The sequence below is a fragment of the Streptomyces sp. SA15 genome (assembly GCF_002291145.1).
In the GTDB taxonomy this organism is placed as follows: Bacteria; Actinomycetota; Actinomycetes; order Streptomycetales; family Streptomycetaceae; genus Streptomyces.
Window position 1 is genome coordinate 1 of record NZ_NTGE01000044.1, and the last position, 54,698, is coordinate 54,698.

At 69.9% G+C, this 54,698-nt stretch carries 54 protein-coding genes, 1 tRNA gene and 8 pseudogenes; 28 read left to right on the forward strand and 35 right to left on the reverse strand.

Annotated elements, in window-relative coordinates:
* The 3 genes from CLM62_RS08370 to CLM62_RS08380 all read left to right on the forward strand — a co-directional run.
* Positions 1 to 2,069 (forward strand): DEAD/DEAH box helicase (locus tag CLM62_RS08370; RefSeq protein WP_107483766.1); only part of this gene is annotated, 2,069 nt, incomplete at its 5' end.
* Positions 2,066 to 3,343: an SWF or SNF family helicase gene (locus tag CLM62_RS08375; RefSeq protein ID WP_095749224.1), complete on the forward strand. Its 1,278-nt coding sequence runs from the start codon at positions 2,066 to 2,068 to the stop codon at positions 3,341 to 3,343. The genes CLM62_RS08370 and CLM62_RS08375, both read left to right, overlap by 4 nt.
* Before the next feature lie 156 nt (positions 3,344 to 3,499).
* Entirely contained in the window at positions 3,500 to 4,840 is a 1,341-nt protein-coding gene (locus CLM62_RS08380) for an esterase-like activity of phytase family protein (protein WP_095749225.1), read from the forward strand.
* Between the two features lie 715 nt (positions 4,841 to 5,555).
* On the opposite strand, the gene xylA is transcribed toward CLM62_RS08380, so the two are convergent.
* Entirely contained in the window at positions 5,556 to 6,722 is a 1,167-nt protein-coding gene (gene xylA / locus CLM62_RS08390; RefSeq protein WP_095749226.1) for a xylose isomerase, read from the reverse strand.
* 188 nt (positions 6,723 to 6,910) lie between these two features.
* Here xylA and xylB point away from each other — a divergent pair, with 188 nt between their 5' ends.
* The 5 genes from xylB to CLM62_RS08415 all read left to right on the forward strand — a co-directional run bounded on the left by xylB (position 6,911) and on the right by CLM62_RS08415 (position 13,437).
* Positions 6,911 to 8,356 carry a xylulokinase gene (xylB, locus tag CLM62_RS08395; protein ID WP_095749227.1) on the forward strand — a complete coding sequence of 482 codons (1,446 nt, stop codon included), beginning with the start codon at positions 6,911 to 6,913 and terminating at the stop codon, positions 8,354 to 8,356.
* A gap of 56 nt (positions 8,357 to 8,412) precedes the next feature.
* Positions 8,413 to 9,621 carry an ROK family transcriptional regulator gene (locus CLM62_RS08400; RefSeq protein ID WP_095749228.1) on the forward strand — a complete coding sequence of 403 codons (1,209 nt, stop codon included), beginning with the start codon at positions 8,413 to 8,415 and terminating at the stop codon, positions 9,619 to 9,621.
* A 204-nt stretch (positions 9,622 to 9,825) separates the two neighbouring features.
* Positions 9,826 to 10,425, forward strand: coding sequence for an N-acetylmuramoyl-L-alanine amidase (locus tag CLM62_RS08405; protein ID WP_095749229.1), 600 nt, complete (start codon positions 9,826 to 9,828; stop codon positions 10,423 to 10,425).
* A 107-nt stretch (positions 10,426 to 10,532) separates the two neighbouring features.
* The gene (locus CLM62_RS08410; protein WP_373559121.1) at positions 10,533 to 11,810 is read left to right on the forward strand and encodes a GAF domain-containing protein; all 1,278 of its coding nucleotides are present in this window, start codon (positions 10,533 to 10,535) and stop codon (positions 11,808 to 11,810) included.
* 103 nt (positions 11,811 to 11,913) lie between these two features.
* Positions 11,914 to 13,437, forward strand: a complete 1,524-nt coding sequence (locus CLM62_RS08415) for an aldehyde dehydrogenase family protein (RefSeq protein ID WP_095749230.1) — start codon at positions 11,914 to 11,916, stop codon at positions 13,435 to 13,437.
* 79 nt (positions 13,438 to 13,516) lie between these two features.
* Here CLM62_RS08415 and CLM62_RS08420 read toward each other — a convergent pair whose 3' ends face one another.
* On the reverse strand, positions 13,517 to 13,825 hold the full coding sequence (locus tag CLM62_RS08420) for a hypothetical protein (RefSeq protein ID WP_257003736.1): 309 nt from the start codon (positions 13,823 to 13,825) through the stop codon (positions 13,517 to 13,519).
* A gap of 179 nt (positions 13,826 to 14,004) precedes the next feature.
* Between CLM62_RS08420 and CLM62_RS51245 the strand changes: the two are divergent.
* A pseudogene (locus tag CLM62_RS51245) lies at positions 14,005 to 14,187 on the forward strand (IS630 family transposase); the annotation flags it as partial.
* A gap of 18 nt (positions 14,188 to 14,205) precedes the next feature.
* Here CLM62_RS51245 and CLM62_RS08430 read toward each other — a convergent pair.
* Positions 14,206 to 14,889, reverse strand: a complete 684-nt coding sequence (locus CLM62_RS08430; protein ID WP_095749231.1) for an alpha/beta fold hydrolase — start codon at positions 14,887 to 14,889, stop codon at positions 14,206 to 14,208.
* A gap of 338 nt (positions 14,890 to 15,227) precedes the next feature.
* Here CLM62_RS08430 and CLM62_RS08435 point away from each other — a divergent pair.
* Positions 15,228 to 15,505: pseudogene (locus CLM62_RS08435) on the forward strand (MarR family winged helix-turn-helix transcriptional regulator); the annotation flags it as partial.
* Between the two features lie 83 nt (positions 15,506 to 15,588).
* Positions 15,589 to 15,861 (forward strand): annotated as a pseudogene (locus tag CLM62_RS08440) (polysaccharide deacetylase family protein); the annotation flags it as partial.
* Between the two features lie 82 nt (positions 15,862 to 15,943).
* Here CLM62_RS08440 and CLM62_RS08445 read toward each other — a convergent pair.
* On the reverse strand, positions 15,944 to 16,837 hold the full coding sequence (locus tag CLM62_RS08445; RefSeq protein WP_095749233.1) for an alpha/beta hydrolase: 894 nt from the start codon (positions 16,835 to 16,837) through the stop codon (positions 15,944 to 15,946).
* Between the two features lie 177 nt (positions 16,838 to 17,014).
* The gene (locus tag CLM62_RS08450) at positions 17,015 to 17,488 is read right to left on the reverse strand and encodes an Lrp/AsnC family transcriptional regulator (RefSeq protein WP_095749234.1); all 474 of its coding nucleotides are present in this window, start codon (positions 17,486 to 17,488) and stop codon (positions 17,015 to 17,017) included.
* Between CLM62_RS08450 and CLM62_RS51250 the strand changes: the two genes are divergently transcribed.
* Complete coding sequence (locus tag CLM62_RS51250; protein ID WP_257003737.1) at positions 17,487 to 17,621, forward strand: hypothetical protein; 135 nt, start codon at positions 17,487 to 17,489, stop codon at positions 17,619 to 17,621. The two genes, CLM62_RS08450 and CLM62_RS51250, sit on opposite strands and share 2 nt — an antisense overlap.
* A 98-nt stretch (positions 17,622 to 17,719) precedes the next feature.
* On the opposite strand, the gene CLM62_RS08455 is transcribed toward CLM62_RS51250, so the two are convergent.
* The 7 genes and pseudogenes from CLM62_RS08455 to CLM62_RS08480 all read right to left on the reverse strand — a co-directional run bounded on the left by CLM62_RS08455 (position 17,720) and on the right by CLM62_RS08480 (position 23,478).
* Positions 17,720 to 18,040 (reverse strand): hypothetical protein, encoded by a 321-nt coding sequence (locus CLM62_RS08455; RefSeq protein ID WP_095749235.1) that lies wholly within the window; start codon positions 18,038 to 18,040, stop codon positions 17,720 to 17,722.
* A 296-nt stretch (positions 18,041 to 18,336) separates the two neighbouring features.
* Positions 18,337 to 18,744: pseudogene (locus CLM62_RS51255) on the reverse strand (ricin-type beta-trefoil lectin domain protein); the annotation flags it as partial.
* Positions 18,745 to 18,909: 165 nt separating this feature from the next.
* A pseudogene (locus CLM62_RS52650) lies at positions 18,910 to 19,686 on the reverse strand (dienelactone hydrolase family protein); the annotation flags it as partial.
* Positions 19,687 to 20,010: 324 nt separating this feature from the next.
* Entirely contained in the window at positions 20,011 to 21,024 is a 1,014-nt protein-coding gene (locus CLM62_RS08465; protein WP_095749237.1) for a glycoside hydrolase family 5 protein, read from the reverse strand.
* Positions 21,025 to 21,068: 44 nt separating this feature from the next.
* Positions 21,069 to 22,026, reverse strand: a pseudogene (locus CLM62_RS08470) (GDSL-type esterase/lipase family protein).
* A gap of 460 nt (positions 22,027 to 22,486) precedes the next feature.
* Positions 22,487 to 22,861, reverse strand: a complete 375-nt coding sequence (locus CLM62_RS08475; RefSeq protein ID WP_095749238.1) for an MFS transporter — start codon at positions 22,859 to 22,861, stop codon at positions 22,487 to 22,489.
* Positions 22,861 to 23,478 (reverse strand): TetR/AcrR family transcriptional regulator, encoded by a 618-nt coding sequence (locus tag CLM62_RS08480; protein ID WP_095749239.1) that lies wholly within the window; start codon positions 23,476 to 23,478, stop codon positions 22,861 to 22,863. The genes CLM62_RS08475 and CLM62_RS08480 overlap by 1 nt, the downstream gene beginning before the upstream one ends.
* A gap of 121 nt (positions 23,479 to 23,599) precedes the next feature.
* On the opposite strand from CLM62_RS08480, the gene CLM62_RS08485 reads away from it, so the two are divergent.
* Entirely contained in the window at positions 23,600 to 24,166 is a 567-nt protein-coding gene (locus tag CLM62_RS08485; protein WP_095749240.1) for an isochorismatase family protein, read from the forward strand.
* A 659-nt stretch (positions 24,167 to 24,825) separates the two neighbouring features.
* A complete protein-coding gene (locus tag CLM62_RS08490) occupies positions 24,826 to 26,259 on the forward strand; it encodes a glycoside hydrolase family 43 protein (RefSeq protein WP_095749241.1) in 1,434 nt (477 codons plus the stop codon).
* 463 nt (positions 26,260 to 26,722) lie between these two features.
* Here the strand turns inward: CLM62_RS08490 and CLM62_RS08495 are convergent, their stop codons facing one another.
* On the reverse strand, positions 26,723 to 27,703 hold the full coding sequence (locus CLM62_RS08495) for an NmrA family NAD(P)-binding protein (RefSeq protein ID WP_179382003.1): 981 nt from the start codon (positions 27,701 to 27,703) through the stop codon (positions 26,723 to 26,725).
* A 95-nt stretch (positions 27,704 to 27,798) separates the two neighbouring features.
* The gene (locus tag CLM62_RS08500) at positions 27,799 to 28,614 is read right to left on the reverse strand and encodes an oxidoreductase (RefSeq protein WP_095749242.1); all 816 of its coding nucleotides are present in this window, start codon (positions 28,612 to 28,614) and stop codon (positions 27,799 to 27,801) included.
* 93 nt (positions 28,615 to 28,707) lie between these two features.
* On the opposite strand from CLM62_RS08500, the gene CLM62_RS08505 reads away from it, so the two are divergent.
* The gene (locus tag CLM62_RS08505) at positions 28,708 to 29,232 is read left to right on the forward strand and encodes a TetR/AcrR family transcriptional regulator (RefSeq protein ID WP_179382005.1); all 525 of its coding nucleotides are present in this window, start codon (positions 28,708 to 28,710) and stop codon (positions 29,230 to 29,232) included.
* A 25-nt stretch (positions 29,233 to 29,257) separates the two neighbouring features.
* On the opposite strand, the gene CLM62_RS08510 is transcribed toward CLM62_RS08505, so the two are convergent.
* Positions 29,258 to 29,827, reverse strand: a complete 570-nt coding sequence (locus CLM62_RS08510) for a TetR/AcrR family transcriptional regulator (RefSeq protein WP_095749243.1) — start codon at positions 29,825 to 29,827, stop codon at positions 29,258 to 29,260.
* A 95-nt stretch (positions 29,828 to 29,922) separates the two neighbouring features.
* Positions 29,923 to 30,756, reverse strand: coding sequence for a hypothetical protein (locus tag CLM62_RS49865; protein ID WP_179382006.1), 834 nt, complete (start codon positions 30,754 to 30,756; stop codon positions 29,923 to 29,925).
* A gap of 112 nt (positions 30,757 to 30,868) precedes the next feature.
* Here CLM62_RS49865 and CLM62_RS08520 point away from each other — a divergent pair, with 112 nt between their 5' ends.
* Together CLM62_RS08520 and CLM62_RS08525 are read left to right on the forward strand one after the other, a co-directional pair.
* The gene (locus CLM62_RS08520) at positions 30,869 to 32,368 is read left to right on the forward strand and encodes an MFS transporter (protein WP_095749244.1); all 1,500 of its coding nucleotides are present in this window, start codon (positions 30,869 to 30,871) and stop codon (positions 32,366 to 32,368) included.
* 431 nt (positions 32,369 to 32,799) lie between these two features.
* Positions 32,800 to 33,369, forward strand: a complete 570-nt coding sequence (locus CLM62_RS08525; protein ID WP_095749245.1) for a TetR/AcrR family transcriptional regulator — start codon at positions 32,800 to 32,802, stop codon at positions 33,367 to 33,369.
* A 1,065-nt stretch (positions 33,370 to 34,434) separates the two neighbouring features.
* On the opposite strand, the gene CLM62_RS08530 is transcribed toward CLM62_RS08525, so the two are convergent.
* From CLM62_RS08530 to CLM62_RS08540, 4 genes are all read right to left on the reverse strand, one after another.
* Positions 34,435 to 34,806, reverse strand: coding sequence for a fic family toxin-antitoxin system, toxin component (locus tag CLM62_RS08530; RefSeq protein ID WP_095749246.1), 372 nt, complete (start codon positions 34,804 to 34,806; stop codon positions 34,435 to 34,437).
* Complete coding sequence (locus tag CLM62_RS08535; protein WP_095749247.1) at positions 34,803 to 35,057, reverse strand: hypothetical protein; 255 nt, start codon at positions 35,055 to 35,057, stop codon at positions 34,803 to 34,805. Before CLM62_RS08535 ends, CLM62_RS08530 begins: the two co-directional genes overlap by 4 nt.
* Before the next feature lie 66 nt (positions 35,058 to 35,123).
* Entirely contained in the window at positions 35,124 to 35,276 is a 153-nt protein-coding gene (locus CLM62_RS49870; protein WP_179382007.1) for a hypothetical protein, read from the reverse strand.
* A complete protein-coding gene (locus CLM62_RS08540) occupies positions 35,276 to 35,980 on the reverse strand; it encodes a hypothetical protein (protein ID WP_179382008.1) in 705 nt (234 codons plus the stop codon). The genes CLM62_RS49870 and CLM62_RS08540 overlap by 1 nt, the downstream gene beginning before the upstream one ends.
* Here CLM62_RS08540 and CLM62_RS08545 point away from each other — a divergent pair, their 5' ends adjacent.
* Entirely contained in the window at positions 35,981 to 36,286 is a 306-nt protein-coding gene (locus tag CLM62_RS08545; protein ID WP_095749248.1) for a hypothetical protein, read from the forward strand. It begins immediately after the preceding gene.
* A 115-nt stretch (positions 36,287 to 36,401) separates the two neighbouring features.
* Positions 36,402 to 36,599: a hypothetical protein gene (locus tag CLM62_RS08550; protein WP_095749249.1), complete on the forward strand. Its 198-nt coding sequence runs from the start codon at positions 36,402 to 36,404 to the stop codon at positions 36,597 to 36,599.
* Between the two features lie 114 nt (positions 36,600 to 36,713).
* Here the strand turns inward: CLM62_RS08550 and CLM62_RS08555 are convergent, their stop codons facing one another.
* Positions 36,714 to 37,328: a TetR/AcrR family transcriptional regulator gene (locus tag CLM62_RS08555; protein WP_095749250.1), complete on the reverse strand. Its 615-nt coding sequence runs from the start codon at positions 37,326 to 37,328 to the stop codon at positions 36,714 to 36,716.
* Positions 37,329 to 37,434: 106 nt separating this feature from the next.
* Here CLM62_RS08555 and CLM62_RS08560 point away from each other — a divergent pair, with 106 nt between their 5' ends.
* The 4 genes and pseudogenes from CLM62_RS08560 to CLM62_RS51265 all read left to right on the forward strand — a co-directional run.
* Positions 37,435 to 38,832, forward strand: a complete 1,398-nt coding sequence (locus CLM62_RS08560) for an MFS transporter (RefSeq protein ID WP_095749251.1) — start codon at positions 37,435 to 37,437, stop codon at positions 38,830 to 38,832.
* A gap of 151 nt (positions 38,833 to 38,983) precedes the next feature.
* Positions 38,984 to 39,511: an aspartate carbamoyltransferase gene (locus tag CLM62_RS08565; RefSeq protein WP_095749252.1), complete on the forward strand. Its 528-nt coding sequence runs from the start codon at positions 38,984 to 38,986 to the stop codon at positions 39,509 to 39,511.
* Positions 39,512 to 39,564: 53 nt separating this feature from the next.
* On the forward strand, positions 39,565 to 40,026 hold the full coding sequence (locus tag CLM62_RS08570) for a GNAT family N-acetyltransferase (RefSeq protein WP_095749253.1): 462 nt from the start codon (positions 39,565 to 39,567) through the stop codon (positions 40,024 to 40,026).
* A 180-nt stretch (positions 40,027 to 40,206) separates the two neighbouring features.
* Positions 40,207 to 40,380: pseudogene (locus CLM62_RS51265) on the forward strand (sulfite exporter TauE/SafE family protein); the annotation flags it as partial.
* 127 nt (positions 40,381 to 40,507) lie between these two features.
* Here the strand turns inward: CLM62_RS51265 and CLM62_RS08575 are convergent.
* The gene (locus tag CLM62_RS08575) at positions 40,508 to 41,293 is read right to left on the reverse strand and encodes a helix-turn-helix transcriptional regulator (RefSeq protein WP_095749254.1); all 786 of its coding nucleotides are present in this window, start codon (positions 41,291 to 41,293) and stop codon (positions 40,508 to 40,510) included.
* 265 nt (positions 41,294 to 41,558) lie between these two features.
* On the opposite strand from CLM62_RS08575, the gene CLM62_RS08580 reads away from it, so the two are divergent.
* On the forward strand, positions 41,559 to 41,837 hold the full coding sequence (locus CLM62_RS08580) for a hypothetical protein (RefSeq protein WP_095749255.1): 279 nt from the start codon (positions 41,559 to 41,561) through the stop codon (positions 41,835 to 41,837).
* A 392-nt stretch (positions 41,838 to 42,229) separates the two neighbouring features.
* Here the strand turns inward: CLM62_RS08580 and CLM62_RS08590 are convergent.
* Positions 42,230 to 42,659, reverse strand: a pseudogene (locus CLM62_RS08590) (DUF6233 domain-containing protein).
* A 155-nt stretch (positions 42,660 to 42,814) separates the two neighbouring features.
* Between CLM62_RS08590 and CLM62_RS08595 the strand changes: the two are divergent.
* The 3 genes from CLM62_RS08595 to CLM62_RS08605 are packed head-to-tail and all read left to right on the forward strand — an operon-like array spanning position 42,815 to position 45,062.
* On the forward strand, positions 42,815 to 43,177 hold the full coding sequence (locus CLM62_RS08595) for a hypothetical protein (protein WP_095749258.1): 363 nt from the start codon (positions 42,815 to 42,817) through the stop codon (positions 43,175 to 43,177).
* Positions 43,174 to 43,860 (forward strand): hypothetical protein, encoded by a 687-nt coding sequence (locus tag CLM62_RS08600; RefSeq protein ID WP_095749259.1) that lies wholly within the window; start codon positions 43,174 to 43,176, stop codon positions 43,858 to 43,860. Before CLM62_RS08595 ends, CLM62_RS08600 begins: the two co-directional genes overlap by 4 nt.
* Positions 43,861 to 43,910: 50 nt before the next feature.
* Positions 43,911 to 45,062, forward strand: a complete 1,152-nt coding sequence (locus tag CLM62_RS08605) for a TniQ family protein (protein WP_107483767.1) — start codon at positions 43,911 to 43,913, stop codon at positions 45,060 to 45,062.
* A gap of 467 nt (positions 45,063 to 45,529) precedes the next feature.
* Here the strand turns inward: CLM62_RS08605 and CLM62_RS08610 are convergent.
* The 7 genes from CLM62_RS08610 to tdh form a co-directional block, all read right to left on the reverse strand.
* Positions 45,530 to 45,603: transfer RNA gene (locus tag CLM62_RS08610), tRNA-Pro, on the reverse strand.
* 98 nt (positions 45,604 to 45,701) lie between these two features.
* Positions 45,702 to 46,061, reverse strand: coding sequence for an MmcQ/YjbR family DNA-binding protein (locus CLM62_RS08615; RefSeq protein ID WP_179382009.1), 360 nt, complete (start codon positions 46,059 to 46,061; stop codon positions 45,702 to 45,704).
* Between the two features lie 30 nt (positions 46,062 to 46,091).
* On the reverse strand, positions 46,092 to 46,682 hold the full coding sequence (locus CLM62_RS08620) for a GNAT family N-acetyltransferase (protein WP_095749262.1): 591 nt from the start codon (positions 46,680 to 46,682) through the stop codon (positions 46,092 to 46,094).
* Positions 46,679 to 47,269: a helix-turn-helix domain-containing protein gene (locus tag CLM62_RS08625; protein WP_095749263.1), complete on the reverse strand. Its 591-nt coding sequence runs from the start codon at positions 47,267 to 47,269 to the stop codon at positions 46,679 to 46,681. The genes CLM62_RS08620 and CLM62_RS08625 overlap by 4 nt, the downstream gene beginning before the upstream one ends.
* Positions 47,270 to 47,304: 35 nt before the next feature.
* Positions 47,305 to 48,207 carry a LysR family transcriptional regulator gene (locus tag CLM62_RS08630; RefSeq protein ID WP_095749264.1) on the reverse strand — a complete coding sequence of 301 codons (903 nt, stop codon included), beginning with the start codon at positions 48,205 to 48,207 and terminating at the stop codon, positions 47,305 to 47,307.
* Positions 48,208 to 48,244: 37 nt separating this feature from the next.
* Positions 48,245 to 49,465 carry a glycine C-acetyltransferase gene (locus CLM62_RS08635; RefSeq protein WP_095749265.1) on the reverse strand — a complete coding sequence of 407 codons (1,221 nt, stop codon included), beginning with the start codon at positions 49,463 to 49,465 and terminating at the stop codon, positions 48,245 to 48,247.
* A gap of 34 nt (positions 49,466 to 49,499) precedes the next feature.
* Complete coding sequence (gene tdh / locus CLM62_RS08640; RefSeq protein WP_095749266.1) at positions 49,500 to 50,528, reverse strand: L-threonine 3-dehydrogenase; 1,029 nt, start codon at positions 50,526 to 50,528, stop codon at positions 49,500 to 49,502.
* Between the two features lie 211 nt (positions 50,529 to 50,739).
* On the opposite strand from tdh, the gene CLM62_RS08645 reads away from it, so the two are divergent.
* Positions 50,740 to 51,795 (forward strand): YihY/virulence factor BrkB family protein, encoded by a 1,056-nt coding sequence (locus CLM62_RS08645; protein ID WP_095749267.1) that lies wholly within the window; start codon positions 50,740 to 50,742, stop codon positions 51,793 to 51,795.
* A 19-nt stretch (positions 51,796 to 51,814) separates the two neighbouring features.
* Here CLM62_RS08645 and CLM62_RS08650 read toward each other — a convergent pair whose 3' ends face one another.
* From CLM62_RS08650 to CLM62_RS51270, 5 genes are all read right to left on the reverse strand, one after another.
* On the reverse strand, positions 51,815 to 52,402 hold the full coding sequence (locus tag CLM62_RS08650) for a GAF domain-containing protein (RefSeq protein WP_095749268.1): 588 nt from the start codon (positions 52,400 to 52,402) through the stop codon (positions 51,815 to 51,817).
* Positions 52,403 to 52,463: 61 nt separating this feature from the next.
* Complete coding sequence (locus tag CLM62_RS08655) at positions 52,464 to 53,063, reverse strand: ATP/GTP-binding protein (protein WP_095749269.1); 600 nt, start codon at positions 53,061 to 53,063, stop codon at positions 52,464 to 52,466.
* Positions 53,041 to 53,412, reverse strand: coding sequence for a DUF742 domain-containing protein (locus tag CLM62_RS08660; protein WP_095749270.1), 372 nt, complete (start codon positions 53,410 to 53,412; stop codon positions 53,041 to 53,043). The genes CLM62_RS08655 and CLM62_RS08660 overlap by 23 nt, the downstream gene beginning before the upstream one ends.
* 2 nt (positions 53,413 to 53,414) lie before the next feature.
* On the reverse strand, positions 53,415 to 53,849 hold the full coding sequence (locus CLM62_RS08665) for a roadblock/LC7 domain-containing protein (protein WP_095749271.1): 435 nt from the start codon (positions 53,847 to 53,849) through the stop codon (positions 53,415 to 53,417).
* 68 nt (positions 53,850 to 53,917) lie between these two features.
* On the reverse strand, positions 53,918 to 54,460 hold the full coding sequence (locus CLM62_RS51270) for a hypothetical protein (protein ID WP_257003738.1): 543 nt from the start codon (positions 54,458 to 54,460) through the stop codon (positions 53,918 to 53,920).
* Positions 54,461 to 54,698: the final 238 nt, after the last annotated feature.

Genomic DNA, 54,698 nt, shown 5'->3' on the forward strand with positions numbered 1-54,698 from the left:
CGGTGTGGACGGCGACCGGCGCCGCGGGGGGTGCCTTCGGGCCACGCGCGCGGATGGACGCCCTGCTCGCGCTCCGCCGGGCGGCCCGGGCCTGGCCGCCGCTCACGCCGCTGCTGTCGGCGACCGTGCCGGACGCCGTCGAGCTCGCCGACGAGGAGGTCACCGAACTCCTCCGAGAGGGCGCCCGAACGCTCGCCGGCGTCGGAGTCGAAGTGCACTGGCCGAAGGAACTGGCCCGTACCCTCACCACCCGCGCGGTGGTCGGTCCGCCGGACGACGCGCCGGGTCCGAACCGCCTCTCCTCGGACACGCCGTCGTTCTTGTCCGCCGACGCGCTGCTGTCCTTCAACTGGTGGTTCGCACTGGGCGACCAGCGGCTCACGCGGGAGGAACTGGACCGGCTCGCCGAGGCCAACCGCCCGGTCGTGCGGTTGCGCGATCAGTGGGTCCTGGTCGATCCGCACGAGGTACGCCGGGCCCACGCCCAGCAGGACCAGAAGGTGACACCCGTCGACGCGCTCGGTGCCGCTCTGACGGGCTCCACGGAGATCGACGGCCGCCGGGTCGACGTGCACCCCACGGGATGGCTGGCGGCCCTGCGGGAGCGGCTCGCGGACCCCGAGGAGCAGGAGCCGGTGGAGCAGCCCGCCGCGCTCGCGGCCACACTGCGGGACTATCAGCGGCGGGGACTGAACTGGCTCGCCCGGATGACGTCCCTGGGACTTGGCTGCTGTCTCGCCGACGACATGGGACTCGGCAAGACGATCACACTCATCGCCCTGCACCTGCACCGGCAGACCGACGCGGCGTCCGCCGGTCCCACGCTCGTGGTGTGCCCCACGTCCTTGATGGGCAATTGGCAGCGGGAGATCGAGAGGTTCGCGCCTGGTATTGCCGTACGTCGTTTCCACGGCGCGCACCGCGGCCTGGAGGACCTGGCCGACGGGGAGTTCGTGCTCACCACGTACGGCACCATGCGCCTGGACGCGCGCCGACTGGCCGAGGTGCCGTGGGGCATGGTCGTGGCGGACGAGGCCCAGCACGTGAAGAACCCGTACTCGGCGACCGCCCGCGAGCTGCGCTCGATCGGCGCACGCGCGCGCGTGGCGCTCACCGGCACCCCGGTGGAGAACAACCTGTCCGAGCTGTGGGCGATCCTCGACTGGACCACCCCGGGGCTGCTGGGCCGGCTCGGTACTTTCCGCACTCGCTACGCGCAGGCCGTCGAGGGCGGTCAGGATCCGGCCGCCGCGGAACGGCTCGCCCGGCTCGTGCGCCCCTTCCTGCTGCGGCGTCGCAAGTCGGATCCGGGGATCGCACCGGAGCTGCCGCCGAAGACCGAGACCGACCGTGCCGTGTCGCTCACCAAAGAGCAGACGGGTCTGTACGAGGCCGTGGTGCGCGAGACGCTCGCGGAGATCTCCGGCGCCGACAGCATGGCGCGGCGCGGGCTGATCGTGAAGCTCCTGACGGGCCTGAAGCAGATCTGCAACCATCCGGCGCAGTACCTCAAGGAGGAGGAGCCCAGGATCGCCGGCCGGTCCGGGAAGTTGGAGCTCCTGGACGAACTCCTGGACACCATCCTCTCCGAGGGCGCGGGCGTCCTGGTCTTCACGCAGTACGTGCGCATGGCCAAGCTCATCGAGCGGCACCTGTCGGATCGCGGTGTGCCCTCGCAGTTCCTGCACGGCGGGACGCCCGTCGCCGGGCGCGAGGCGATGGTGGCGCGTTTCCAGGCAGGTGAAGTCCCGGTCTTCCTGCTGTCGTTGAAGGCGGCGGGCACCGGGCTGAACCTCACGCGGGCCGAGCACGTCGTGCACTACGACCGCTGGTGGAACCCCGCCGTCGAGGCCCAGGCCACCGACCGCGCGTACCGCATCGGGCAGACCCGGCCCGTGCAGGTACACCGGCTGATCACCGAGGGAACGATCGAGGACCGCATCGCCGACATGCTGAGCCGCAAGCGACAGCTGGCGGACGCGGTGCTGGGCTCCGGCGAGGCGGCGCTCACGGAACTGACGGACGCCGAGCTGGCCGATCTGGTCGAACTGCGAGGGGGCGGACGATGACCGCGTACGACGATGCCACGGAACGCACGTTCGAGGCGTTGCCGCCCGCGCACGGGCGGGGCTTCGCGGACTCGTGGTGGGGCCGGGCCTGGCTGAAGGCACTGGAGGACACCGCGCTGGACGGGAAGCAGGTGAAGACGGGCCGCAGTCTCGCGCGCGCGGGAGCGGTGGGCGCGGTGTCCGTGCGCCCGGGGCGCATCACGGCCGTCGTCCGGGACCGCGACGGCACGGCGCACAGGGCCGATGTCCTGCTGGCGGAGCTGTCCGGTGAGCAGTGGAACCGCTTTGTCGACATGGCCGTCGAGCGGGCCGGACACGTCGCGGCGCTGCTGGACCGCGAGATGCCGCCGCACCTGGTCGAGGACGCGGCGACCGCGGGGATCGAACTGCTGCCCGGTGTGGGCGATCTGGAGCCGGAGTGCGGCTGCGGCGCCTGGGACCACTGCGGTCACACGGCGGCCCTCTGCCACCAGGTGGCGCGGCTGCTGGACCAGGATCCTTTCGTGCTGCTCCTGATGCGCGGACGCGCCGAACGCGCCCTGCTGGACGCCCTTCAGTACCGCAGCGCCCCGCCCGCCGAGGAAGAGGAAGCAGCCGAGCCGACGTCGGGCGTGGATGCCGCGGAGGCGTACGCGGCCGGGGATGTCCTGCCGTCGCTGCCCGCCCTCCCCGGGCTCCCCGGGGAGCCCGGCGTGCCGCCGTCTCTGGACGCCGAGGCCCCGCCCGCCCCCGGGGTCGACCCGGCCGCCCTGGAGTTCCTGGCCGCCCGGACCGCCGTAGAAGCGCACCGCATGCTGGCGGCAGCTCTTTCTGCCGGGCCGGAACCGCACGCGCCCGAGCCGGAGTTGACGGCTGCCCAGGACGCCGTACGCCTTGCCGTCGGCGGTCCCGGGAGCGACGTGGTGGACCGGCTCGCCGACGGCTCCGGGCGCGGCCGGGAGCAGTTGGCGCTGGCCGTGCGCGCCTGGCGCCACGGGGGTGTGGCCGCCCTGTCGGTGCTGGAGGAGGAGTGGGCCATCGAGGGCGAAGCGCTCGCACGCGCGCGTGCCGCCCTGGACTCCGCCTGGGACGAGGACGAACGGCCCACTCTGCGGGCGAACGGCAACCGGTGGACGGTCGTCGGCGCGCCGAGCCAGCTGCGCCTGGGTCAGGACGGCCGTTGGTGGCCGTACCGCAAAGAAGGCGGCCGCTGGGTGCCTGCGGGCGACGCGGCACAGGACCCCGCGACGGCACTGGCCTCCACAGCGCCCACTCCCGAGGAGGAGGCCTACTGAGGGCAGCCTTCAAAAGGCCTTAAGAGGCCGGCTTCCTGGTGTGCGGCATCCGCTCGACGAGCGGATGCCGCACCGCGTTCACCCCACAGTCGTACGGCGTTCCGCGCGGAGCCCAAATCTGGCCACTGTCACCGAACTTGCCCCTCAGGAGGCCCGATGTCCGCGCGCGCCACCGGCCGCCACCGCGTCCACCGTTCCGTCGCAGTGGGCGTCCCTCTCGCCGTGATGGCCGCCCTGGTGGCGGCCGGCCCGGCCGTGGGCGCACCGTCCGGTCAGGCGCACGTCGTGCGCGCCGCGACGCTCGGCGACATCCCACTCGACGCGTTCAGCAACGCGCTGCTGCCCGGGACAGTGGACGACGACCGGGGCGTGGACCTCGGCGGCATCGGCAGCGACATCTGTCCGGCGGGCCGCAAGGGCGAGTTCTGGACGGTCACCGACCGCGGACCCAACGGGCAGATCAAGGTGGGCGGCAAGAAGCGCCGCACGTTCCCGGTGCCGGGCTTCGACCCGGCGATCGTGAAGATCCGCGTGTCCGGCGACACCGTGAAGGTGCTGGACGCGATCCCGATCACCACCTCCTCCGGCAAGCCCGTCACGGGCCTGCCGAACCAGGAGGGACGCGACGAGGCGCCGTACTCCTATGACGCGCAGGAGCCTCTGCCGTACAACCCGAACGGATTGGACACGGAGGGCATCGTCCGGGCCGCGGACGGGAGTTTCTGGCTCGTGGACGAGTACGGGCCGTCCCTCGTCCACGTCTCCGCGCGCGGGAAGGTGCTCACGCGGTATGTGCCCAAGGGGCTGCGTCTCACCGGGGCGGACTATCCGGTGGTGGAGGCGCTGCCGTCCGTCCTGCTGCACCGCAAGGTCAATCGCGGTTTCGAAGGGCTCGCCCTGCTGCCGGGCGGAGACCTGGTGATGGCCGTGCAGAGCCCGCTGTCCCTGCCCGACGCGGACGCATCGGACGCCTCCCGTACCACCCGCCTGCTGCGCTTCTCGCCGCAGAGGAAGGCCGTCACCGCCGAGTACGCGTACCGCTTCGACCCCGTGAACGTGGTCGATCCGAGCGAGGACGACATCTCCGAGCTCAAGATCTCCTCGGTGGTCGCCGTGGGCCATGACCGGCTGCTGGTCGAGGAGCGCACCGACAAGGCCGCGCGGCTGCACCTCGTACGCCTGGACCGCCGCGCGAACATACTGGGCGGTCCCTGGGACGACGACACGACGTCTCCGTCGCTGGAGCAGCTCGACGATCCGGCAGCCTCGGGGGTCCCGGTGCTCGCCAAGCGACTGGTCGTCGACCTCGGCACGGTCGCCGGCGTGCCCGGGAAGATCGAGGGCGTCGCGCGCGTGGACCACGACACGCTCGCCCTGATCAACGACAACGACTTCGGGATGACGGACGGCACCGGCGCGTTCGACGCGCAGGGCCGCCTGGTCGACAGCGGGGTGGAGACGACGGTGACCTACGTGCGGCTGCACCACCGTGTGTGAACCTACGTGCGGCTGCCCCACCGTATGTGAGTGGGACAGCCGCCTCGCCGCGAGTCCCTAGAGGGACGGGATCAGCGATTCGAGGTCGCTCGGGAAAGCCGCTCGGCAGCTCGCTCGGGAACCGCGAGGGCAGCTCGCTCGGGAACCGCGAGGGCAGTTCGCTGGGCAACTCCGTCGGCAGGCCGAAGGGCGGCGAGGAAGAGCGGCCTGCGCTCCCGCTGCTCTCCGGGGACGGCTTCTCATCCGGTGAGTCGTCGCTCCCCGACGCCATCAGGACCACGGCGACGACCGCCGCGGCGGCCACGAGCACGACCAGAAGGACGAAGAGCGGGCTGCGCCGGCGCCCCGGGCCTCGGTTCCCGCCCGGGCCGTCAGGCGGCTCGGGCGGGTCCGGCGGCTGGGTCGGCGGCCACCCGCTGTACGAGGGAGGCGGTCCGAAGCCGCCACCCGCAGGCGGCGTGTGACCCGGTGGCCCGGGCGGCTGAGGCGGTACGGGCGGCATGGCCATACCGCCCAGAGTCGCCTCGAACCGGTCATGTCGCGACCCCCGTACGGAAGTTGATACGGGCTCACGCCATGGACGGCATGATTCCGGGACATTCCGTGCGGGGGTCACTCAAGGAGACCGCTCAAAGAGACCGCTCAACGAGGTCACTCGAAGTGATCGCTCAAGGGTGATCGCTCACAGACCGGTGCCACGCGCGCGTGCGTGCGCTCAGTCGCGCGCCCCCAGCAGGTGGTCCATCGCCAGCTGGTCGAGGCGCTCGAAGGCCATCCCGCGCGCGGCGACCGCCTCCACGTCGAACTCCTCGAAGGCGGTGCGGTCCGCGAGGAGCGCCTTCAGGCCGTCGGCAGCGGTCGGCTGCGCCAGTTCGTCCAGACGCGAGGCGCGCAGGGCCTCCTGGACCTCCGGGTCGGCGCGGAAGGCGGCCGAACGCTCCTTCAGGATGAGGTAGTTGCGCATACAGCCGGCGGCCGACGCCCACACGCCGTCGAGGTCCTCGGTCCGCGGCGGCTTGAAGTCGAAGTGGCGGGGCCCGTCGTAACCGGCGCTCTCCAGGAGGTCGACCAGCCAGAAGGCGGCGCGCAGGTCACCGGCCCCGAAGCGCAGGTCCTGGTCGTACTTGATGCCGGACTGGCCGTTGAGGTCGATGTGGAAGAGCTTGCCCGCCCACAGGGCCTGCGCGATGCCGTGCGGGAAGTTCAGGCCTGCCATCTGCTCGTGGCCTACCTCGGGGTTGACGCCGTAGAGCTCCGGACGCTCCAGGCGCTCGATGAACGCCAGCGCGTGGCCGACGGTGGGGAGCAGGATGTCGCCGCGCGGCTCGTTGGGCTTGGGCTCGATGGCGAAGCGCAGGTCGTAGCCCTGGGAGGTCACGTACTCGCCGAGGAGGTCGAAGGCCTCCTTCATGCGGTCCAGAGCGACGCGTACGTCCTTGGCGGCGCCGGACTCGGCGCCCTCGCGGCCGCCCCAGGCGACGTACGTCTGGGCGCCCAGCTCGACGGCCAGGTCGATGTTGCGGATCGTCTTGCGCAGGGCGTAGCGGCGCACGTCGCGGTCGTTGGCGGTGAACGCGCCGTCCTTGAAGACCGGATGTGTGAAGAGGTTGGTGGTGGCCATCGGCACCTTCATGCCAGTGGCGTCGAGAGCCTCCCTGAAGCGCTTGATGTGGGCCTCGCGCTCGGTGTCCGAGGATCCGAAGGGGATCAGGTCGTCGTCATGGAAGGTCACGCCGTGGGCGCCGAGCTCGGCCAGGCGCCGCACCGTCTCGACCGGGTCGAGGGCACGGCGGGTGGCGTCACCGAAGGGGTCCCGTCCCTGCCAGCCGACGGTCCACAGTCCGAAGGTGAACTTGTCCTCGGGGGTGGGCTGGTAGTTCATGCCGCGGCTCCTTGCTCGCTTACGACTGCTTGGTTGCGACTGCTTGCTTACGACTATTTCGTCATGGCAATTTACAAATTAGTATGCGGAGGCATCTCTGGGAAGAGACAAGATGTCTCCGGGCAGACATGTCTCAGCGCAGAGATGTCTCCGGGCAGGGACGAGAGCCGCACAAGAGGGAGAGCCCGATGTCAGCAGCCGAGGGTCCGCTCGTCGTCGGTGTGGACACATCCACACAGTCCACCAAGGCCCTGGTCGTCGACGCGTCGACCGGACGGGTGGTGGCCAGCGGGCAGGCCCCGCACACCGTGTCCTCCGGGGCCGGTCGTGAGAGCGACCCGCGTCAGTGGTGGGACGCCCTGTGCGAGGCACTGCTCCACTGCGGGGACGCGGCGCGCGAGGCCGCCGCGGTGTCGATCGGCGGACAGCAGCACGGTCTCGTCACGCTGGACGCCCAGGGCGAGCCGGTGCGCCCGGCCCTGCTGTGGAACGACGTGCGTTCGGCGCCGCAGGCCCGTCGACTGACCGATGAGCTGGGCGGCGCGAAGTTCTGGGCCGAACGCACCGGCTCCGTCCCGGCCGCCTCCTTCACGGTCACGAAGTGGGCGTGGCTGGCCGAGAACGAACCGGAGGCAGTCCGCGCGACCAAGGCCGTACGCCTCCCCCACGACTACCTCACCGAGCGCCTCACCGGGCAGGGCACGACCGACCGCGGTGATGCCTCCGGGACCGGCTGGTGGGCGTCCGGGACGGAGTCGTACGACGCGGAGATCCTCGCGCACGTGGGGCTCGACCCCGCCCTGCTGCCCCGCGTGGTCCGGCCCGGCGAGGTGGCCGGTACGGTGCGCGACGGCCACGATCTGCCGTTCTCCAAGGGCACCCTGGTCGCCCCCGGCACCGGAGACAACGCCGCCGCCGCGCTGGGCCTGGGGCTGCGCCCCGGCACGCCGGTGATGAGCCTCGGCACCTCGGGCACGGTGTACGCAGTGTCGAAACGGCGCCCCACCGACCCGACCGGCACTGTGGCGGGCTTCGCCGACGCCCACGGCGACTGGCTGCCGCTGGCCTGCACCCTGAACTGCACGCTCGCCGTCGACCGCGTCGCGACGCTGCTGGGACTGGACCGCGAGGCGGTGGAGCCCACCACCGACGTCACCCTCCTCCCCTACCTCGACGGCGAGCGCACCCCGAACCTGCCGAACGCGTCGGGACTGCTGCACGGGCTGCGCCACGACACGACCGGCGGCCAGCTCCTGCAGGCCGCGTACGACGGTGCCGTGCAGTCACTGCTCGGCGCGCTCGACCTGGTCCTCGACGAGGACGCCGACCGCTCGACGCCACTGCTGCTGATCGGCGGCGGCGCCCGGGGCACGGCCTGGCAGCAGACCGTACGGCGGCTGTCGGGACGTCCCGTCCAGGTGCCCGAGGCCAAGGAACTGGTCGCACTCGGCGCCGCGGCCCAGGCGGCCGGCCTGCTGACCGGCGAGGACCCGGGCGCGGTCGCCCGGCGCTGGAACACGGCCGCCGGACCGGTGCTGGAGGCGGTGGAGCGGGACGAGGCGACGCTGGCCAGGATCGCCGGGGTACTCTCCGACGCGGCCCCGCTGCTGGAGCGAGGGCCGCAAGCCCACTGACGGGCGTCTTCTCGCACAGGCCCACCGGCCGACACCGACCGAGGACGGACGGAGGCATGACCGCACCGCTGCACGAGGCTCACCCGGCCGGGCCGGGGCGTGCGCTGCCCGACACCCAGCAGGGCATGCGCCGCCGCAACCTGGCCCGGGTGATGCACACCGTCAGCGCCGAGGGCCCGCTGTCCCGAGCCGCCGTCGCCTCGCGGATCGGGCTGACCCGTGCGGCGGTGTCGACCCTCGTCGACGAGCTCATCCGCTCAGGGCTCCTGGAGGAGTTGGGCCCGGAGCGGCCCGGCCGGGTGGGCCGGCCCGGGTCGGCGCTCGCCGTCAGCCGGCGCGGTCCCGCAGGGATCGGCGCCGAGATCGGCGTCGACCACCTCGCGGTCTGTGCGGTCGATCTGCGCGGGGAGGTGCGGTTCAGAGCCGTGCGGCACGGCGCGAACCGGGGCCGTACGCCCGGGCCGGTGATCGCGGAGCTCACCGCGCTGGTGCGCCGGGTCGTCGCCGAGGCGGACGGCGAGGGCCTGTGGCCCGCGGGCCTGGCCGTGGCCGTCCCCGGGCTGGTGGCGCGCGACGCCCGTACCGTCGTACGGGCCCCGAACCTCCATTGGAACGACACGGACCTCGGCGCCCTGCTGCCCGCCGACTTCCCGCTGACCGTGGGCAACGAGGCCAACTTCGGCGCTCTCGCGGAACTCTGGCTCGGGGAGGGCACCCCCCGCGACTTCCTGCATGTGTCGGCGGAGATCGGCATCGGCGCGGCGGTCGTGGTGGACGGGCGGGTGCTGCGCGGGACGCGTGGTTTCGCGGGCGAGTTGGGGCATGTGCCGGTCCGCCCCGACGGGCCCGAGTGCCCGTGCGGCGGGCGCGGGTGTCTGGAGCAGTACGCCGGTGAGGAAGCGGTGCTGCGCGCGGCCGGTCTCGAGCCGGGCGAGGACCGCGTCGGACTGCTCGCGGGGCGCGCCGCGAACGACGACGCGGCCGTACGACGGGCCCTGCACGACGCGGGAGAGGCGCTCGGCATCGCGCTGACGGGTGCGGTCAACCTGCTGGATCCGGAAGGCGTCGTGCTCGGCGGTGCGCTGGCCGGGCTCGCGCCCTGGCTGCTGCCGTCCCTGCGCGACGAGTTGGCCCGGCGCACGGCAGGGCCGGCCTGTCCCGTGTCCGTGTCACGGCTCGGCCCCGAGGGGCCGCTGCTGGGGGCCGCGCACTCGGTGGTGCGGGCTGTCCTGGACGATCCGGCGGGTGTGGCCGAACGGACCTGATCCCGGGCCGCGTTCACCGCCGCCTTCACCCGTCCGGGTGAGCGAGTTTTCCACAGTTCCGCCGTCGTCCACCGAAGTACAGCCTGCTCTTCGCCCAACCAGCAAGCGCCGTACCGTGATTCACGCGAGGCGCACCCGCCGTAGTGGCGATGGTGCGTGTAGGCGTGGACAAGGGGGGTTCACATGTCGGGGAGGCACTCGTCCATGGACCGCGCAAGACCGATCCCCAGCAGGCGACGGCTGCTGCGGGGCGCCGCCCTGGCCGCCGTCCCGTACGCGCTGCTCCCGCGGGCACGCACCGGAGCCGAACCCCGAGCGATCGACTACCCCTTGGCCGAGTGGCAACCGGCGACCCCGTCCAACTACACGGCGTCCGACCGCCCCACGACGTATCCGCTCGACCACGTGATCATCCATGTCACGCAGGAGACGTACGCCGGCACGCTGTCCATCTTCCAGAACCCGAAGAAGAAGGTGTCCGCGCACTACCTCGTCCGGTCGGCCGACGGGCACGTGGCGCAGTGCGTCCGCGAGGCCGACGTCGCCTGGCACGCGGGGAACTGGGACCACAACACCCGCAGCATCGGCGTCGAGCACGAAGGGTGGGTGGACCAGCCGGCCTATTTCACCGATGCCCTGTACGAGCGGTCGGCCAGACTGACGGCGGCGATCTGTACGAAGTACGGCATCCCGAAGGACCGTGCGCACATCATCGGGCATCACGAGGTGCCGGGCACGGATCACACCGATCCCGGCCCGAACTGGGACTGGACGCGCTATATACGGCTGGTCAACTTCGTCTGACCGCGGCGGCAGGATCGTCGTTCGGGTGAGCGTGGTCGAAACGGTTGTCGGCGCGCGTAACCGGCGTGACGATGGGCCCAAGCGCACCGCCGTTCAGGGAGGCCGAGTTGACCGATCCATGGGTGGCCCTGGAGCCGGGGGCCGACCCTGCCGAGCGTGTGCGGATGCTGCGTCGCGCGCACGAGACGTTCACCGAGGCGGGCACCGTGCCGCGTCCGGTCCGTTCGGTGGTGGCCGACTCGTGGCGGCGTTCCGCTCGGGCCGGTGTCGGACCCGACGGCACCGCGAACGTGGAGCTCGTGGACGGTGACCTCGGCGCCTACCGGGCCGAGCATCCGCTGGCGAGGGTGATGCCGCTGTTCCGGGAACTGCTGGGCACGTTCGCGGCCGACGGCGAGCATCTCCTGGCGGTGTGCGACGAGCACGGCAGGCTGCTGTGGGTCGAGGGGCATGCGACCACCCGCCGGAGGGCGGGGCGGATGAACTTCGTGCCGGGTGCGCGGTGGGCGGAGTCCGCGGTCGGGACGAACGCGCCGGGCACGGCCGTCGCCGTCGACCGGCCCGTGCAGGTGTTCGCGGCCGAGCACTTCATACGGCGCGTGCAGCCCTGGACGTGTGCGGCGGCCCCGGTGCACGATCCGCGCTCCGGGCGGGTGCTCGGCGCCGTGGACATCACCGGCGGGGACGGGCTCGCGCATCCGCACAGCCTGGGTTTCGTGCAGGCCGTGGCGCGCGCCGCCGAGTCACAGCTGGCGTTGCTCCCGCCCGTCGGCCCGGCCGCGGACACGCCCGAGCTGATAGCGCTGGGCCGTGACGAGGCGCAACTGCTGAGCGGCGGTCGGCGGATCAGGCTCAGCCGCCGGCACAGCGAGCTGCTGGTGCTGCTGGCCCGCCACCCGGAGGGGCTGACCGGCGACGAGCTGCTGTGCGCGCTGTACGAGGACGAGTCGGTGACGCCGGTGACGCTGCGCGCCGAACTGGCCCGGCTGCGCAGGATTCTCGGCCCCGGCCTGCTGGCCTCACGTCCCTACCGGCTCACCGTCCCGGTCGAGTCCGACGTCTCCGTCGTCGAGCGGCGGCTGGAGACCGGCGCGGTCACGGCGGCCGCTTCGGCGTACGCCGGTCCGCTGTTGCCGGGCTCCCAGGCCCCGGCGGTGGTGCGCCTGCGGCGCCGTCTCGCCGACGGTCTGCGTACGGCGTTGATCGCCCGTCGCGATCCCGACCTGCTGGCGGACTGGGCGCACGCGCCGTGGGGCGAGGACGACCTCGACGTATGGCGGGCGCTCGCCGCGGTACGACCGACCCCGGCGGTCCGGTCCCGCCTCGCCGCGCTGGAGTCCGAGCTGGCGGCACCGGCCGCGTGGCCACGTCAGACGGCCCGCTGACCAAAGGCTCGCGCCACGCAACGTACGTGCAACGTGCCGCCGCCTAGCCTCGCGCCGAGAGCTGCCCAACGGCGGGCAGCGCTTCTGAAGGAGGCAGTGCAGCATGACTCGTTACGCGGCGCCCGGCACCGAGGGCGCGATCGTCTCCTACCAGGCGCGCTACGACCACTTCATCGGTGGCGAGTACGTGCCGCCGGCCCGCGGACAGTACTTCGAGAACCCGTCCCCGGTGAACGGGCAGCCGTTCGCGGAGATCGCGCGCGGCACGGCGCAGGACGTGGAGCGGGCGCTCGACGCGGCGCACGCGGCCGCCCCGACCTGGGGCCGCACGTCGGTGACCGAGCGCTCCGACATCCTGCTCAAGATCGCCGACCGCATGGAGGCGCACCTGGAGCCGCTGGCCGTCGCCGAGAGCTGGGAGAACGGCAAGCCGGTGCGTGAGACGCTGGCGGCCGACATCCCGCTCGCCATCGACCACTTCCGCTACTTCGCGGGCGCGATCCGCGCCCAGGAAGGCTCGCTCGGCGAACTCGACGACGACACCGTGGCATACCACTTCCACGAGCCGCTCGGCGTCGTCGCGCAGATCATCCCCTGGAACTTCCCCATCCTCATGGCGACTTGGAAGCTGGCGCCCGCCCTCGCCGCGGGCAACGCCGTCGTCATCAAGCCGGCCGAGCAGACGCCGGCCTCCATCCACTACTGGATGAGCCTGGTCGCCGATCTGCTCCCGCCGGGTGTGGTGAACATCGTCAACGGCTTCGGCGCGGAGGCGGGCAAGCCGCTGGCGTCCAGCCCGCGGGTGGCGAAGGTGGCGTTCACGGGTGAGACCACGACGGGGCGGCTGATCATGCAGTACGCCTCGGAGAACATCAAGCCGGTCACGCTGGAGCTCGGCGGCAAGTCGCCCAACATCTTCTTCGACGACGTATGGGCGCAGAACGACGACTTCCGTGACAAGGCGCTGGAAGGCTTCACCATGTTCGCGCTCAACCAGGGCGAGGTGTGCACCTGCCCGTCCCGGGCGCTGGTCCAACGCGGCCACTACGCCGAATTCTTGGAGGCGGCCGTCGCCCGCACCGAGCTGATCAAGCCGGGCCATCCCCTCGACACCGACACGATGATCGGCGCGCAGGCATCCAACGACCAGCTGGAGAAGATCCTCTCCTACCTGGACATCGGCCGGCAGGAGGGCGCGAGGGTTCTCACCGGCGGTGAACGCGTCGACTACGACGGTGAGTTGAAGGGCGGCTACTACGTCCAGCCGACGATCTTCGAGGGCGACAACCGCATGCGGATCTTCCAGGAGGAGATCTTCGGTCCGGTGGTCTCGGTGACCTCCTTCGACGACTTCGACGACGCCATCAAGATCGCCAACGACACGCTGTACGGCCTCGGCGCGGGCGTCTGGACCCGCGACATGAACACGGCGTACCGGGCCGGCCGGTCGATCCAGGCGGGCCGGGTCTGGACGAACTGCTACCACGCCTACCCGGCGCATGCGGCGTTCGGCGGCTACAAGCAGTCCGGAATCGGCCGCGAGACGCACAAAATGATGCTGGAGCATTATCAGCAGACGAAGAACCTTCTGGTGTCGTATTCACCGAGGAAGCTGGGCTTCTTCTAGAGGCACGAAAAAAGGCGCCTGACCTGGGCTTTTGCCCGCCAGGCGCCTTCTTCTCGGCCCGCCCGGAGCAAGGACCGACTTACGTCATAACTCCCAGTTCCTCCCACCGCTGTCCCGCTCGGAAGAGGACCTCAATGCTCTGGCCCGCGCGACGAGCGCACTCGGCGGGGTCCACACCGGAGTACAGCCAGAACGAGATCCCGGCGTGGCGGAGATGGTAGGGCCGCTTGGCCAGCTTGGAGGCGAGTTCCGTACGGGTCAGGACGTACTTCCGTGCCCGCGCCCACGTTGTGCCATATGCAGCTGCGTTCACGTAGTTGCCGGCCTGGTTCCGGAACAGTCGGCGGTCCGGCGCCACGCCGAAGCGCTCGATGTGTGCGCGGAGCATGCGTAAGAACTGCGGCCGTATGGGCACAGGCCGGGTCGCGGTAGCCGCGCGGCGCTTGAGGGAGTGCACCTCGTGCACCGAGCCGCCGTCCGTCCACTCTTTGCCTGCGGTTACGACGCCGCCCGAAAGGTTGAGCATCCCCCATCCGGAGTCGGGCAGATGGCACTGTTCGAGCCGGAATCGCCAACTCCAACCACCGCAGCCACACCGCGCAGACCCGTGCCCTGCACGCCTATCTGCGCCGGCGGAACGACAACGCCCGTCATCCCGATGTTCTCGCGGCCCAGCGCAAGGAACGTGCCCGCATCCGCAGCGAGAAGGGCCTCCGCTGGGGCGGCAGACCACTACTGACCGCGGCCTGACCACCCAACCTGGCACCGCTAGGAGTTGGCGGCCTTTGCCAGGACGCGGGCGAGTTCGCGGGGACGGGTGGCCATCGGCCAGTGGCCCGAATCGAGGTCCACGTACTCAAGGTGGGTAGCGCGGGCGAGCTCAGGACTCTCACCGGCGGCGACCCACTCCTCGGCCTGGGCGGGGGTGAACTCGGGGCAGATAACCACAACCGGAACGTCGAAGCGGCGCTCGTTGGTCAAGCGTACGACTCCCCTGGCGACCGCCTCGGGGACGGGAACGGCGGCGGAGGCGAAGCGGTCCCGGGTCTGCTGGTCCAGATCGGCGGCGTCAGCGCCCTCAAAGGGATCCCAGCCCGGGAAGGGCATGGCGCCGCCCTCGATCGCGAAGTGATCGGCGTAGGCCCGCCCATCGGCGGCGGGGAAGCCACCGATCAGGGCGACCTTGGCCACCTTCTCCGGTCGCGCATCGGCGGCCAGCCAGGCCAAGGTCGATGCTGCGGAGTGCCCTACCACCAGGGGCATTCCGGGCGCCGCGTCAACTGCGGCAAGCACTGCTTCCAACTGGTCGTCCAGCGTCGCGGAGGCGGTACCGTCGCCCTGTCCCGGGAGGGTGAGAGGCACGGGACGGTGGCCGAGCGCGGTGAGTTCGGGCGCGACGTCGTCCCAGGCGGATCCGTCGAGCCACAAGCCGGCGATGAGCAGAATGTCCACGGTAGTTCTCCCGAATAGGAGTCGGATCTGGTTGCCGGCACGCTACCGGGAGGCTCTGACACCGGGCTCTGGTCGGAATGCGATCTCTGAAAACGACGGCTCTGCCCAACCCAACCCGGCGAACCTACGCGGTCACAGCACCAGCGGGTGCACGCGGCGACGGTCGCAGGTGGTTTCGCCCGACCGAGGCCGCTCCGGCCGGAGGGGAATCGCGCGCGGATCAGCTCGAACGGCGTCGGCCGCATGTCGGCCGCATTCTGCGTCCCTGCCACCGAGGTCCGGGGCCGCCTCGACGACGCCAGTTCCGCGTGACGAAGCTGGATCGATGACACGGGACAGAGGCCGGGATCTCCAAGGGCACGCTCACCGGGGTTGCCCGGACGCTGGAAAGGTGTGGGCTTGTACAGAGAGCCGATCACCCCACCGACGGCAGGCTGGTGCTTCTGAGCCTGACAGATCAAGGTGAGGAGCTGAAGCGGCGCGTCTTTCCGGCGTTCAACGAGGAGGAAGCTTCGTCACGGGGCAGCTTAGCGATGAGCAGTGCGGCATCGTCGCTGCCGGGCTGCGTCAGGTGGTGCTGCAAGAAGGTCAAGTGCATCGCGCTGACCTTCGACGACGGACCGGCGGCGCCGGAGACCGCGGCCTGCTGACCACCTCGCGGAGTACAAGGCGCGCGCCACCTTCTTCACCACCGGCCAGAACGTCGCCGCCCACCCCGAGCTGGTGCGCGCCGAAGCGAAAGCCGGACACGAGGTCGGCAACCACTCCTGGAACCACCCCGATCTCACCAACCTCACCCCCGAGCAGGTCGCCTCCCATCTCAACCGCACCAGCGCGGCCATCAAGGCCGAGGTCTTCGGCCTGTTCCGGCTCGCGGTGATCGCCCAGCAGATCTATCACCGCTCCCCCCACACACAAGAAGACCCGCAACCTGGCCTTCCGGCACCTGCGGCTTGCCGTCCACTACCTTGACCGACGCTGCCGTTCGGTCATTCGCCGCACCGGTCGCTGAGAAGCCGCCGGAACCGCGTTCATCTGCCTCGACTGGCCGGCCTCAGACGCTGAGTGCGGTGCGCAAGGTGGAGGCCATCACGTCGATGGCTGCTTTTCCCGCCGGTACCGGACCGATATGGGTGAAGTAGTGATCGACTCCCTCAAAGACACGGTGGATGACCGGAACGCCTGCGGCCTCCAGAGCCTTGGCGTAGGCGTCGCCCTCGTCACGCAGGCGGTCGTTCTCCGCGGTGATGACCAGGGCGGGAGGGAGCCCGGCGAGGTCATCGGCCAGTGCGGGCGAGACGAGGGAGTCGGCACGGTCGGCGGGGTCGGGGACGTAGGCGGCGGTGAAGACCCGCATGAGCTGGGGGCTGAGCAGCGGCTTGGCGATGAGGGACTGCTTGGTGGCCGGGTCGGCGAGTTGGTCGAGCGGTGCGGAGTCGATGATCTGGAGCCGGGGCGAGAAGGTGCCGCGGTCCCGGGCCATGCGGCAGACCGCGGCCGTCAGGTTGGCCCCGGCGCTGTGTCCGCCCACGGCGAGGCGCGAGCCGTCCCAGTCGTGGGCGGGGCCGTTCTCGGCGACCCACGCGGTGACGTCGTACGCCTGGGTGACGGGCACCGGAAACTGCCGCTGCGGGGCGACGGCGTAGTCCACGTTGATCACGACACAGCCGGCCGTGGCGGCTATGTAACGGCAGATGTGGTCGTCCTGCTCCGGGCGGCCGACCACGAAACCACCGCCGTGGAAGTTGACATACACGGGGGCAGGAGTTCTGGTGTCGGCCGGCGGGCGGTAGACCGTGCAAGGCACCGGGCCGGCGCCGGTCTCCACCCGGAGGGCTTCGGCGCGCTTCGGGATGTCCGTAAAGCGCAGGTCCTTGTGGACGCGCGCCATCATGCGACCGAGCAGCAGTTGGATCCCTCTGGCCTGGATTCTGGGGCTCAATGGCATGGCTTGATCACCATTCTTACAATGTTGAAGTAACAGGATTCCTGATAATGGATGCTCGCCACTCTTCGCGCAATGGGCAGACACGAGCCGACCTCCACCAGCCGGATGGCACGCTCATCCGGCGCCGTGTGAAAGCTCCACGTCCGTCCGGCTGCACCGGACGGCTGCGCCATCCGCTCATCGACCACGCGGTGGGACGTGCGGCGGCCGGGCACGCAGGAGTCCGGCGCGTTTGGCGGTGTTCAGGATCGGTGTGGTCTCCACGGCAACGATGTCCTGTAGGGCGCCGAGGGAGTCGGTGAGCAGGTCTTGGAGGGCGTGGAGGTCGATCGCGGCCACGGTGGCCGGCAGGTTGGCGGGTCCGGTGGTGGCGGCGGTGAACCGGATCTGGGTGTTGTGGCTGAGGGCCTGTGCGGTCCGGTCGAGGGCGTGGAGGGCCAGGGTGATCCACAGCTGGGCTTCGGCATGGACGCCGAGGAGGGCCAGGTCCACCTCGGCAGCCAGCCGTACGGCGCGGCCCGCGAGGCGCTCGGTGCGACGGCGGATGGTGAGCGCGGTGCTGTCGACCTGCCGGGCCAGTTCGGTGTAGGGGGCCCGCCCGTCGGACTCCAGGGCGGCCGCCGGAGCCCAACTCCTGCGCCGCCCCGCCATGCTCGCCCCTGGCACGCCCGCCGACCTGGTCGCCTACCCCGCCGACCCGCTCACCTGTCCCGCCGCCGACCTCCTCGACCTCTCCCCCACCCTCACCGTGATCGGCAGCGACATCGTTCACTGCGGCCTCTAAGGCACGAGCCCGGACTGGACAGCCGCCCCCGTAGGTGTCAACTTGCCGGGACTCCAGGCAATTTTGTTCTTCCAGGCGCTGACCCGGTCGACGTCAGGTCAGAGGTCTCCGCACGGTTCGGCCCAGATGTCCGGAGGGACGGTTCCGATGGAGCGGCCGTGGTGGTCGAGGAGATGGCCCAACAGCTTCTCGTACCGCATGGTGATCACCCGTTCGACGATGTCGAGGTCGGGGTGCGCGGCGGCCAGGTGAGTTTCGAAGCGGAGGACGTCGGCCACCGAATGCAGGTTGGCCTGCAGAATGAGGTTGTTGGGGCCGCTGATCGCGGCGCAGTTGCGCGTCTCCGGCAGCCGGATCAGGGCGTGTCCGAGGTCTGGCAGGTCCGCCGGTGCGGCTCTGGCCCAGAAGGTGGCCGACACGGGCCGCCCGTCACCGCGTCGTCGTCAGCGGGACCGTCGGACGGGGAATCCGCGCTTGCGAAGGGGGCGGAGGTTACGGGTCGAGTGGCCCGCAATAGTGATCGGAGAGACACGGCTTGGACCAGCTGATACTTCCCAGGTGGACCTGCTCCGCTCCCCGTTCCCCGTTGGTCGAGACAGTCAGGACGGGTGCGCAGCCTTCGCCACTCGTGCCGGACACCACGGTGTTGAAGCCGGAGTGCCGGGTGCCCGGCACTCCGGTTTCAGCCGTCCTCAGGTACCGGCTCCGGCCTGCTTCACCGGAGGGCCCACTGCTGGTTGGACCCGCCGTTGCAGGTCCACAGGACCACTGGGGTGCCGTTGGCCGTGCCGGCGTTGTACGCGTCCAGGCACAGGCCGCACCCTACGCTGGTGATGGTGCCGTTGGCGTTGACGTTCCAGCGTTGGTTGGTTCCTCCGTGGCAGTCCCAGATGATGGCTCGTGTGCCGGGGGAGGTGCCGGAGCCCTCGGCGTCCAGGCACTTGCCGCCGTACACGCGCAGTTCCGCGGTGTCGGTGCGTGCCCACTTCTGGTTGGCGCTGTCCGAGCAGTCCGACAGCTGGACCTGGGTGCCGTTGGTCTGCGACGAATTGGGTATGTCCAGGCAGCGGCCGGACCCGGCGCCGACGACCTGTCCGCCGCTCGGCGGCGGGGTCGTCCCGCCCGGCGGCACGTACGGACACTTGGTCCGGGACCGGGAGATGTTGCTGGAGTCCGCCGGCGACGGGCACAGGAACTGGGTGTAGCGGGTGTCGTTGTCGAGGAAGATCTTCAGCCAGGGGATCATACGGCGCGTCACGTTCGAGTTCCCCCAGGTGGGGAAGCCGTGGCCGCCGCTGGTGAGCTCGATGAAGGCACTCTGCGTGGCCGCCGGTATGCCGGCGTAGAGGCCGTCGAGGTAGGACGGGGTGACGGTGCCGTCGTCCCGAGCGCCCATGATCATCGTCGGGACCCGCAGAGTGGACAGGTTCTGTGAGGGAGAGAACGGCGCGAGCGGCACGGCGGCCTTCAGCGACGGCCGCCGCTCGGCCGCGCTGATGGCGCCGCCACCCCCCATGGAGTGCCCGATCACACCCAGTCGGCCGGCGTCGACGCGGTCGCGCACCGGGCTCTTCTGGGTGAGGTAGTCCAGCGCGGCGAGCAGTTGGGTTCCGCGGGCGGTGTCGTAGTCGTTGGGGCTGTTGGTGTCGATGCCGATGACGACGAACCCGAAGGAGGCGAGCCAGTGCCCCATCCAGGCACCTTCGGCGTCCCACCGGGCGGTGTAGCCGGGCACGGCCGCGACCGCGCCCCAGGTGCCCAGGCTGGTGTCTGTCGGGTAGTAGATCCGCCCGCCGTTGAACCCGTTGCCCGGCGCCACACTCATCTCTGCGGTGGCGAACGTGCCCCGCTGGGCCGCGACACTGCTCACCGTGGGGTCCGGACCCCGCTGGTAGGAGCTCTCCCGAGCCGACGCCGGCTGCATCGAGACCAGCGCGGCGACCAGCCCGATCACGGCCGCGACCGCTGCCGCCCGCAGTCCGACCAGCCCGCTCCTCGGCCGGAGTCTCGCCCGCCTCGTTCCGGTGCCCTCGGGCACCGGGATATCAGTGGTGTGCATATGCATTGTCCGTTCCTCCAAGTCCTTGACGTGTTCGCAGACGTCGTATCGGCAGGGGCGGCGAATCACCTGATGGCACACTCATGACAGGCCACAGGCCACAGGCCACAGTGCGAAGAGGGTGACCTCTGGAAGCCGCCGGTCCGCTCGTTCGTCACCTGCAGCCGACGCCGCAGACCGCCTACGGCCGAGGTGTACGACACCCTCGGCGCGAGGCCGGCGAGGGCATGCCGGAGGTGCCGATCGTGCGGACGGCAGCGGCTGAGGTCAGCTCGGCCCCATGCCCCATGCCGAGACCGCCTCCCGTACGGCGGTCTCCCGGGAGTGGTGTCATCGCCCGGAGTAGACCGCGGCCTCCTTCGACGTGGCGGCTATGCCGTTCGCGCCGTTGAAGATCCGCTGTCCCCAGGAGGTGAGACGGCTCGGGTCGAAGCTCGTCACCATGTCCAGGTACCCGACGTCGCTGCTGTTGCCGCTCCAGGACCAGCCGAGGTAGCCGAGGCCGAGCCGCTGGGTGGTGGCCAGGATGGCGTCCTCGTCGGGGTTGCCGTCGGAGTGGTTGTGGCCGAACTCGCCTACGACGATGGGGAGTTTGGCGGCGACGAAGCGGTTCAGGTAGTCATTCACCTTGGCGGCCGTGTTGAAGACGCCGTACATGTGGACGGAGAAGACCGTGTTGCGGTCGGGGTCGGCAGCGAAGACCGAGGCCGCGTTGTCCCGCATGGTGAAGGCCCAGTCCTGGCCCCAGTTGGGCGCGTCCACCATGAGCGTGTGGTTGAACCCGGCGTTCCGCAGCTTCTGGATGGCCGCTTTGGTGTCGGCCGTCCAGCGCGCGGAATTGTTGTTGCCGTATGGCTCGTTGCCGATGTTGACGATGACGTACTTCTCCTGACCGGCCAGGGCACTCTTCACGCTGATCCAGTAGTCGGCCGCGCGGGAGAGGGTGATCGCTCCGCTCTGGTCGCCGTACCCCGTGGTGTCGTGAACCTCCAGGACGCAGATGAGCCGGTTCTGCTTGCACCGGGAGACGATGCTCGCCACGTCGGCGGTGTCGTTGCGGGTCCAGCGGTCACCGCTGGCGAGGACCACGCGCACGGTGTTGGCACGCTTGGCCTTGATGTGGGCGAAGGAGTTGGTCTGATTCCGGTACCAGGTGTGGGCGTGGTTGACGCCACGCATCACGAAGTCGTTCCCGGACGCCTCCAGTAACCGGCCGTTCTGGACGCGGAAGCCGGTGGGTGCGGCCTGGGCCGGGGCGCCGAAGGCAAGCAAGGGGACGAGGAGGCCCAGGAGAGCGGCCACAACGGCGGCCACTCGTGGGACGGTGCGGGTGCGGGATTTCATGGCGACTCCGAATGGGGGGTGATGGTGCGTCAGGAGGTGGTGGCTCATGCGGTGCAGTTGGCGGCGGGCCCGGGGGTGCCGGCCGTCGCCGGAGTGGCCGCAAGGAAGCCGAGGGTGGCGCTCGCACCCGGGGCCAGGGTGCCGTTCCACGCCGCATTGGCGGCCGTCGTCCCGCCCCGGTAGCCGCCTTTCCAGGAGGAGGCGGCCCGGAGAACGGCCGTACGGGCGGACTTCTCACCGCCCGGGGTTGCCGGGGTTGCGCGGCATGCTCCTGCCGAGGAGAGCACTGAGGGCCGGATACCAGCGGGCAGCGATCTTCTCGTTACCGGAGGCGGAGGGATGCACCCCGTCGTAGGTGTCGGTCGCGGTGCTGAAGCCCGTCCACTGGTCGACGACCGTCACGGGAGAACGGCTGGTGCTCGTCGCCCGCGCCCAGGCGGGAATCCGCGCGTTGAGGTCGACGACACGCTGTGCGCAGCCGGTGCAGTTGGCGGGGTTCATCGGGATCAACTGCGCGACAAGGACCTTCATGTCCGGGTTGGACGCCCGCATCTGCCGCACCAGCTTGGTGTAGGCGGCCAGGATGCGGTCGGGGGCGATACTGCTCCACACGTCGTTCGTACCGAAGTGCATGACAACGATGTCTGGCCGCGTCGCCGACAGCCGGGCGGGAAGCAGGTTCCGATCCGCCACATTGGTCACCAACTCACCGCCGTGACCTTCGTTGTCACCGTCGAATGCCTGGCCGCAGCCCTGCTGGTTGCGGGTACCGACGAAGTCGATGTCCGTGTATCCATAGCTCCGCAGACGGTTCCACAGCAGTGCCCGCCAGCAGCCTGGTGAGCCGGTGATCGAGTCGCCCAGCGGCATGATGCGCGCGGGGGCCGCGGCACGGCCGGCCGCGGCCGACGATGGGGCCGACGACGCGAGTGTCACGCCGAGCGACAGCAGAAGCGTGGCCAGAAGGATCCACAGGAACGACAACTGCCGAGTGCTGCGCATGATGGTCCCTTCCCTGAGTAGGTGGGAGCGCTCCCAGACATCAAGCCATCGTTGTCATTGCCGCGTCAAGAAAAAGTACGGAGTCCGAGAACTGCTTGTCCGGCCGCCTGCCCTGACGGACCGCCAGGCGTACTCCTGACCATCGCCCGGGAGGAGCACCACGTGCCGGACGTGCGGTTCGATCTGGGGACTGGTCCGGCTGAACGGACTGACGGGCCACATCTCCACGGAAGTACCGCGACGCCGCCAAGGCCGCCCAGACCGTCATCATCGAGGCCCAGCCCAACGATGTCGTCTTCCTGCACGACATCCACTCCACCTCGGTCGCGGGCGTCCCCGAGATCCTGCGCACCCTCACCGCCCGCCTACCACTGCGTCACCGTCAGCCACCTGCGCGCCATGCTGTGACGCAGAGGGACGCAGAGGGTTGGGCCAGGGCGGGCCGACCGGGTCGAGGGGCTCAGGCGGGAGCGCCTCGGTGACGAGCGGTCTCCTGGTCGTCCGGTGCGGCGAGTGGTGTCCTGGGCAGGAGCGCCGCGAGGACCAGGGCCAGCAGCAGCGAGGCCATGGTGATGAGGAAGGAGGTACGGAAGCCGCTCAGGTCCGGTACGGGTGTTCCGTGGAAGTCCATGACCTGGTGGGCGAGCACCGCGGCGACCACCGCGCTGCACACCGATGATCCGATGGAGCGCATGAGGGCGTTCAGCGCGTTGGCCGCACCGGTCCGGGTCGGGTCGACCGCGCTCATGATCAGGGTGGGCAGCGTCGCGGAGGCCAGTCCGACGCCGGCGCCGATCACCGTGCCCGCGACGATCACCTGCCAGACGGCGTCCATCAGGACGAGTCCGGCGCCGCATCCGGCCTGAAGCCGCGTACGAGGGCGCGGAGCCCCGCGCGCCACAGTCGCTCGCCGTCGTCGGCGGGGATGGCCGATGTGCCGCCGAGTTCGAGTCCGGCCAGGCCGTCGCACAATGCGCGGAAGTGCACGGTCGCCTCGCCGGCGCCGGTGGTGCCCAGCAGTCCCGCGGCGGCCAGCCGCGCCACCTTCGCCTTGAGGACGTCAAGGGCGCGGGCGGATGCGGAGCGGACGGTGGGCTGGCTGTGCATGAAGGGGTCCGCCGTGTTCCGGAAGACGATGCGGAACAGGGAAGGGTGCTCGAGGGCGAACCGGCGGATCACCAGGCCCGCCTCGATGAGGTCGTCGTCGGGCGCCGGTGTTTCGGGTAGTTGCTCCATCACCGTGCGCAGCAGGTCGAAGGCGTGGGCCGCCAGCGCGGCGATGAGGCCCTGCTTGGAGCCGAACAGGCTGTAGACGGCGCGGGTGGTCGTGCCGACCTCCGATGCCACCCCCCGGATGGAGATCCCCTCCGGCCCGTCCCGCTGGATGGCGCGCTCCGCCGCCTCGAGGAGGGCTCGGGCGGTGTGTTCGTCGTGCTCTCGTGGGCGTCCCATGTTTGACAGCCTAACGCGACAACGTTACGTTACATCGTATCGAAATGGCTTTGCGGGGCCGTACCACCCCCTGCGGCGCACAGGCGGGCGCGCCCCGTCACGTACGAGAACGGAAACCGAAGTGACACTCTCCACGGTTGACGCCAAGCCCGCCCTGGTCGTGATCGACCTGCAAAAGGGCATCCTCGCCATGCCGGGCGGGGACGACGGCCTGAAGCAGGTCATCCAGCACGCCGCCGAACTGGCCGCCGCCTTCCGCTCCCGCGGTCTGCCGGTGGCGCTGGTGAGCATCCTGGGCGACGCCCCCGGACGCACCGACGTGAGCGGGCCCGCGGACTTCACCCCGCAGCCGGACTTTGCCGACCCGGTCGATGAACTCGCCCCGCAACAGGGTGACATCCGCGTCCTGCGACAGCGGTGGAGCGCCTTCGGCGGCACCACCCTCCACGACGACCTACAGCAGGCCGGCGTCACCCAGGTCGTTCTGGCGGGCGTCGCCACCAGCATCGGCGTGGAATCCTCCGCCCGGACCGCACACGAACACGGCTACAACGTCGTCCTCGCCACCGACGCGATGACCGACATGAACCCCGGCGCCCACCACAACAGCATCCACAACATCTTCCCCCGCCTCGGCGAGACCGCCACCACCACCGAAATCCTGGCCAAGCTCCAGCACACCCGCTGACACAGAAACTCCCCGCTGGTCAACAGCCACTGTCCGGGCGTGGATTATGCCGGGAGAACGCCAACGCAGCCCGAATCACATGACCAACCGCCTAGGCCTTGTGGCGGCGCATTCGCCGACAGCGACCAGCCTTTTCAGGTTCCGCGGACTAGGGATGTCGGAGGTATTGACGCATCCGCTTCCCACATCTAGCGTCTGGCCGATCACACGAACGTTGTTCGATTTATCGGTCAGCGCCGTTACGCCGAAGACCCTTTGACACAAGCGACAACGGGAGTCACATAACAAGACGCCGAAGCAGCACACAGTTTGAAGCACTTCACAGGAGCCGGAAAACCACAGACCGCCTCGCCGCACCTCGTGCACGGCGCTCGGATCAAACGACCGTCCAGGTCGGCCCCGAACCACGACCGCCCCATCCGGGCGACAACCGTGACCTCACCCCACGAGCCGTCACACCACGCACCCGCATTGTGTGCCCCGTGACGCCGTCACCACAGCGAAAAGCACCGCACCAGGAAACCTGCCGCTGGCCGGATCCGGCCCCTTCCGCATCGTGCGGTAGCCGGTCACGTCCCGCCGGCACCGGAACCGGCTTCCCCGCCACCGCGCTTCCCTCTTCACCCGCTGCGGCACTCGCAGAACGACAGGAGATGTAGATGTCTGCGCTTCGCGCCCGACTGTCGGCGATATTGCTCGCCGCCTGCCTCCTCTTCACCGGCCAAGCCCTGACCACACCGCAACCGGCGGCCGCGGCCGATCCGGGCTACCTGATGACGCACTTCATCGGGGAGGGAGCGACCGGTCAGCAGATCTACTTCTCGCACAGCACGGACGGCGTGCGCTGGAACGACCTCAACGGCGGAGGCATGGCCCTGCGCTCCACGGTCGGCACGAAGGGGGTGCGCGACCCGGCCTTGGTCCGCGCCCCGGGCGGCGACAAGTACTGGATCATCGCCACCGACCTGTGCATCGGCTGCGGGCAGACGTGGAACCAGTCCATCAACGACGGCAGCCGCAATCTTGTGGTGTGGGAGTCGGCGGACCTGGTCACCTGGTCGCAGCCGTGGCTGCTCAACGTCGCCGGCGCGATCCCCGACGGCCGCAACGCATGGGCACCGGAAGCGATCTGGAACCCGGCCACCAACGACTACGTCCTGTACTGGGCGACGAACAAGCCCTTCAACGGCGCGACGAAGCACCGCATCTACTACGCGCACACCAGCGACTTCCGCTCCATCACCACCCCGCAGATCTACATCGAGCGACCCGGCAGCCAGGAGATCATCGACACCCAGATCATCGAAGTGCCGACAGGCGTCGGCGACTACCGCTACGTGCGCGCCTCCGGCGACGGCCAGATCACGCTCGAAGGCAGCAACTCGATCCTCGGGGCGTGGACCAGCCTCGGCAACCTCTCGGGCATCGGCCTCACCGGCTCACAGGTCGAAGGCCCGATGTGGATGAAGTTCAACGGCAGCAACACGTGGGCCCTCTACCTCGACCAATATGCCTCCAGCGGCGGTTACATGCCGGTCATGACGACCGACCCGTCCCATCCCGCCACCTACCAGAAGCAGGCGTCGGGAAGCTACAACATGGGCGGGACGAAGAAGCGCCACGGTTCCATCCTGAACCTGACAGCCGCCGAGGAGAGCCGCGTGCAGGCACGCTGGGCCAACACCGCGGCCAGCCGGCTCCAGTCGTACAACTTCCAGGACCGGTACGTGCGCCACACCAACATGGACGTGCGCATCGACCCCAGCGTCAGCCCCGCCGACGACTCCAGGTTCCGGCTGAGGCCCGGCCTCGCGGGCACCGGGACCGTCTCCTTCGAGTCGGTGAACTTCCCCGGGTACTTCCTGCGGCACTCCGGCTTCGACTTCCAACTGGCCTACAACGACGGCACGAGCCGGTTCGCGGCAGACGCCACCTTCCGCCAGGTCGCCGGCCTCGCCGACTCATCCTGGTCCTCGTTCCAGTCGTACAACTTCCCCGACCGGTACATCCGCCACTACGCCTACGAACTCCGCCTCGACCCGATCACCACCACGACGGCCCGCAGCGACGCCACCTTCCGCGTGACGAACTGAGCCGACCGGGATGCCGGCGCCTCCAGGGAGAGCGCCGGCATCTCCTGGCATCCGCCGCCGAACGCCTCACCTGACCGCGTTCCACGCCCGACGACGGCGATGAGGCGCAGGCGCCAGACCGGCCCGGCCCGGCCAGCACCATGACGGCGATGACCAGCCCGAGATTGTCCACGACCAGCCCCCGCTGACGGCCCTGCACCAACTTCACCGGACCGCGGCCGGTCGTGGTAGCGGAGCCCCGGCAGCCACGTGGGCACTCTGCGTATCCGGCGCCTCCAGCGTGGGGTCCGCTAATCGTGCCCGGGGTAGTTGTACGAAGCGCAACGAGCTGATCCACAGGCTCCTCGCCGAGAGCTGTGAGATCTGCGAGACGCGGACGAACCTTGAGGTTCACCACGTCCGCAAGCTCGCCGATCTCAACCGGCCCGGACGCCGCTTGTTCTACTCCGGACCGCTCGGCGGCTCAGGCGGATGCCAGCTTCCGGATGAGCGGGTGGTTCTCCAGTGCCCAGCGCACGGTCTTCGGCGGGCGTCCGAGCAGGGTTTCCAGCTGGTCGGTGACGCCGCGGTAGCCTCCGCCGCCCATCAGCCGGGTCAGGGTCTTCAGGTGCTCGATGGTGTGCGGGAACGCGGCCAGGGGGCCGGCGCTGTCGATGTAGGTCTCGTTCCAGGTCTCGACCTCTACGGGGACGTACGTGACCGGGCGTCCCAGCACGGCCGAGAAGTCTTCCGCGAAGCCGTGCATGTCCTTCAGTTCCGGGCCGTTGAGCTCGTAGGACTTCGAGAGGTGCGGTTCCGGGTCGGCCAGGATCTTCACGCACAGCTCCGCCACGTCGTAACCGGCGATGGGTGCGAGCCGGTGGTCACCGAAGGGCAGGCGCAGTTCACCCTCGCTCAGCGGGCCCAGGGCCAGCCAGGTCATCAGGGGGTTCTCGACGAACATGGCCGCCCGGATGTTCACGGTCGGCAGGCCCGACCACTCCAGCATCCGCTCGGCGACCCAGTGCGCCCGCTGCTGCGGCGACCACTGCGTGATCAGTCCGCCGAGCCAGGCCCGCCGCTCTGGCTCCGGCGCGGTCATCTTCTCGTACGTCATGAACGACTGTTCGTACTCGGAGATGTTGACGAAGACCTCGAGGTCGCCTTGGGCGCGCGCCGCCGCGGCCATCAGGCCGACGGCGTCGGTGTAGTACGGCGACAGGCTCATGCTGAAGTAGATGCGCCGGACGTCCTTCAGCGCGGCGGTCACGTCGGCGATGTTGAGCAGGTCACCGACGAAGACCTCGGCCCCGGCCTGGCGGAGCGCATCGGCGCGTTCGTCGTCCCGGCGCACGAACGCGCGCACCGGGTACCCTTGTTCGAGCAGCATGTCGACCATCGTCCGGCTCACGCCACCGATTTCGCCGGCGGCACCGGTGATCAGGATGGGGTTGCGCTCAGGCATCAAGGTGTCCTCTGTCTGGTTGGGGTGGGTCAGCTGTTCAGAAGGGCCAGGGGAAGTCGTTGATCTGAGTGGCCGCCTCCGGGTGAGCCGGCGCGTCAGCCGGCAAGGCGGTTGATCTTGCGGATCTGCTTGTCGAAGGCCCCGGCCGGTACGAGGCGGCGCAGTGTGCTGACGCGGCCGGCCATGGAGCCGGCGGTGTAGCGCAGCTTCGGCTTGGCGTCGGTCGCTGCCGCGACGATCGTCTTGGCGACGGTGGCGGGAGCGTCGCCGCCCCTGATCGCCTCCGCCATCACGCGGTCGACGGTCTGCCGCTGCCTCGCGTAGGCGTGCAGGGGTGTGTCGGGCTTCGCGCTGTTGGCCTCGAATCCGGTCCGGGTATAGGCGGGTTCGACGAGAAGCGCCCGGACGCCGTGGTCACGGACCTCGTGGTCCAGGGACTCGGTGTAGCCCTCGATCGCGTGCTTGGAGGCGGCGTAGACGGCCATGTACGGCTGGGGCAGGAACCCGAGTACGGACGAGATGTTGATGATGCGTCCACGCCTCTGGGCGCGCATGTGCGGCAGAACCTCGTTCACCATGCGCATGACCCCGAACACGTTGGTGTCGAAGACGGCCTGAGCCTGCTCGACGGAGGTTTCCTCCGCCGCACCCATCGAGCCGACGCCGGCGTTGTTGACCAGGACATCGATCCGCCCGAACCGCTCGCTCACCTCCTGGACCGCGGCGGCGACCGACTGGTCGCTGACCACGTCGAGGCCGACGAACGTCACACCGTCGAGCGCGGTGACGCGTGAGGTGTCACGGCTTGTGCCGACCACGTGGAATCCGGCTGCGACCAGGGCGAGCGCGGTTTCCTTCCCGATGCCGGATGACGCACCCGTCACGATTGCCACCGGCCGATCTGTCGCCATCATGGACTCCCGCACTCGCTCGAAACCGATCGGTTTCCACCACAGTAAACCGATCGGTTTTCGGATGCAAGCTCAAGCGGGGAGAATGACGTCATGGGCAGGATCAGTGCGCAGGAGAGGCGCGAGAGCGTCACCCGCGCGGCGATCGCCGAGTTCGCGATCGCCGGCCACTACGGCACCTCCACCGCTGCGATCGCCAAGCGGGTCGGCGTCACGCAGCCGTATCTCTACCGGCTCTTCCCGGACAAGAAGGCGATCTTCGTCGCCGCTTTGATGCGGAGCGTGAAGGACACCCGCCTGGCATTCGAGACGGCGGCCGACAGGCTGGAGGGCGGCGGACAGGCCCTCCAGACGATGGCGAATGCTTACGCACAACTGATCTCGACGCGCCCCGAAACGCTGCTGATGCAGATGCAGGGATACGTCGCCGTGGCGGCCGCCGAGGCACAGGGTGATGACCTGATCGGCGAGGTCGCCCGGGCCGGCTGGATGAGGATCTGGGAAACCGTGCACCTGTCACTGGGCGCCGATGCCAACAAGGCCACGAGCTTCTTCGCTTGTGGCATGCTCCGCAACGCCCTTACGGCCATCAGGCTTCCCCCGGATGCCGGGCGGTGAGGGGGCGCTCCGAAAATGCGATGCGTCAGCGCACGCCTGCCGCGTCGAGCAGGGTGGTCACCGTGGGCGCGACGAGCCCGGTCAGGTTGTCGGCCTGGATACCCGCGCGGGCACTGGCGCCGTCGAAGACCATGCTGAGCTGCCGGGCCAGCAGGTCGGGATCGCTCGCCCCGCCGCGTTCGGCCTCGGCACGGAAGAAGGCCGTCAGGTTCTCCTTGACCCGATGGGCCACCTGGCTCGCGGGGTGACTCTGGTCCTTGACTTCGATCTGCACGGCCAGGTATCGGCAGCCTCCGAACTCGGGTGCCCCTGCCTGCGATTCCACCTGCTCGAAGACGTGCAGGATCCGCTCGCGGGGTGACCGGCCGTCGTCCGCCGCGGGCAGAAGAGTGGCCACGTAGGCGGAGGCGCGCTCCTTCAGGCTTACTGCCAGGAGTTCGTCCTTGCTCTCGAACAGCTGGTACATGGAGCGCTTCGACACGCCCGCCGCCTTGCACAGCGCCTCGACGCCGATGCTGACGCCGTCTCGGTAGGTGAGCGTGGCCGCCGCCTCCAGCAGCCGCTCCCTGGGGCTTGGTTTCACTTCGGTGGTCATACCGGGAGGTTAACCCGAAGCGGACGAAATGAAAACCGATCGGTTTCCAGGGGGGTTCCGGGCAGAGGCTCGGCGACGACCTGGGGGAAAGACCGTCACCGAGCCATGACAGTGTGCGCGCCTGCCGTCCCCGGCAGGTGACACACACCGGGGCCCGTTAGACAGCGCCGAATACCCAGGCCGCATGGGTAGCTGTTGCGCAAGCGGCGTGTTGGTGAGCACGGGCGGGAGGGCGAGCGCGCGGGTTTCGCGCCAGTCCCGGTGGTAGCTGGTGCGACTGACGATCTGGCCGCCTCCGGTGAAGAACAGCCGCGTCGTGCGCATGGTGAGACGGCATTGCCCTCGAAGGTGACCGACACCCGGGCCGTGGTGCCCTCGACTCCGGTGATCCTGGCGCTCGTGGCGCCCTCGGTGGCGTCGAGCCGCTCGGCGTACGCCTTCAGTGCCGCGCCCTGATCCTTCGAGGTCCCGTCGAACTTCAGTACGAGCAACGAGTCGATGGACTTCACCACGTCGCCGTCGAAGTCGTGCTCCATGGCGTTGAAGGCCTGGCGGCCCTCGGAACTGCTCGGCAGCTGCTGCGCGTTGATGGAGCCGAACTTGATCCGCATGACCGGCGCGCCAAGCGTCAGCAACTGGCCCACCGAGCCCACCACCACGACGGCCCGGCGCCACATCAGGCCGTGCCCGAGCCGGTACCAGGCACACTCGCCCGCCACCGTCGACCGCACGGCCTTCTTGCGGCGGCGCAGCGGCAAGGCATTGGCCTTCCGGCAGAGAACGACGGGCATCGCGGGCAGCGCGACAGTCGAACAGCTGATACACCGAACGCTTCGATACCCCGGCAGCGCGGCGACGTCGGGCAACCGGTTACGCGTCCAGACAGCACTGGCGGTCGGCGCGGGCGTCCGCGTTGTCGGATCGGTCACAGGTCAGAGGCTCCCCCGTTCACTTGCGTTGCGGAAACCGATCTGTTTCCCTGGTGGAAACAGATCGGTTTCCGATCGGTGTTCAGTCCATGACCGGCAGCAAAGGGAAGACATGACTACCACCTTCGACCGTGGGGCGCCCGCCTCCGGGAAAACCGACTCGGGCCGCCGCGGCTCACATGCCGTGCGCTGGTGGGTGCTCGTCGTGCTGGGCGTGGCACAGCTCATGGTCACGCTCGATGCGACCGTCGTGAACATCGCGCTGCCCGAAGCGCAACATGACCTCGGTTTCAGTGACGGCAGCCGGCAGTGGGTCATCACGGGGTACGCCCTGGCGTTCGGCAGCCTGCTGCTGCTCGGGGGCCGACTCGGTGACATGTTCGGCCGGCGTACGACCTTCGTGGCCGGTCTGATCGGTTTCGCGGGCGCGTCTGTCGTCGGCGGCGCGGCCACCAGCTTCGAACTGCTCGTCGCGGCACGTGTGGCCCAGGGTCTCTTCGCCGCGCTGCTCGCGCCCGCGGCGCTCTCGCTGCTCAGTGTGACCTTCACTCAGTCGGCCGAAAGGGCGAAGGCCTTCGGTATCTTCAGTGCGTTGTCCGGTGCGGGCGCCGCGGTCGGACTGCTGCTCGGCGGCATGCTGACCGAATGGGCGTCGTGGCGCTGGGTGATGTACGTGAACGTCATTTTCGCGGGCGTCGCGCTGGTCGGCGCGCTGCTGTGGCTGGCCAAGCCCGTGGTCACCGAGCGGCCCAAACTTGATATTCCGGGCACCGTCATGGTGAGCGCCGCACTGTTCGGCATCGTCTACGGGTTCGCGCACGTCGAATCCACCAGTTGGACCGACCCGGTCGCCCTCGGCTCCATGATCGGCGGCGTGGTGCTGCTCGCGGTCTTCGCATGGCTGGAGCTCAGGGTCGCGCATCCGCTGCTGCCGCTGCGGGTCGTGCTGGACCGGACCCGAGGTGGTTCGTTCCTGGCCGTGTTCGTCATGGGCATGGGGATGTTCTCGATCTTCCTGTTCCTGACCTATTACCTGGAGGCCAGCATCGGCTACTCGCCGATCGAGGCCGGTCTGGCGTTCCTGCCGATGGTCGGGGGCATCGTTGCCTCGTCGACCACGGTGCCTTCGCTGCTGCTGCCCAGGGTCGGTCCGAAGGTCGTGGTCAGCGTCAGCTTCCTGGTCGCCGCATCCGGTATGGCCTTGCTGACCCAACTCACGTTGAACAGCGGCTACGTCGCCGACATCATGCCGGGCATGATCCTGCTGGGCCTCGGTATCGGCGGGGTGATGACCACCGCGTTCCAGGGTGCGACCGCAGGCGTGCACCACGAGGACGCCGGCGTCGCCTCGGCGCTGATCAACACCAGCCAGCAGGTGGGTGGCTCGATCAGCACGGCGCTGCTGACCACCGTCGCCTCGTCGGCCGCGACCGACTACCTGTCCTCGCACAAGCCCGGCGCACTGACCGTGGCACAGGCCGGGGTCGAGAGCTACACGGCCACCCTGGCGTGGGGCGCCGGGATCTTCGTGGTCGGCGCGGTGCTCGCGGCGTTCCTGCTGCCGAATGCGGCCCTGGCGCCGTCGGAGGGCGAGCCCGTGATCGCCCACTGAGCCTGAATCCACCGAGGATACGCGCTTGTCACGACGAGTGAACTGTGGGAAGTGCCCTGCTACCTGCGCTGATTGGCTCCCTCAAGGCACAGATCAGCGCAGGAAGGCAGGGCAGTCTCCGCGGCAGATCACCGGCGGTATCGGCTCGATCCTCAACAACGGCGCCCAGGGGACACTGGCCTGGCCCGGGGCTGGGTGAGGATGGCCGCCGGCCTCATCGTGGCCACACGCTTCGGCTTCGGGAGTGGGCTGGTCCCGGCAGCCAGGGGCTGCACCGCGTCCCCGCCCAGACAAAGCCCGAGAAGACCGCCGCCCCGGCGTAGCGGAATTTACTCACATGCCCGCTCGGCAGTGAGCAGCGCGAAGATCGCCGGCAAAGCGCCGTAAACTGATCGGTTTCCATTTCGTCGTAAGCGAGTTAACCTCGCCGTATGACCACCGAAGTGAAGCCAAGTACCAGAGAGCGGCTGCTGGAGGCGGCGGCCACGCTCACCTACCGAGACGGTGTCAGCATCGGAGTCGACACGCTGTGCAGGGAGGCGGGGGTGTCGAAGCGCTCTCTGTACCAGCTGTTCGAGAGCAAGGACGAACTGCTCGCGGCGAGTCTGGAGGAGCGATCCTCCGCCTTCGTGGCGACCCTCCTGCCCGCGGCGGACGATGGCCGGTCACCCCACGAGCGGATCTTGCACGTCTTCGACCAGTTGGAGGAGCAGGCGGGTGCGCCCGACTTCCAAGGCTGCCGGTACCTCGCTGCTCAGATCGAGCTCAAAGACCAGAACCACCCCGCGAGCCGGGTGGCCCACCGGATCAAGGCGAACCTGACCGCCTTCTTCCGCGCCGAGGCCGAACAGGGCGGGGCGAGCGATCCCGACCTGCTGGCCCGGCAGCTCATCCTGGTCTTCGACGGCGCCAGCGCCCGCGCCGGGATCGGAGCCGACAAACTGACCGGGCTCGTCGCGCCCACGGTGGCCACCCTCCTCGACACGGCAGGCATGCGCTGACGCATCCCTTTTCGAGCAGGTGCCGTGACCGTGCGCTCCCCGGGTCGATGGCTTCATGTCCCTGACTCCCGGCAAGCGGAGGGGAGCCCCATGGCCGTAAGGGTGTTGACGAGCATGCCGTTCGCCAGGAAGGCCGTCGTCACGTCGACATCGGCACAACGGCGGGTGCACGGTCCCCCAAGGCGTCATCCAGCCGGCTCGGACCACTTCGCCCATCCGGTCATCGCCCTGGGCCTCGGCGGCTGTCACGACGGCGTAGCCCTGCATCTGCATCTGGAGCGTTTCGGGGTGCGCCAAGATCAGCCGCACATAGCTGTTTGCCACGGCCCCGGAGAGCCTGATCGCCGCCCTCCACCCCCTTGGTCGCCCTCTCGAAGGCCAGGTGGGTGTTACTCCGCGCCAGGGCGGCGATGAAGATCGCCTTCCTATCCGGAAAGGAACTCAACCGCTTCACCCGCGACCGGCTCAGCGCCTACAAACGCGGGTCATGGGCTGGGACCAGAAGGGTTTCGGGGCGGAGGAGTACTTCACAGACGTCCTGGTCGAACTTCGGCGTGCCGGGCTGGACTCCCACTTTGTTCTGCCTGAAGATCTGTCGTTCCGGTCCGGTCGGCTCCACTCGCAGCGCGGGGCGGTGGACACGGTGCTGCGCATGTTCGTCACCGCCGACGCCGAGGAAGCCAAGCTGGATCTGTCACCCGTGCGCCAGGCACTCAGCGGTGACAAGGCCCTCGTGCTCGCACCGGAGGCCGGTGCACTGCTCGCCTCCAAGCTCGCGTTGGCCTGGCTCAGCTCAGATGCTGACGCACAGGGAATGGATCCTGCGGACGCCGCCTTCGTGGCACGCCATCTGCCGTGGACCCGGCACGTGAGCGACTCACGCGTGCGCTGGGAAGGTCACAGCGGCGAGCTTCTTCCGCTGCTCCGACGCGAGCAGCACCGCTTCATCCAAGGCCCGCCGAGGTCCTGCCCCACCGGGCGGCTCACAGCGCACCCAGATGCCACCATTCTCCCCCCGCTCACCGGCCTGTCGCGGCCTGAAGGCGATCACCGCCCGGTCCGGGATCAGGGTTTCCAGGTGCGCAGGAAGGAGGCGATCCGGTCGGCGGTGCAGCGGGGGTTGTTCAGCTCGTGGGCGAGTGCGGTGAGCTGTTCGCGGGTGGGGTTGACGGGGATGTTGCTGGCCTCGAGATACATGACGGCGACGGCGCAGGCGACGGTGAGGTTGGAGCGCTCCAGCCACCGGCAGCGGCCCAGGGTGTGTACCAGGGCGGCGGCGCGGGCGAAGGGCCCGCCGTAGACAGGGGTGTCGAGGAGTTCGCCGCCGTGGCGGGCGACGGCGGCGATGGGGATGCCGTAGTCGTCGGCGGCCGGGTCGCGGTGCCCGGCCCGTTCCGCTACTTCGAGGATCCAGGATTCGTCGACGTGCAGGATCACGCGGCGGCGCCCGGCTGCTGCTGGGCGTACGGAGCGTCGAGCTGCTGCTCTAGGTCGTCGAGGAATGTGCCGTGCTCATCGATGAGCCGCTGGGCGGCCGTCATGCCGGCGGCGCGGGCGCCGGTAGTGTCCTCGATGATGAGCCGTTCCACGTACTTGTTGAAGTCCAGGGAACGGGAGCGCGCGGCGGCTTTGCCAGCCTCCAGCACGTCCTCGTTGAGCCGGACCTGCGTCTGCTTCTTCGTGGTCACACCTCATGGTAGCAGGGTGGTAGCAGGCGATGGCTATGTCCGGGAGTGGCCGCTGCCGGTGCCGCGTCACTCGTGGCGGAAACCGCGGGAGGGGTTTCGGGCCTGCTCGGCGTCGAAGAACTCGAACCAGTCCTGCGGCGCGAGGTTGACCATGCCGAGCGCCTGGTTGACCTGACTGTCACTGTCTTCGACGCCGTCGAGGGAGTTGTCGAACAGCATCAGGACGTCGTGGTCCTGGAACAGGATGTCGGAGCAGGCGTGCCAGTCGAAGTCGCGGCGGTCCTCGGGCAGGCCCTCCACGGTCTCGCGTACGCGGGCGGCCGGTTACGCGTCAGGGCCCGGGCTCGGGCGATGCCCAGGTGGAGCGCCATCTCCTCTCCGGTGCAGCGCGGCTCGCCCTCTGCCTCGGACGAGAGGTCTGCGACCAGGTCATCGAAGGCCCTGGCCATGTGCCGACGCCAGGTGCCGTCCTGGCGCAGCGTCACCGGCGGCAGCGAGCCGAACAGACCACCGGCGCCGCGCGGCAGCGGTTCGTCACCGAGCGCGGCAGCCTCTTCCCAGGCCTGGTCGGACAGGTCTTGCAGGGCCAGGCGCAGGACGGCCCTCGTGCGCGGTGTGAGTACGTCTCCGCCTTCTTCGTCCTCGTCCCAGTCCTCGCTGACCGGATCGGAGCCCTCGTAGCGGGCGCGGTCCCGCAGGCGCTCCCGCACACGGTGGGCGGCTTCCTCGGGGGCGGCGAGGGCGGGGTCGATGATCAGCAGGTCTTCGGAGAACCACGTCCGGCCGCGGCCCCGGCGCCCGCCCCGGTAGTGGCCGACGCTGGCATGCTCGGCCGCATCGACCGCGTACGCGGAGCCCTCGTCGCCGCCGGCGTCAATCTTGAGGACCTCGGCGCCGCTCCGGAACCCTCGTGGTTCGCTCACGTGCGCAGTGGCCAGCGCCTGCTGCTCGGCCCGGCGGAGCTGAAGGAGACAGCCAAGCACCTCGCGGGGATCGCAGTGGTGGCCGTGCTCTCTGAGGAGGCCTGTACGAGGCTGCTCAGCCACATCGAGGTACTCGCCACGCTGCGTGAACTCAAAGACGACGGGATGGACGTGCGTTTCTGCCACGGCGGACTCCCCGCCGACGCGGCAACGGTGCGGTCCCTGGCCGACTACGTCCGCGATCAGATCGCAGCCGCGGCCGCTGTCAGTGCCGACACTGTTTTGAAGCCCGGACGCATGGCCTGACCACCCCAGGAGACAGCCGCGGTGGGTGCTCTCGCGGCTGGCGCTGGTGGCCGACAGTCTCCCTGTCGATCACACCCCTGCCGATCTATCGTGACCAGGGACGATTGGGGGCGTCGTGGCGCGGGACACGCGGCTGGTACAGACAGCGGTGATCGGGGATGAGCACTCGGACGTGCCGATCATGCTGCCGACCGAGGCGATCGAACTGGATGGATTCCGCCGAGGCCATGTGCACGACACGTTCTGGTGCGGAGTGCTGCTGGGCGGTTGCGGGGCGCGGCTCGCGCACAAGCTGTACGTCGACCTTCTCTGAACTAGCAGTCGAGCCGTACATCTGACGGTGCACAAGGTCCGGTTCTGTGTCCGTTGGGCGGGCGACGCTGCTCACCACCGCCTGATCACGGTGGAAGACGCAATGCTGTCGCCGTTACGATCCGCCGCTGGTTTCGGGTACTGGTTTGCCCGGGGGTGTGAAGGCGGCGAGAACTGTGGCCGTGATGTGGTCGGCGGCGCGGTCGGAGGTGAGTCGGCCGGCGCGGATCTCTTCTGCTGCGCTATGCATGACCGCGTGCAAGACGTTGACCATCCAGGCGACCGGCAGGTCCGTACGGAAGACCCCCTCGGCGCGGCCGCGGGCGACCAGTGCCTCGACGCGGGCGGCGGGCCCGGCATGCAGTTCGCGGATGCGTCCAGCGGACAGCTCCCGTTGCGCGGCGGTGAGCAGCGCCCGTGCCTGGTCCACCAGGTGCCAGCCGGCGGCGATGTACCGGGACAGGGCGAGCCGCGGGTCACCGGTCATATCAACCGTGTCCAGGACCTCGTTGCCCCGGTCGAGAGCGCGGCTCATCGCCGCGTCGACGACCTCTGCCCGTGAGGTGAAGTGGCCATACAGCGTCACCCGGCCCACGCCTGCGGCCCGCGCGATCTCGCTGAGGCTCGCCTCCGGGTTGCGCCCGAGGCATTCGGCGGCGGCCTGCACGATCGCCTCGATGCTGCGCAGCGCGTCGGCGCGCTTGGCGGTCGTGGAGTTCTTGCTGCCCATGGCGCCCACCCTACCCCGGTAAGTCATACAGCACTGTTTGGGTTATACCCCCAGGGCGTATAACGTGAACACCTCTGTACGACTTAGAGATGAGGGGTGCGCGTTCATGAGCGACACGGAAACCACCACCAGCCGCACGCCGGATGCGCCGCATCCGCTGCGCTGGACGGCCCTGGGACTGCTGGGACTGGCCCAGCTGATGCTGATCCTCGACATCACCGTCGTCGCGATCGCCCTGCCGGACATGGGCGCCGAACTGGACCTGGACCGCGCGGCCTTGACCTGGGTGGTCAGCGGCTACGCCCTCACGTTCGGGAGCCTGATGCTGCTCGGCGGCCGGGCCGCGGACCTCTTCGGCCCCAAGCGGGTCGTCCTGGCCGGGCTCGCCGTGTTCACCGCCGCCTCCCTGGCCGCCGGACTGGCCACCGGCGCCCCGCTGCTGCTTGCCGCACGGATCGCCCAGGGCGCGGGCGCCGCGATGCTCTCGCCCGCTGCGCTGTCGGTGGTGGTGCGGCTGTTCGACGGCGACGAGCGCAACCGCGCGCTCGGTATCTGGTCGGCGCTTGGCGGCGGGGGAGCCGCCCTCGGTGTGCTGCTGGGCGGGTTGATCACGGCGGGTCCGGGCTGGGCCTGGGTCTTCTTCGTCAACGTTCCCGTCGGCCTGGTCGTCCTTGTCTCACTCGCCCGGATCCTGCCCCGCCTGCCCCGCGCGGCTACCGGCTCCCTGGACATACCCGGCGCCGTCCTGGTCGCCGCCGCGACCGGCGCGCTCATCTACGCCCTGATCCATGCCGGTGACCACGGCTGGCTCGATCTCGTCACCGTGGCCCTGGCCTTCGCCGCAGCAGTCGGCTACGCGGCCTTCGCCCTCTGGCAGCGCCGGGCGGCGGCGCCGCTGATGGACCTGCGGCTGCTCACCCGGCGGCCGGTGGTGGCGGGCACCTTCGTCATCGCCGTCACGACGGCGCTGATGGTGGGGGCCTTCTTCCTCGGCTCCTTCTACCTGCAGAACCTTCAGGACCACGGGGCACTGACGACCGGTGTGCTGTTCCTGCCGGTGGCGCTGCTGACCATGGCCGCCGCCGCAGCCGCCGGCCGTGTGATCGGCGTTCTTGGACCCCGGCTGCTGGCGGTGCTCTCTTTGGCTGTGGCGGGCGCCGGGTTCCTCGTGCCGGTGCTGTGGTCCGGAACGGCCGCGATGGTCGCCGGCGTGAGCGTGGCCGCGGCGGGACTGGGCGGCCTGTTCGTGGTCGCCTCCGCCACCGCACTCGCCAGCGTCGCTCCCCACGAGGCCGGGGTCGCGTCGGGCATCGTCAGCACCTTCCACGAGTTCGGCGCCTCCGCCGGCGCGGCGGCCGTCTCCAGCGCCGCCGCTACGAGCATCGCCGCCCGCACCGGTGCCCAGAGCGCCTCCGGATTCGACGACGCGTTCCTCGTCGCCACCGGCCTGGCCGCAGTCTCCGCCGTCATCGTCTGGTGGCTGATCCCCGCCAAGCAGCAGTAAGCCCAGGCCACATACCTCAGGGGGCGAAAGGGGCGGGCCGCGCAGGCGAAGCCGAAGGACTGCGCTATGCCCCCGCCACCGCATCGCAGCGATCCCACCCCCAACGGAACGGGCGTACCGCACGCCCTCGAAATGCTCACGGAGGCACAGGATGAACATCGGAAAGCGCCGGCTGCTGACGGCCGGCATCACCACGGCCTGCATTGGCGCGGCAGTGAGCGCAGCCTTCTGGATCGGCGGCCCCCAAAAGGACAGCAGCGAGGGGCGGACCGACCGGCAGGAAGCGGTCGCCGAACGCGGCCGGACCGTGATGCCCTTCGACCTCGAAGAGACCACCCACCACTTCACCCCGACCGACACAGGCGGCATCCAGGACGTCGTCGCCGACCAGCCCGACGACGCCAAGCAGATCGCCCTCATCCGCACCCACCTGAAGCAGGAGGCCAAGGCCTTCGGCCAGGGCGACTTCGGCGACCCCGCCCAGATCCACGGCGACAGCATGCCGGGACTGGCCGCACTGGAGGAGGGCTACGACCGCATCGAAGTCCGCTACAAGGAGCGGACCGACGGAGCCACCCTGACGTACACCACCGACGAGCCCGCCTTGGTCGACGCTCTGCACGACTGGTTCGAAGCACAGCTCAGCGACCACGGCGACCACGCCGAAACCGGCCACTGACTCACCGGCCGAGCACCACGGCAGACCGCCACCGCAACGACGCACGATCGGAAGTGGACAGGTTGAACGACCCGTACGAGTTGAGCGTCGGTGTGCCCTCCGTCGAGGTCTTCCGCCGCCTGCGCACCGACGCCGGCCTCTCCGACAAGGACCCCGAAGCGGTCGCGCTCGCCCTGCCGAACACGTGGCACGGGGTGGTCCTCAGCCACGAGGGGCAGCCCATCGGCATGGGACGGATCATCGGGGACGGCGGCACCGCCTTCCAGATCGTCGACATGTGCGTTAACCCCGCCCACCAAGGACGTGGCCTCGGCAGGCGCATCATGGCCGCACTCACCGAGGAACTGGAACGCCGGGCGCCCGCCACCGCCTACGTCTCACTGATCGCCGACGGCCCGGCCCGCTTCCTCTACGAGAAGTTCGGCTTCGCCGACACCGCCACCCACGACTCGATCGGCATGTACCGCATCATCGGCAAACGCCCTGGGGCCAGCCGACCACAGGCGCAGCCCTAGACGTTGCCGGCCCCGTGACCGCGGCCCCCACCGGGCCTACCTGTCCGGTACCAGCGGCGGACGGGTGGAGGCACCGCAGCCCCGCCCGGCCGATCGTGAACATCTCGTTGCAGGTCACCTCACCGACCTTCGAGGCGTTGATACTGGCCGGGCGAACAACGGGCAGGGGGCGACGGTGAACTGGACGGTGCCAGGAGGACTGGTTGCCGGCTGCTGATCGCGACCGTGACCGCACCGGTCGGCGTCTCCTGTGCGGTGTTCCTCCTCCCCATCCAGCCGAGCGTCTTCGGCGTGCCCAACCCCGCAGTCACCCCAACCAACCTGCTGTTCAACGTCGCCGCAGGACCCGGCGCCCGAAGGGCTGCTGCGCACCCAGGGCTTGGCGGGCGACCGCAGCTCCTGCATGCCCTCCAGGACGGATGCCTGCCCATCTCAGGCCGGTTCCGCACCATGCCAGCGGGCGACCTGGATCGCTGCTCCGTTATGTCGGGCACCTGGGCAGTACGGTGCTCAACTGGGCCAGCCTGTCGGGCTCGACGCGGATCCCGGGGAGCCATAGGTGCTGCCCTTTCCGCGCGACCTGGATCCAGATGCTGCTGTGTTTTTCTTCCTCGTCGGTGACGGTGACGCCGTCGGCGATCCGGCAACGCGCGTGCAGCAGGTCATGGTGCCAGACACGGTCGGCGGAGTTGGCCGTCGTGTAGGGACGGTAGGGGTCCCAGGCCAGATGCAGCGCGCATTCGTGCGTACGGGGTTTCTGGCATTTCTCTTCGACGTTGTGGACGAGCACTCCGGCATCGCCGTAGCCGGTCTTCGCGTCCTTCGCTTCGGTGCCGCCCTGGGCAGGGGGCGCGGTGGGTGAGTGCTGGAGGCCGAACAGCGTCAGCCCGGCCGCAAGGCCGATGGCGGTGCCGGCTGCGGCGAAGCCCCATGGACCGGACAGGTGCTTGCGCAGACGGCGTCGCCAGGTGAGGGAGGGTTTTGGTGGCGGGGCGGCAGGGGCTGGTTCCTCGGACCGACTGCGGTCGGCGGCCTCCCACAAAGCCCGGTACACGCTGGGGTCTGCTCCCAGCGCCCGGCACAGGTCCCGGACGACGGGCCACGGAGGCACGGTTTCGCCGCGGAAGTAGCGGGAGAGCGACGAGTCGCTGATGCGGACCTGGGTTTCCAGGGCGCGAAGCGTGCGGCCCGAGCTTCGCTGCAGTCCCCGCAGCGCCTCGCCCAGCCTCCGTGCTGCCGCTGCGTCCTGCGGACGTTGGCCACTCATCGACAAGGGTCTCCCCGCAGGTGCCGCAACCGTGTCCCGTCGGCTGCTTCATGTCCCGGGACGGATACGTCCCAGCAGGTCAGGAATGTATTGATCCCGACATCGGTGAAGCAAACGGGACCCGCTGGCGAAGAGCGATCTACCACCGCAAACTCGGCGTACCGGCTGCGCAGATCACCCCCGAGGGTGAGCGGGCCGGTGGCCATGGCCGTGCCGGCACAAGCCGCATGAGCCGACTGTGAACCCTCCACCGAAAGGCTTCACCATGCGTGTACGCACCATGTTCTGCGCCCTCGCAGCGATCGCCGTGACTGGGCTCGGCCTGAGCGCAGCGGCGCCCGCAGTCGCGGCGCCTGCCGCAGCCTCCTCGCACGTGACCGCCGTCCAGGCGGCCGACGGCCTCAACGTCCACCGGGGCAAGTACTTCACCCTGAGCGGCTGCCAGACGGCCGGTCAGCAGGGCATCGATCGCGGACACTGGGACGCCTACCAGTGCGCCGATGGCACGTGGCCCTTGCGGTGGAACCTGTGGACCAACCGCTGAGAAGGTAGCGCCGCTGGCGGCCCCTGAACACAGGGAGGCCGCCAGCGGCCGCGGACCGCCCGACTGCTGACGGCCCGGCAACACCCGTCCGCTGCGTCCTCCTCTCCCTCCATGCCCGACGTCAGCTGCCTCCTCCGGTGCGGCAGGGATCCAGGGAGGACAAGCGCGATGTCGCCGATGACGACATGGCTGTGACGGCGCAGGTGCACCATGTTCAGGAGGTCGTCCAAGTCCACCGGGACGGCGGAGCCGGCGGAGAGCTCCGTGAAGGAGGTGTGGGCGAGCTTGGGCCTGATCTGGGCCACGGCCGGATGGTGACAGCGAGGTCTGACAACACCCGCCCTGCATCAGAACGCGCGCACGGTTTCCCTTGCGGCCGTCCGAGATCGGGCCTACACGCCGTCGGCGAGTCCGTGGTCGAACCCCCGGATCACGGGATCAAGTTCGGCGGCCGCGCCACACAGAGAACAAGTCGGGTCCCCGGATGCTCCGCGGCGTCCAGTGCCTCGTCCAAGGTCAGCAGCGGCGCCCCGGCGGGGGCTTCGTCGCAGTCGAAGGCGTGGATGACGCCCCGGCCGGGACCGCGGCCGCCGTCCAGCTTCTGCAGGACCCAGCCGAACGGCCGGCGCGGTCCCAGGATCTCGCGCACCGTCCACGGCTTCTCCAGGCGCTCGGTGGGCACGGCGTCGTACGAGACCCCGCCGACCGGCCTCACGCGGGAGCCTGCGCCCACACCTCGTACCAGGCGGGCTCCACACCGCCTGAAAACTGGTGGAGAGGCAGTATTGCCAGAGCGCGGTATTCGTGTGCCAAGTGTTCCAAAAGTCTGGTGCTCGCCCTTTCGGGTGCGTGTCATGATCGCGATATGAGGAAGATCATTCAGTTATCGGCCACTGCCCTGACTACCGCGGTCCTTCTGTCCCGCATCCCCGACCGCGCAGGCCAGGCCCGGTCCGGTCGTACCAAACCCGTTCGACATGAGGGTTCGCTGCGCGTCGAACGATGACGACGGGCGCAAGATCGTTACCCGGTACGGCAACTCCGAGCTCGGCTGGAACCACTTCACCCACCGGCACAACATCAAAAAATGCGCCATCCTCAACGCAGCCCTCAAGGACAAGGTCGACCGCAATGACGGCCACGGGCGGTTGGAGTATGACGGCGTCGCGATCAGGACCGGCGGCAGCCCCGCGCAGGTCAAGTTCGTCGTGATCGTTCAGTACACGCGCAAGACTAAGGATGGACGGTACGACGCCGGCCGGGGACAGAAGATCGGCGTCATCAACGCCTTCTGCCGCAACCAGCCGAACAACAAGTGCCCCGCATGGATGAACCAGTGATCGATTCCGAAGACCGAGAGCAGCAGGCGGCTGTCAGCCGCCTGCTGCTGTACTACCTCAACGCCCCCATCGCCGAGGGCTGCCGCCTGCGCGGAGTCGTGCCCGCCCCAGGCGCCGTCCGGATCGCCGTCCATGCTGGAGACGACGAGGACGGCGCTACGTTCCTGTACGAGATCCCCCACGACACCGTCGCCCCGTACTACATCCCCGGCATCCTGCGCACTGTCCTGGCCGGCACCCAGCTCTACGGCAGCAGCGACATCAGCGAAGCCATGGGGATGACCGTCATCCGCCTCCGTCCCGAGGAGATCACCCCGGACCCAGAACCCGAACAGGGCCAGGCACTCACCGTCCTGCGCGCCTTGTCGGACCCCGGCGACGAGGAGAACCCCTTCCTGATCGGTTTCCTGCTGCTGGGGCACAGCCTGTTGCGCCTGTACGTGCAGCGCCCTGACCACCCAGGCACCATCGGCGTAGACATTCGCCTCACCGGTACGCCTACCGCTCTGATCGCCTCCCTTCCCAGCCTCATCGAAGAAGAGCAGCACCAGACCGGCCCTCGCAGAGCCCTTGGTGCCCTGGGTCATATTCCGACCGTTCCATACCGGTCCGGTGGACGGCGGCCGAGGGTGCGCGGCGTTGACGCGGGAAAACCGGCCAACCTCTCCGAACAGCACAGCTAGGGCGTGATTCAGATGTTCTACCAGTCGGTCAGGTCCACGATGAGATCGCAGTGCGGGTCATCGAGAGACGGCTTACGACCAGAAAGCCGCTCAGGTCGGCGGACCTGCCGATCCGCGTCCCGCTGATCCATGGGGAGACGACCGCCTCCTACCTCGCCCGGACCGCGGCCGCCAACGGCATCGAGGCCGGCCGACTCCTCAAGGCGCTGCACCAGGGCCGTCTGCCCAGCGGGGCCCTCGCACCGCTCCGTCCGCACCTGAAGGAGGTCCGGCTCAGCCCGGAGTCCGTCACCCGCCTGGCGGCACTCGTGGAGCGAGACGAAGACCAGCTGCGCCGCGCCCTCCCCGGCCTCCGCCCGGGCGGGCTGCTGGTCGTCTCCGGAGCCGAGGTACGCCTCACCGTCTGGCCGGACGGGCCGGGCGAGGGCCCGCTCAAGGCGTGCCCGCTCTGCCTGGAGGACGGGGCCTGGCTGATCGCGGCCGGCCACCGGTGGCGGCCGTGCGCCTGCGGACGACGCTGGCAGTGCGGGGACGACGCCGGCTATCTGATCGACACCACGCCCCTGCCGGAAATCGGCCGTGCCCTTCAGCAGCACCGCGCCTTCGACCACCGGTGGGGCCCGGCCGGCGACGCCCTGGTCGCCGATGCCCACCAGGTGACGCTGTGGTGGTGGGTGTCCAAGCAGTTCGCCCGCGACCTGTGGCACCAGCGCGAGGAAGCGCTGGGAGTGGGGCCCCGGCTGCGACGCCGGCAGGCGGCCCCGGCCGTCGTCTACCCCGAGGCCGTGCGCCTGGCCGCCGCCATGGCCGACTGGGAGACCCGCCGCGCCGCCTCCGCCGACGCCTCCGCCCGCGACTGGCTGGCCGACGTCGCCGACCGCTTCAAAGCGCCGGGCATCGTCGACGGCCGCGAGAGCCAGCCGCTGCGGTACTGGCTGGAGCTCCACCACTCGCAGCCCGCCCGGCCCGCACCACGCGGCACGAAGCGGGCAGAGCGCCGCTGGAACCTGCTCCCCGGCCTCCACCACCGCCCCGCCGAACGCGGGCCCTTCCAGGCCAACTCATGCCTGCGATGGGTGTACGGCCTGCCGCTCACCTCCGTCACCGAGATCTGCCCGTACTGCGGCGCCAGCGCCCCGACCTGCCGGTGGGTCCCCTTCCCCGACTGCCCCGAACGCCCGACAGAAGATCAACACCGATAGGGCCGAAAAGGTTCGGCACCGTCAGGGAGTCGCCAACCACGTATAGACGGCACCACCAAGTGACACGAGCGCACCTACGGACACCAGCGCCCTTGATACTGGGTGCACCCAGGGCAGCCTCGGCGACTGGTGGAGAGCTAGTTCCAAGTTCGGCGGTCAGCCCGCCCCCTTGTGGATACCGCGTGCCTCCGGTGATACTGCGGCCGACGGCCAGCCGTCAGCCCCTACGACACCACGAGTTCAACCTCAGTAGTGGTCGTAGGCGGTCAGGGAGCGCGGAGAACCTTTGGTCGGCAACCCGGCACGCTGGCAAGTGAGTACGGCGACGGATCCTATAGCGCACCTTGACCGGGTCAACGTGCGCTTCAGCCCAGTCAAGTGCGCTGGTCCCCAAGTTGTCCCAAGAATGATCAATGGGCCGATTCAGATCTCCTCTGAAACGGCCCCTGACCTGCGACTTCGTAAAGTCGGGACGACAGGATTTGAACCTGCGACCCCTTGACCCCCAGTCAAGTGCGCTACCAAGCTGCGCCACGTCCCGGTGCCCGTCTGACCTGGGGTTTCCCTGGCCGGACGTGCATGGAAACAATACCGCACTCGGGTCGGTGGTCGCGCACCGCTTTATTCGGGGAAGTGATTTCAGTCCGCGGCCGGCAGGCCCAACTCGGGGTGGGCGTCGAGCAGTCGGGGCGGGGCCGCCTGGCGCCAGGAGTCGGCGAGGATGTCCCTCAGTTCACCCTCGTCCTCCAGCGCGGCCAGGCGGGCCCGCACCCAGGCGAACTGCGCCTCGTGGTCGGCGATCCAGAACTTGTCCGGCTCGGCCATCACCAGTTCGTCGCGCTCCTCCTTGGGGCAGCGCACGGCGATGGAGGTCTCGTCCTCGGGCAGCGTGACGAACATCTTCCCCGCCACCCTGAACGTGGGCATGCTCCAGGCGATCTTCTCCGTCGTGTCCGGCAGCGACAGGGCGATTCGGCGTACGTCTTCGGCATCCGGCATGACAGGCACCGTAGCCGCTCGCACTGACAATCACCTGGTGAGAGCGCCCGCCGCCGCCTCCTCCACTGCCTCCGCCGGGTCCCGCGCGTGCGCCACGCCCGCACCCTCGCCCACGTGCTTGTAGTAGAGCGTCGTCGGCCGCAGCACCCCGGCAGGGCTCGCCGCGTAGTCGGGGATCACGCCGGCCCGGATCCAGCCCGACGAGCGGTACAGGTGCTCGGCGGGGCTGTCGGTCTCGGTGTCCAGGTGGAGGAGGGTGACGCCGGCGCCCACCGCCGCTTCCTCGGCGGTGGTCACAAGCGTGCGGCCGAGGCCCTGTCCGCGGGCGTCCCGGTGCACCATCAGCTTGACCAACTCGGCGCGGTGGCGGCTGTTGGGCTTGTCGGGGAAGGCCAGACCGACCGTGCCGACGATCCGGTCCCCGTCGTGTGCCGTCCACACGGCGAGTTGCCCGGCGTCCGCCGCGGCGACGCGCTCCTGCCACCAGGCGACGGCCGCCGCCCGGTCGAGCGGCGCGAGGAATCCGACCGAGGCGCCCCCGTCGACCGTGTCGACCAGCAGGTCGGCCAACCCCTCCACACTCGCCGCCAGTCGGGCTCCTTCCACCCGGCTCACGATCACGGCAGCACCACCGCCAGCGCATACCGCACCTCGTCCCGCCCCGCGCACCGGAAGCGCGTCGGCCCCCACACCCTCAGCCGCAGGCAGTCCCCGGTCTCCAGGTGGTGCTCGATGTCCCGCGCCGTGACCTCCAGCGCCCCCGCCAGCACCCAGATGTGCTGCTCCAGGCCGGGCACGGGCGGCCGGTCGTAGGCGATGTCGGCGCCCGCGGCGAGCCGCCCCTCGACGAGTTCGCCGCGCAGCCCCGGGGCCGGCGGGGACACGGACCGTCGTACGAACCCGGAGGTGCGGTCCTCCCACACCGGCTGCTCGGCGACCCGCACCAGCGGCGCAGGCTCGGCCTCGACCTCACTGAGGAGCTGGGACATGGTCCGTTCGTAGACGTGACAGAGCCGGTTCAGGAGGGAGGCGGTCGGGCTGATCTCCGCCCGTTCGGCCCGGGACAAGGTCGAACGGCTGATTCCACTGCGCTCCGCCAGCTCCCCCAACGACCAACCGCGCTCGGCCCGCAGCCCGGCGAGGCGGGCGCCGAGCCGGGCATCGACGGGGTCGGGCTCCGGAGCGGCCTCCACAGAAACGTTTCTCATATCCGGGACGATATCCCAGAAATGAAACGGCCGGGTTACATGCGAGCCGCTTCTTCCAGCGCCTCCAGCACCGGCCGGATCAACGGGTGCTCCTCCGCGCCCCGCCGTACGGCCGCGAAGACCCGGCGCGTGGGCGCGACACCGTCGACGGGGCGGACCACCACACCCACGAGTTCCATGCCGCGCAGCGCCGAGCGCGGCACAAGCGCGACGCCCGCGTCGGCGGACGCCAGCGCCACCACGGCACGGAAGTCGTCGGATGAGTGCTCGAGGCGGGGCTGGAATCCGGCACTCTCGCAGGCGAGGACGACCACGTCGTGGCAGGGGTTGCCGGGGTAGGGGCCGATCCACGGGTCCTTGGCCAGTTCGGCGAGCGGGATCTCGTCGGCGTCGGCGAGGCGGTGGCTGACCGGGACGACCGCGTCGAAGGGCTCGGCGTACAGCGGGACATGGGCCAGGCGCGGGTCGTCGGCGGGCGGGGCTCCGCGGTACTCGACGGCGACCGCCACGTCGACCTGGCGGTCGAGCACCATCGGCAGACTGGCGTCGCCCTCAGCGTCGTGGACGCGGATGCGGATACCCGGCGCCGACCCGGCGAGGCGGGCCACAGCGGGCGCGACGACCAGGGCGATGCCGGTCGCGAAGGAGGCGACCGTGACCGTGCCGGCCGCGCCCGAACCGTAGGCCGCGAGTTCGGCCTCGGCCCGCTCCAGTTGGGCGAGGACGGCGTTGGTGTGGCTGAGCAGGATCTCGCCGGCCGCTGTCAGCCGTACGCCCTTGGCGCCACGCTCGACCAGCCGGTGGCCCGTCTCCTGCTCCAGGGCCGTCAGCTGCTGCGAGACCGCCGACGGCGTGAGGTACAGCGCGGCGGCAGCCGCAGTCACCGTGCGGTGGTCGGCCACCGCACGGAGGATGTGGAGCCGTCGCGCTTCGATCATGCGAACGATTATCGCAATATGTCCGGCCGGTCAGTCTTCACCTGTCTGTCCGGCCGGACGCCAGCTCGGACTCCAGCTCGGCCCGCGCCGCCACGAACGCGTCGACCGCGCGGTTCACGTCGTCCGTGGAGTGCGCGGCGGACAGCTGCACACGGATCCGGGCCTGCCCCTGTGGCACGACGGGGTACGAGAAGCCGATCACGTACACGCCGCGCTCCAGCAGCAGCTCCGCGAGGCGTCCCGCCTTCGCCGCGTCCCCGATCATCACGGGCGCGATGGCGTGGTCGCCGGGCAGGACGTCGAAGCCCTCCTCGGTCATCCGGTGGCGGAACAGGGCGGTGTTCTCGGCCAGCCGGACCCGCAGGTCGTCCGCCGACTCCAGCAGGTCGAGCACCTTCAGGGAGGCGGCGGCGATCACCGGCGCGAGGGTGTTCGAGAAGAGGTACGGCCGTGAGCGCTGGCGCAGGAGCGCGACGATCTCGGCGCGGGCGGCGACGTAGCCGCCGGAGGCGCCGCCGAGCGCCTTGCCGAGGGTGCCGGTGATGATGTCGACGCGGTCCATCACGCCGTGCAGTTCGGGGGTGCCGCGGCCACCGGGGCCGACGAAGCCGACGGCGTGCGAGTCGTCGACCATGACCATGGCGCCGTAGCGGTCGGCGAGGTCGCAGATCTCGCGCAGGGGCGCGACATAACCGTCCATGGAGAAGACCCCGTCGGTGACGATCAGCTTCCGCCGCGCGCCCGCAGCCTCCTTCAACTGCCGCTCCAGGTCCGTCAGATCCCGGTTGGCGTACCGGAAGCGGCGGGCCTTGGACAGGCGGATGCCGTCGATGATCGAGGCGTGGTTGAGCGCGTCCGAGATCACCGCGTCCTGCTCCCCGAGCAGCGTCTCGAACACGCCGCCGTTGGCGTCGAAGCAGGAGGAGTACAGGATCGTGTCCTCCTGGCCGAGGAAGGCGGACAGCCGTGCCTCCAGTTCCTTGTGCACCTCCTGCGTACCGCAGATGAAGCGCACGGAGGCCATGCCGTAGCCCCAGCGGTCCAGGGCCGCGTGGGCGGCGGCGATGACCTCGGGGTGGTCGGCGAGGCCGAGATAGTTGTTGGCGCAGAAGTTGAGCACCTCCCCGGCGCGGCCGCCCTGGGTGACGTGCACGGTCGCGGACTGCGGGGTGTCGATCACGCGCTCGGGCTTGTGCAGGCCGGCGGCGCGGATCTCGTCGAGGGTGGTGCGCAGGTCGTCGCGCACGGAGTCGAACAATGGGAAGCTCCTAAGTGCTTACGCCGTAAGGGAGTTACGCGGCCCAGTCGAGGATGACCTTGCCGCCGCGGCCGCTCGCCGCGTCGGCGAACGCCGCCTCGAAGTCGCGGTAGCCGTACCGGCCGGTGATCACGGGGGCGAGGTCGAGGCCGCCCTCCAGCAGCACCGACATCGCGTACCAGGTTTCGAACATCTCGCGGCCGTAGATGCCCTTGACAGTGATCATCGAGGTGACGATCCGGGCCCAGTCGACCGGGAACTCCTGGGACGGCAGGCCGAGCATCGCGATCCGGCCGCCGTGCGTCATGTTGGCGATCATGTCGCGCAGCGCCTCGGGGCGGCCGGACATCTCCAGCCCGATGTCGAAGCCCTCGCGCAGACCGAGTTCTCGTTGCCCGTCGGCGATGGTCGCCCGCGACACGTTCAGCGCGAGACTCGCGCCGGTCTTGCGGGCCAGCTCCAGGCGCTCCTCGCTGACATCGGTGATCACGACATTGCGGGCGCCCGCGTGCCGGGCCACCGCTGCGGCCATCAGCCCGATCGGACCGGCGCCCGTGATCAGCACGTCCTCGCCGACCAGCGGAAACGACAGCGCGGTGTGCACCGCGTTGCCGAACGGGTCGAAGATCGCCGCCACGTCGAGGTCCACCGGGACACGGTGCACCCACACATTGGACGCGGGCAGCGCCACGTACTCGGCGAACGCCCCGTCCCGGCCGACACCGAGCCCGACGGTCGCCCGGCACAGATGCCGCCGCCCGGCCTGGCAGTTGCGGCACTTGCCGCATACCAGGTGGCCCTCGCCGCTGACCCGGTCGCCGGCCTTGACGTCGGTGACGTCCCGGCCGGTCTCGACGACCTCGCCGACGAACTCGTGCCCGACCACGAGCGGGGTGCGGATCGTCTGCCGCGCCCAGCCGTCCCAGGACCGGATGTGCAGATCGGTGCCGCAGATGCCGGTGCGCAGCACCTTGATCAGTACGTCACCGGCGCCGACCACCGGCTCCGGCACGTCCGCGAGCCACAGCCCGGGTTCCGCCTTCTCCTTGACCAGCGCCTTCAACGCCACGGCTCCTGAGCTGAGGCCCCGGACCCGGGCATGCCGAAGGATCCCGCGTTCGGGGAGAGGGGTGGTTTCGACTGGCAATCTGCCGTACGACGCAGTCCCCGGTCCATCGAGGTTTTCTTAAGCGGCGCCACAGCTTTCCTTCACGCCGGCCCCGATAGACGCTCCATGCGCGTATGTGCGGTGCTCAGCCGGATACTCGTGCGGAATGGTACGGACACTGAAACGGCATGGAAGGCACGGCGCGGCCGGCCAGAAGACCGATGACGTCGTGCGCGCACCGGAGGCCGGCCCGGATGAGCAGGTGGAGCGGCAGGCGCCGGACACTCCGACCGATCTGCCCGGGCGCTCCTGGCGGGCGGTGCTGAAAGGCACCCTGAAGGAGTTCAAGAAGGACGAGCTGGCCGACCGGGCCGCGGCGCTGACGTACTACGGGATCCTGGCGCTGTTCCCGGCACTGCTCGCGTTGATCTCGCTGCTCGGTGTAGTCGGCCGGTCGGCGACCCAGCAGGTGCTGGGCAACATCCAGAATCTCGCCCCGGGCGCGGCGCGGGACGTTCTGCGCAACGCGGTGGTGCAGTTGCAGGGCAACGCCGGGATCGGCTCGGTCATGGCGATCGTGGGTCTGGTGCTCGCGGTGTGGTCGGCGTCCGGCTATGTCGCCGCGTTCATCCGGAGCGCGAACGCCGTCTATGACGTCCCCGAGGGCCGTCCGGTGTGGAAGGTGCTGCCGGTGCGGGTCGGGGTGACCGTTGTGCTGATGCTCCTGACCGTGGTCAGTGCGCTGATCGTGGTGTTCACCGGCGGTCTCGCAAGGGAGGTGGGTACCGCGCTGGGGGTCGGTGACACAGCGCTGACGGTATGGTCGATCGCGAAGTGGCCGGTGCTGGTGGTCCTGGTCACGATCATGATCGCGATCCTGTACTGGGCGACGCCGAACGCGCGGGTCCGCGGCTTCCGCTGGATCACGCCGGGCAGTTTCCTGGCGCTGGTGATCTGGATGATCGCCTCGGCCGGGTTCGCGTTCTACGTGGCGAACTTCGCCTCGTACAACAAGACCTACGGCACGCTCGCCGGTGTGATCGTATTCCTGGTGTGGTTGTGGATCACGAATCTGGCGATCCTGCTCGGCCTGGAGTTCGACGCGGAGCTGGCCCGTCAGCGCGCTGTCGCAGGCGGCCACCCGGCTGGTAAGGAGCCGTATGTGCAGCCGCGCGACACCCGGAAGTGGGACGAGGAGGACCGCCGCCGCCTCGAATCCTGAGGTGGTGGATCACCGAGCGTCAGATCAGGAGTCCGTCGTCCTCCCGCCGCTCCAGCCGTACGACGAGCTGCGCGGCCGCCGACTTGATGGTCTCCAGGCCGGATCTGCCCCAGGGCCGCGGCTCGAAGTCGGCGGCGCACACGGTGCCCAGCACCATGCCTGTGCTGTCGACGAGGGGCGCGCCGAGATAGGAGCGGATGCCGAACTCGTCGACGATGGGGTTGCCCGCGAACCGCGGATAGTCGCTCACGTCCTCCAGCACCAACGCCTTGCGCCGGACCACCACATGGGGGCAGAAGCCGTGGTCGCGCTCCAGGTGGCGGCCCAGCTCCGGGGTGCTCTCCTCGGTGTCCGCCGACCGCGTGACGGTCGGTCTGATGTCCGGGACGCGCAGGCCCGCGAAGAACTGCCGGTGTTCGCCGATGAAGTTGACCATGGCGTACGGCGCCCCCGCGCACTCGGCGAGGCGGGCCGCGAAGGCGTCGAGGCCGGGCTCCGGGTGATCGCCCAACCCCAGTCGGCGCAGTCGCCGTACCCGGGCGGGGGCTTCCCTGTCCTCGGGGGTGAGCAACAGTCGACCGGCCGGGCGGGGCAGGTCGTAGCTCATGGGCGAACTCCGTCGCGGTGGACGTAGGTCATATGCGGCTCCGTGGCGGTGTGTGCGGGGATCACATGTGGGCGCCGTGGCTGGGCGCGACGGCCGGGCTGTGGGCGATGAGGTGTCGTACGAGGGTGAGCAGGGTCTGGACCCCGGAACTGGAGATCCGGGCGTCGCAGCGGACGATGGGGATCTCCGGGGGGAGGTCGATGGCGGCACGGACCTCCTCGGGGTCGTAGCGGTACGAGCCGTCGAACTCGTTGATCGCGACGATGAAGCCGAGGCCGCGCTGCTCGAAGAAGTCGACGGCGGCGAAGCAGTCCTCCAGGCGGCGGGTGTCGGCGAGGATGACCGCGCCCAGCGCACCCTCCGAGAGCTCGTCCCACATGAACCAGAACCGCTCCTGCCCGGGCGTGCCGAACAGGTACAGGACGTGTTCCGGGTCGAGGGTGATGCGGCCGAAGTCCATGGCCACGGTCGTCTCGACCTTGTTCTCGATGCCGTCGAGGCTGTCGGTCGCGGCGCTGACCGTGGTGAGCAGTTCCTCCGTGCTGAGCGGCGCGATCTCGCTGACCGCGCCCACGAAGGTCGTCTTGCCGACTCCGAACCCTCCCGCCACCAGGATCTTCAGCGCGGTGGGGAAGGGGTCAGAGCTGTCGTCGTAGTCCATCGAGCACTGCCTCCAGAAGGGCCCGGTCAGTCGGGTTGTGGTGGAACTCGGGTGGCTTGGTGGTCAGCGCCCCGCAGTCGACGAGGTCCGACAGCAGCACCTTGGTGACCACCGCCGGCAGCTTCAGGTGGGCGGCGACCTCGGCGACCGAGACGGGGGCGCGGCACAGGTCGAGCGCCTGCGCGTGCTCGGGGCCGAGGTAGCCGAGGGGCGTGGCTCCGGTGGCCATCACGTGCGACAACAGGTCGAACACGATGGTGGGCCGGGTGCGGCCGTTGCTGACCGTGAAGGGGCGCACCAGCCGTCCGGCCGCTTCGTCGAGCCAGGGCCCGTCGCCGGCCGTCGTCACGCTCAAGGCCTCATCGCCGTGGGTTCGACGGTGTGCTGCCGGGGTGCGGTCACCAGGTAGGGGCGGACGCTCTTGACCAGCATCGCCATCTCGTAGCCGAGCACGGCCGCGTCGGCCTCGCGGCCGGCGAGGACGGCGAGACAGGTGCCGGAGCCGGCGGTCGTGACGAACAGGAGGGTCGAGTCGAGTTCGACGACGACCTGGCGGACGTCGCCGCCGTCCGCGAAGCGGACGCCGGCGCTGCGGCCGAGGGAGTAGAGGCCGGAGGCCAGGGCGGCCATGTGATCGGCGCCGTCCGGGTCGAGGCCGTGGACCGACTTCACGAGCCCGTCGCTGGACAGCAGGACCGCGCTGATGGTGTGCGGTACGCGCTGCACGAGGCCGCTCATCAGCCAGTCGAGATCGGATACATGGCCGGTCGGCGCTTCGCTCGCCATGGTGGATCGACTCCTTGAGGTACGAAGGTCTGCGGGAGCGCTGGGGGTGGGGGTGGAAGCGGGGGTGGTCATCCGGCGGGTGCGCTCCCGTCGTGCCGGGTGGTGTGGTCGAGGTCGGGACCGGGCGCGGGGAGGCTGCCCCGCAGGCCGCGCGCCTCGGTTATGTGGGCCGCCTCCGGGTGCGCGGGCTCCATCGAGGCCGATCCCCGGTCCGAGGAGGCCGATCCCCTGTCCATGGAGGCCGAACTGACGTCCGTGTGGCCCGAACCCATGGGCGTCGGCCCCATGGGAATCGCCCAGCGGTGTGCGGTGCCCCCATGTGGCGAGGCATGTGTCGAGTCATGTGTCGAGTCGAGACGCACCGACTCCCGGTAGACCGACTCCGGTCGCGGCATCGGCTCGTCGTACGTCGGCTCGTCGTACGTCGGCTCCAGGTGCTGCTGGGCCTCGGCGAGGCCGATGCCGCGTTGGAAAGCCGCCATCAGACCCGGGTCGTGGCCGGCCAGGTACTCGGAGTCCTGACGCGGCGCCGGTCCGTCGCGCAATTGCGGCGCGATGTGTTCCTGGGCCCGGCGCCGGGGAAGTTGGGGCTTGCCCATGGTGCCGCGCACGGCACTGTTGCGGGGGGTGGGGGGGGGGGGGGGGGGGGGGGGGGGGGTGGGGGGGGGGGGGGGGGGGGGGGGGGGGGGGGGGGGGGGGGGGGGGGGGGGGGGGGGGGGGGGGGGTGGTTGCCGGGGCGTTGGCCGTGGGGGCTTGGACGCAGGTGGGAACTGTGGGGTACGTGGTGGAACGGGGGCTGTTGCCGGAGGCGGTGGCGGCCAAGTACCGGGAGCCTTGGGTGGGGTACCA

What these genes read in the sequence shown, in the direction of transcription:
- CLM62_RS08375 (WP_095749224.1), top strand. Translation starts at nt 2,066, where the DNA reads ATGACCGCGTACGACGATGCCACGGAACGCACGTTCGAGGCGTTGCCG.
- CLM62_RS08380 (WP_095749225.1), top strand. Translation starts at nt 3,500, where the DNA reads ATGTCCGCGCGCGCCACCGGCCGCCACCGCGTCCACCGTTCCGTCGCA.
- xylA (WP_095749226.1), bottom strand. Translation starts at nt 6,722, where the DNA reads ATGAACTACCAGCCCACCCCCGAGGACAAGTTCACCTTCGGACTGTGG.
- xylB (WP_095749227.1), top strand. Translation starts at nt 6,911, where the DNA reads ATGTCAGCAGCCGAGGGTCCGCTCGTCGTCGGTGTGGACACATCCACA.
- CLM62_RS08400 (WP_095749228.1), top strand. Translation starts at nt 8,413, where the DNA reads ATGACCGCACCGCTGCACGAGGCTCACCCGGCCGGGCCGGGGCGTGCG.
- CLM62_RS08405 (WP_095749229.1), top strand. Translation starts at nt 9,826, where the DNA reads ATGGACCGCGCAAGACCGATCCCCAGCAGGCGACGGCTGCTGCGGGGC.
- CLM62_RS08415 (WP_095749230.1), top strand. Translation starts at nt 11,914, where the DNA reads ATGACTCGTTACGCGGCGCCCGGCACCGAGGGCGCGATCGTCTCCTAC.
- CLM62_RS08420 (WP_257003736.1), bottom strand. Translation starts at nt 13,825, where the DNA reads ATGCTCCGCGCACACATCGAGCGCTTCGGCGTGGCGCCGGACCGCCGA.
- CLM62_RS08445 (WP_095749233.1), bottom strand. Translation starts at nt 16,837, where the DNA reads ATGCCATTGAGCCCCAGAATCCAGGCCAGAGGGATCCAACTGCTGCTC.
- CLM62_RS51250 (WP_257003737.1), top strand. Translation starts at nt 17,487, where the DNA reads ATGCTCGCCCCTGGCACGCCCGCCGACCTGGTCGCCTACCCCGCCGAC.
- CLM62_RS08450 (WP_095749234.1), bottom strand. Translation starts at nt 17,488, where the DNA reads ATGGCGGGGCGGCGCAGGAGTTGGGCTCCGGCGGCCGCCCTGGAGTCC.
- CLM62_RS08465 (WP_095749237.1), bottom strand. Translation starts at nt 21,024, where the DNA reads ATGAAATCCCGCACCCGCACCGTCCCACGAGTGGCCGCCGTTGTGGCC.
- CLM62_RS08475 (WP_095749238.1), bottom strand. Translation starts at nt 22,861, where the DNA reads ATGGACGCCGTCTGGCAGGTGATCGTCGCGGGCACGGTGATCGGCGCC.
- CLM62_RS08480 (WP_095749239.1), bottom strand. Translation starts at nt 23,478, where the DNA reads ATGGGACGCCCACGAGAGCACGACGAACACACCGCCCGAGCCCTCCTC.
- CLM62_RS08490 (WP_095749241.1), top strand. Translation starts at nt 24,826, where the DNA reads ATGTCTGCGCTTCGCGCCCGACTGTCGGCGATATTGCTCGCCGCCTGC.
- CLM62_RS08495 (WP_179382003.1), bottom strand. Translation starts at nt 27,703, where the DNA reads ATGCCTGAGCGCAACCCCATCCTGATCACCGGTGCCGCCGGCGAAATC.
- CLM62_RS08500 (WP_095749242.1), bottom strand. Translation starts at nt 28,614, where the DNA reads ATGGCGACAGATCGGCCGGTGGCAATCGTGACGGGTGCGTCATCCGGC.
- CLM62_RS08505 (WP_179382005.1), top strand. Translation starts at nt 28,708, where the DNA reads ATGGGCAGGATCAGTGCGCAGGAGAGGCGCGAGAGCGTCACCCGCGCG.
- CLM62_RS08510 (WP_095749243.1), bottom strand. Translation starts at nt 29,827, where the DNA reads ATGACCACCGAAGTGAAACCAAGCCCCAGGGAGCGGCTGCTGGAGGCG.
- CLM62_RS08520 (WP_095749244.1), top strand. Translation starts at nt 30,869, where the DNA reads ATGACTACCACCTTCGACCGTGGGGCGCCCGCCTCCGGGAAAACCGAC.
- CLM62_RS08525 (WP_095749245.1), top strand. Translation starts at nt 32,800, where the DNA reads ATGACCACCGAAGTGAAGCCAAGTACCAGAGAGCGGCTGCTGGAGGCG.
- CLM62_RS49870 (WP_179382007.1), bottom strand. Translation starts at nt 35,276, where the DNA reads ATGCTGTTCGACAACTCCCTCGACGGCGTCGAAGACAGTGACAGTCAG.
- CLM62_RS08555 (WP_095749250.1), bottom strand. Translation starts at nt 37,328, where the DNA reads ATGGGCAGCAAGAACTCCACGACCGCCAAGCGCGCCGACGCGCTGCGC.
- CLM62_RS08560 (WP_095749251.1), top strand. Translation starts at nt 37,435, where the DNA reads ATGAGCGACACGGAAACCACCACCAGCCGCACGCCGGATGCGCCGCAT.
- CLM62_RS08565 (WP_095749252.1), top strand. Translation starts at nt 38,984, where the DNA reads ATGAACATCGGAAAGCGCCGGCTGCTGACGGCCGGCATCACCACGGCC.
- CLM62_RS08575 (WP_095749254.1), bottom strand. Translation starts at nt 41,293, where the DNA reads ATGAGTGGCCAACGTCCGCAGGACGCAGCGGCAGCACGGAGGCTGGGC.
- CLM62_RS08580 (WP_095749255.1), top strand. Translation starts at nt 41,559, where the DNA reads ATGCGTGTACGCACCATGTTCTGCGCCCTCGCAGCGATCGCCGTGACT.
- CLM62_RS08595 (WP_095749258.1), top strand. Translation starts at nt 42,815, where the DNA reads ATGAGGGTTCGCTGCGCGTCGAACGATGACGACGGGCGCAAGATCGTT.
- CLM62_RS08615 (WP_179382009.1), bottom strand. Translation starts at nt 46,061, where the DNA reads ATGCCGGATGCCGAAGACGTACGCCGAATCGCCCTGTCGCTGCCGGAC.
- CLM62_RS08625 (WP_095749263.1), bottom strand. Translation starts at nt 47,269, where the DNA reads ATGAGAAACGTTTCTGTGGAGGCCGCTCCGGAGCCCGACCCCGTCGAT.
- CLM62_RS08630 (WP_095749264.1), bottom strand. Translation starts at nt 48,207, where the DNA reads ATGATCGAAGCGCGACGGCTCCACATCCTCCGTGCGGTGGCCGACCAC.
- CLM62_RS08645 (WP_095749267.1), top strand. Translation starts at nt 50,740, where the DNA reads ATGGTACGGACACTGAAACGGCATGGAAGGCACGGCGCGGCCGGCCAG.
- CLM62_RS08650 (WP_095749268.1), bottom strand. Translation starts at nt 52,402, where the DNA reads ATGAGCTACGACCTGCCCCGCCCGGCCGGTCGACTGTTGCTCACCCCC.
- CLM62_RS08655 (WP_095749269.1), bottom strand. Translation starts at nt 53,063, where the DNA reads ATGGACTACGACGACAGCTCTGACCCCTTCCCCACCGCGCTGAAGATC.
- CLM62_RS08665 (WP_095749271.1), bottom strand. Translation starts at nt 53,849, where the DNA reads ATGGCGAGCGAAGCGCCGACCGGCCATGTATCCGATCTCGACTGGCTG.